The sequence below is a fragment of the Acinetobacter sp. P1(2025) genome (assembly GCF_051390655.1).
Classification (GTDB): Bacteria; Pseudomonadota; Gammaproteobacteria; order Pseudomonadales; family Moraxellaceae; genus Acinetobacter; species Acinetobacter junii.
This window is the reverse complement of the sequence record NZ_JBPKBJ010000004.1, coordinates 57,672-101,291: the sequence shown is the minus strand read 5'-3', so window position 1 is coordinate 101,291 and position 43,620 is coordinate 57,672. Positions and strand designations below refer to the sequence as shown.

Below are 43,620 nucleotides of genomic sequence, written 5' to 3'. Positions count from 1 at the left end.
CATATAAATGGGTAGAGTACAGGTTGCTGTAGAAGCATGTTTAATTCGTCTAATCACAGATACTTTATAAAGCATTTTAATACTTTTTTGAATCTGTCAATGCGTAAGTCCTAATAATTTAGAAATTTAAATATATTTAAACCTGTAAATTTCAGGATTCCACCTAAAATAATTAGTACAAACAAAATACAAGTCACATAAAACAATAAGACTAAATAGCCAAGCCGAACCAATGAATCTAATCCGAATTTAGCAGTGGTATAAGCGACTGAACCGAATACCCCAACTGGTGCTAAACGAATGATTAAAGCCATCATCTTAAAAAACACTTCAGAAAAAGCTTCGATTGCTTTACATACCAACTCTGCCAAATGCTTTGGAATCATGAGTAAAGCGACACCAAACAAAATAGCGATCAATAAGACTTGTAAAATATCACCACGAGCAAAAGCATCTACAAATGTTTTAGGAATAATATGTAATAAGAAATCTGATCCCGAACTCATCGTGTGCGCACGTTCGGTATAAACATTTAAATCCTTTCCATCTAACTGGGTGATATCAATATTCATACCAACGCCAGGTTTGAAGACATATGCAATCACAATTCCCAAAACCAAAGCAATACTGGTGACAATCTCAAAATATAAAATCGTTTTTGCGCCAACCTTCCCCATTTTTTTAAGATCATTTGCTCCATACAATCCAAGTACAACTACACAGAAAACAATAGGCGCAATAAGCATCTTGATCAGTGCAATAAAGCCATCACCTAGCGGTTTTAAAGCTAAAGAAAAATCGTGAAAACTGATTCCAATGATAATACCGAGAATTAATGCAAAAATGACTTGAAGAAATAGACTAGATTTGAATCTCTGCAACATTGAATATTCATCTATGGAAAAGATAAATCTCAACTTTGCAAGAAACTCGCCAATAGATAAAAATCGCGTTATTTAAAACATGAAAAATACATTAAATTTACAAACACTTTTTAAAACATTATCTTAGAGTGTCAGATATTAAATATTGATGTACCCCTGTTCCTGCCGCTCGCCCAGTTGCAAAACAAGCAGTGAGTAAATATCCCCCTGTTGGTGCATCCCAATCCAGCATTTCACCACAACAAAACACAAAAGGATTTGATTGCAACTGTAATTGAGAAGACAAAGCGATCTGTTTAACACCTCCCGCACAGCTAATGGCTTCTTCGATTGGACGAAAGCCATCGAGTGAAATATTCAGGTTCTTGATCTGCTGAGCCATCTGTTTTGCATCTGACCATATGCTTTTATTCGTGACTTCACGCAACAGATTAATTTTGACGTGATCTAAGCCTGCTTTTCGCCAAATATTGGTTAGGGATTGCTTTTTATTGCTGTGTAATTTTTTTTCTAATTGTTCGGCACTTACATCTGGCAATAAGTCCAGATGCAATATGAAAGGTTGCTTTTGATGATTCAAAGCTCTTAAATCACGCCCTAATTTATAAATCACACCACTTTCAAAGCCATAGTGAGTAATCACAATATCACCATGCGTTTTATTTTCTGCGTTCACCCATGCATCCACGCGTTTAAGTGGTTGTCCCAAACAGTTTTGCATAAATGATGACCATGCTTTCAATACACCTGCATTACTGGCTTGAAAAGGTTCAATTTGATCTTCAGACAACCATTGTTGCCAAGCACCATCACTGCCTAATTGTGACCATGAAACAGCACCACAAGCCAATACAATCGCATCATAATGATCAGTGTAACATCCTGTTTGGTTTTCAATCGTTAACTGATTCTTGGTCACATCGACACAACGATGACGATAATAAAACTTCACCCCATCATCTGCCAATCGTTTTAGCCAAGCACGGAGTAAAGGAGCTGCTTTCATCTCGGTCGGGAAAATTCGCCCTGAACTCCCCACATAGGACTCAATACCTAAACCTTTCATCCAGTCTTGAATCCACTGCGCGTCCCAATGTCTCACCCATGGACTTAACCACGCTGCGTGATCATAGCGTTGAATAAAAGTATCGATTGGCTCAGCATGAGAAATATTCAAACCTGTTTTCCCAGCCATAAGGAACTTACGCGCTGCTGAAGGCTTCTGCTCAAAAACATCAATTTGATAATCATATTGGCTCAATACTTCAGCAGCCATCAAACCTGCTGGGCCAGCACCGATAATCGCAATACGTTTAGACATCAGATTGCTCTTGAGCATTTTGACCTTGCAAAGGTGCAAAATCATCAAAACGAGTCGAATAATTTTCAGGTTTTGTGATGATCAACTGTTGGCAAAGTTCACCACGTTCCAAGTACTTGACTTCAAAATGTGTACGCGCAGAGTCTGTTGCTATTTTTTGCTTTTCATAAGGCAACTTCCACAATTGAATCAGTTGCTGTTCAGCTTCATCAATATACTCTTCAATATTACTCGCTAAAGTAATGGTGCCATTCGGCTGAAGACGTGAAAGCAAAAACTCAAAGAACGGCATATTTAACCAACGCTGTGCTGGATTATGCGGTTCTGGGTTTGGATAAAGAATAAAAAACTGTTCTACCTGTGCAGGATGCAAAGCATGCACGACCCAAGGCAAAGCATCAGCATGTATGGGGTATAAATATTCACGTGGTTCAAGCTGATGCTGTTTTTGCATCGCTAAAAATTTTTCTTTAGTTCGTTCGATGGCATACAACGTCGTTTGCGGATTTTGCCCTGTGAACAGTAAAGCATGCTTACCTTTACCCGCACCGATTTCAACACAAATCGGCGTATTCGGAATCACCTGAAAATCACGTGGTGCTTGCATTCGGTGTGCTTGAAATTGACGAATCGACATATTCACATCAAACTATCTAGAAATCGGCATAAGTCTAACAATTCACTTTGCTTTTGACTAATCTATTTGTTTTTGATGTAGGAATTTTCTATGCCACGTACATTCCCCTGCCCACGTTGTGGACAAGACAGCACTTGGGAAGGTAATGAATTTCGCCCATTTTGCTCAGAGCGTTGTAAGCTGATTGATTTAGGGGCTTGGGCAAACGATGAATATAAACTGCCTACCCAAGATGCACCTCAGGCAGGCGATAAACGTCATGAAGATGAATACGAGGATTAGCCAGCTTTACTTGCAACGAATGGGTTGAATTGTTTCTCGTAACCGATTGTGCTGATTGGACCATGACCCGAAATAAACTGAGTTTCATCAGGTAAGCTAAAGCATTCTCTTTTAATCGAATCGAGTAACTGCTGATGATTTCCTTTTGGAAAATCTGTACGTCCAATCGAGCCTTTAAACAACACATCACCCGTCCAAAGCAAACCATGCTTTTGATTGTAAAACATCACATGACCAGGTGTATGTCCTGGTGCAAAACGCACCTCGAACTCGTCTTCACCCAGTTTTAAGGTTTCACCACCTTCTAACCACTGATCGACTTTAACAGGTTGAGGAATTGGGAAACCATAACGTGCTGAGACTTCTTGAATCATATCTAACCAGAATTGGTCTTCTTTATGTGGACCAATGACAGGAATTTTCCAAGCTTCAGCCAATTCTCCTACAGCACCAGCATGATCAAGATGTCCGTGCGTTAACCATAATGCTTTAACGGTTAAACCCAAAGCTTCAACTTCTTTTTTTAGTACTGCTGCATCGCCACCTGCATCAATCAAAACCGCCTCTTTGCTTTCACTGTCCCATAAAATTGAGCAATTTTGAGCAAATGCGGTAACAGGAACAATTTTGACTTGCAGCATAAAAAAACCTCTGGCGTGAAAGAAGATCGTCTTAACGATGAGCTAAGGTATGAGTAAGAGCATCAAGATTAGCCTGAACCAGACTTGCAAGCAAATCTATATGTGCTTGGTCAGTATTTAACGCAGGAATATAAGCATATTCTCCACCACCAGCGTGTTGGAAAGTTTCTTTATTTTCAACTGCCAATTCTTCTAATGTTTCCAGACAATCTGCTGAAAAAGCAGGACTCAGCACTTGTACAGATTGAACCCCTGCTTGTCCCCATTGTTCCAATAAAACATCGGTATAAGGTTTAACCCACTCTTGTTTACCAAAACGAGATTGGAAACTGATTGCCCATTCATCTTCATTTAAATGCAATGCTTCAGCAACCAGTTTTGCGGTCATACGACAACGATCTGCATAAGGATCACCTTTGTCTGCATAAGGCTGAGGAATACCATGAAATGACATCAATAATTTTTCAGGTTTTCCGTGCTGCTCTTGATAAGCAAGCACACTATCCACCAAAGCTTGAATGAATAATGGATGCTGATAATAATCTTTGATCATGGTTATTCCAGGCAAATGGCGCTGATTTGGAATCCATCGTGCAAAAGCATCATATAAAGGTGCAGTGGATGTCGCAGAATATTGCGGGAATAATGGTAATAAAATCACATGCTCTTGAGGCACTTTCTCAAGTTGCTCAAATACTGCATAAATGCTTGGTTGACCATAAGTCATGGCAGGCAGAACCGTTAAGTCAAATTGATGATTTTCATCCAGCAAACGCTGTTTAATCAATTGTGTTTGTTTGAGAACAATTTCACGCATTGGTGAGTCAGTTGACCAAACTGAGGCATACGCTTGAGCAACCCGTTTTGGGCGAAATGGAAGAACAAAAGCATGTAGAATCACCCACCAAATAAATTTTGGGATTTCAATTACACGCGTGTCAGATAAAAATTGCTTCAAAAAACGACGTACTGCTGGTGCAGTCGCTTCGTCGGGCGTACCTAAATTTGCTAAAATCACAGTGACTTTTGGTTTTGGTGTCGCTGACATAGATCGTTTCCGCTATAGCTGAATTTCTTCAATTACTTTAGCAGCTTTATGATTCTTTTTTAAATTGGTTTAATGCATTGTTTTAAATTGAAAAACCCGATTACTATCTAGGACATTACTTTCCAATAGCTTTTGAGCTTTATGCGTCAGCTGCCATAACATACGTTGGCGATCATCACGTCCCGTAGGTACAATCCATTCATTCTGACGCATTTGCATTTTTATCTCATGCAAAGCACGTATATTGATCTGTGCTCTTGAAACGGCGTGTGCTCTTGGCATCTCTTTACGCGCATCTTCCAAACCTGTTTCATTTAAATATTCATTCATACGTTTTGAAAAATATTCTTCAGGAGTTGGACTAACAAAAGATGAACCAAGTACATTGAGCAATTGTGCCCATGTTAATTTACGGAACGTTTTGATGTCTTTAAAATTACCATCTTGATAGGCATGCATACGATATTCAAAAGAATAAAGCTCATGCATTGAAACCTTAGGTAACATTGAAATTGGATCTGCTTCGCGACTACCCATCTCAGTTTCGAGTTGTTTTAGTTTGGCGCGTAAACTATCGATCTCATCTTGTAAAACTTGAGTGTTCTGAGGACGTACCCAACCTACCACAGGATAACGCTCTAACATTTGTGGCATGCTCGAACGAACAGCTAGTTCCAAATCTCTTAAGGTACGGTATGTAAATATTTGATCAACATCATGCTGTAGCTGTTTTCTAAACTCTTTAAATTTTTCTTTTAATTCAGGTTTATTATCTTGCAATTGTAAGTCACGCGAGTCGGGATCTTCATGCATAAATACAATCACAGGTTTTTGCTTGGTCATCGCATAGATATACTCTAAATGCATATAACCTACGCCAGACACAGATTGTTCTCCATACTGGCTGCCAAGCAAAATCACCACGTAATCGCAGTCATCAATTTGACGTCGGGCGATCGATGTGCTCAATGGCGTGCGTTGTTCCAAGCCCCAAGAGAAAAAGCCCATTCCCACCAAAGTTTGAGTCAGTACTGCTCGCTCTGGTTGCATTTCATTGCCAGACGTAGAAATAAAGACTTGATAACGAGTATCTTGCATAGCCTGTGCCCCACTTCACTTATCCATAAGTTTAAGCTAAACCGCCCAAAAACCTATTAACAGATAACCCCAAATAAAATTTTAAATATGGTATGAGTCGAGCTTAATATCTAAACTTCATCCAAATTATTGATTGTCCACGTCAATTGTGACGACATAAGATGCTGAACTACGGGTTGTAACTCGACTGCATTCTGTCCACTAACGAAACATTCAATACGTGTAATATTATGACTTATTTTGTCACATAATAACCTATTTTTTATTAAAATATACGCTGTTTGTCGCGCAACTGCTTGTCCTGAATCGATTAATTTTAACTTTTCATTAAAAATCTGACGAATAGCATCTTTCAAAAATGGATAGTGAGTGCAGCCTAGTACAAGAAAATCTGCCCCCTGATCTACCACTGGTTGCAAAATATTATGAAGCTCAACTAAACATGCTTCACTCATCTGCTCTCCTGCCTCTACAAAAGGCACAAGTTTGAGGCTCGTAAAAGTTAAAACTTTCACACCTGCAGGCTCTGCAAACTTTAGCATGACTTCTTTAATTAACTTACCACGAAACGTTGCAGGTGTTGCTAGCACAGCGACGACTTTTGATTGCGTCTGAAGTACAGCAGGTTTCAACGCTGGCACTAAGCCGACAATCGGAAAATGCTCACCATAATGTTCACGCAGATAATCCAAACTAAATGCTGATGCAGTATTACAAGCAACGACGGCGATTTTGCAACCTTGCCTATAAAGCCATTCAATTGCTTTTGCCGTTAGCTCACGAATTTCTTGATCAGAACGCGCTCCATAAGGTACATGAGCGGTGTCAGCATAATAAAGAATGCGCTCATTGGGTAAATGAGAGGCAATTTCTTGAGCAATCGACAAGCCTCCAATCCCAGAATCAAATACACCTATCGGAGCATCTGAGGATGCATGAGGCATAGGATTTAATAACTCTGCGATAGGTTGAACAGCTGTCATACACGAAAACGTAGTGGTGAAATATCTCTGTTAAAGATTAAACCTCAGGTGCTCAAATGCAAGACTAAATCACCACTTTTTAATGTTAAAACAGCTTCACCTTGTGAATTTTCAGACAAAGTGCCGTAATTCACGAGATGATAAAAACTTTGACGCTGAATCAAGGCATTGATTCCAAATCGAACATGAACATAAGGTCTTAACTCACCTGCATATTCACGCATAAAAATCGGATGCTGTTCATCCACAATGACGACATCTTGATTACTGGTCGTAAGTTGTAGATATTTTTTTCCATCTAGTTCTATTTGATCAGCTTGATTGATGATTAAAGGTTCATCTTCAACTTCAATTTCAATCTGTTCAACTGGTGTTTTTAAGTAGAATTTTCCATCTTCTCTCCAAAGCACTTTACTAAACAGATCTAAGAGTGCCTGACGCTTAACCAATTGACCTTCGTGCCACCACTCACCATTGGCTTTTACTTTCAAATCCATTTTGCCACAATGCTTTGGATGCCATTGGTCTAAAGGTGGAATTGACCTTTTGTGACTTTGCTGTACATCTTTTAAGTATTGTGCAATGTTCATTAAGTTTTTATCATCAGACAACACGATTTTTCCTGTATTCTGTGGAGAATCATTTTCATTTATCATAGTTTATGCCTTGCTGACGGGAAAATATGACCACTCAGCCAATTGGCGAGATCAAGGTTTAAAACTATACTATCCCAAACGTTTGCAAGCGCAATAGATAGTTTTGTGCTTGGCAATTCAGAACACTCATGGCAGCACCGAATAGCAATGATTACGGTTGCCACCCTTAAAATATGAGGAGTCCTACATGGAACACATCGAACGTGAAGCGATGGAGTTTGACGTAGTGATCGTAGGCGCTGGACCTGCGGGTTTATCTGCTGCGATTAAAATTCGTCAATTAGCGATTGAAAACAACCTACCTGACCTTTCAGTCTGTGTGGTTGAAAAAGGCTCTGAAGTTGGTGCGCATATCCTTTCTGGTGCTGTACTTGAACCACGTGCCATGAATGAATTGTTCCCGAACTGGAAAGAAGAAGGCGCTCCGCTGAATGTTCCTGTAACGGATGACGAAACTTATTTCTTATTATCTGATACTAAAGCACAAAAGATGCCGTATTGGATGGTTCCTAAATCAATGCACAACGAAGGGAACTATGTCATTTCTCTTGGTAACGTTGTTCGTTGGTTAGGTCAAAAAGCTGAAGAATTAGAAGTTTCTATTTTCCCTGGTTTTGCTGCATCTGAAGTACTTTATCATGAAGATGGTACTGTGAAAGGCATCCAAACAGGTGATATGGGTATTGGCAAAAATGGTGAGCCAACACACAACTTTACTCCTGGTTATGAACTTCATGCTAAATATACTTTATTCGCTGAAGGTTGCCGTGGTCACCTCGGTAAGCGTTTAATTGCTAAATACAATTTAGATAAAGATGCTGATCCACAACATTACGGTATTGGTATCAAAGAACTTTGGGAAATCGATCCTGCAAAACACAAGCCTGGCCTTGTAATGCATGGTGCGGGTTGGCCTTTGTCTGAGACAGGTTCTGCAGGTGGTTGGTGGTTATATCACGCTGAAAACAACCAAGTAACTTTGGGTATGATCGTAGACTTATCTTACGAAAACCCTCACATGTATCCATTCATGGAAATGCAACGTTGGAAAACACACCCAACGATTAAGCAATTCCTAGAGGGTGGTAAGCGTATTTCTTACGGCGCGCGTGCGGTAGTGAAAGGTGGTTTCAACTCTTTACCTAAACTAACATTCCCAGGCGGTTGCTTGATCGGTGATGATGCTGGTTTCTTGAACTTCTCAAAAATCAAAGGCTCACACACTGCAATGAAGTCAGGCATGTTATGTGGCGAGGCTGTATTTGAAGCCATCGCTGCTGGTGTAGCAAAAGGTGGTGATCTTGCCATTGCTCGTGTACTTGAAGGCGATGATCATTTTGCTAAAGAGTTAACTGCTTATACAGATAAATATAACAACTCTTGGTTAAAAGAAGAGTTATATCAAGCACGTAACTTTGGTCCAGCGATGCATAAGTTTGGTACATGGATTGGTGGTGCGTTCAACTTTATTGACCAAAATGTCTTTAAAGTACCATTTACATTACATGACTTAAAACAAGACTTTGCTGCACTTAAAACTGTAGATGCGTCAACATTCAAACCTAACTATCCAAAAGCTGATGGCAAGTTAGTATTTGATCGTTTATCTTCTGTCTTTATTTCAAATACTGTACACGAAGAGAATCAACCAGCTCACTTGAAGCTGACTGATCCATCTATTCCAGTCAACGTAAACTTACCAAAATGGGATGAGCCTGCTCAACGTTATTGCCCTGCTGGTGTTTATGAAGTGATGGAAAATGATGACGGTTCTAAACGCTTCCAAATCAACGCTGCGAACTGTGTACACTGTAAGACTTGTGATATTAAAGACCCATCACAGAACATTACATGGGTAACGCCAGAAGGTGGCGGTGGTCCAAACTACCCGAATATGTAATTTTTAATTTGTGCTGAAACTTAGTTTTTAGTACAAATTAAACCAAGAAAGCCTCATGAAATATGAGGCTTTCTTATTTTAATCTTTCTGTTTTTCATCAAATTTTTTATATTGTTTTGATAATAAACTTAAGCTCTTCATCTGCTTGCCAAAACGTCGACACGAACTACACATCACCACATGAAACTGTAAAGCACTTATTTCTTTGAAGCTCAGTGTCCGATCTTGTTTTTCTGAAAGCAATTGGGTCGCTTCTCGGCACGTCAACATGAACAATCCTCCTGAAGTAACCATTTGTTTTCTAAGCATTCACGTAGTCTGACTCGACTGCGATACATTAGAACGTTCAAGTTTGAGATACTTAGCTCTAATTTCTCACAGATTTCATCTGAACTAAGTTCAATCATTTCCCGCAACATAAACACTTGTGCATACTTTGCTGGTAAATGATTCAAACAGGTATCGAAAATCATCCAAAAATCTTGCTGCTCCATCATTTCCTCAGGATTCAACCATGCTTTTGGTCTTTCTGATTTTTGCCAATGCCCTGAAGCATCAAACAACTCATCCACGCTTCGCTCATTTTCTTCCGTATCAAACAATTCAGACATACTGACTAAACGTTGCTTCTGACGAATTAGATCAACAATTTTATTTTTTAAAATAGCGAATACCCATGTTTTAAATGCTGATCGGCCAGAAAAAGAACCTGAATGTTGTAAAGCACTGACTAAAGCTTCTTGCACAACATCCTCAGCTTGATGAAATGAAGAAAGTTGCAATACTGCAAATTTCATCATTTGTTGTCGTAGTTCCATCAGAAAATCATCGTTATACAGTTGCTGCGATGCATTAGCATTCGATGTTGTAATTTCAGGCATCGCGTTTCTCACTATGCTAGTCAGGTTTGTATAACAATTCTAAGCGGATCAAATCTTCTGCAAGTTCATCCAGTTGAGTATTCACTTCACTGAACGATAGATCAGGAATTATTTGCTGGATAAACTCAGCGAGTGCTATTCGCGGCAATGGTTGTTGTGCTAATTGCTCAATTAGATAAGCTGTTAATGGAGTCAATATTTCAACACAAACCCGATCATGTTTGTTCCGCCAAACCATGATGGCACTTGGAGCGGGATCTTTGTGAATTTGATTGATTGACCACTGGTAAACAGGATATTGATACACCAACACCCAAACTTGTGTAGTCAGCTGCCAATTTAATTCGGCATTCAAAGTGACATCTTCAATTTCAAGTGTATCCAAGTACAGTTCAAGCCATTCGTATTGCAATAGCTCAGCAAGCCAAGGATATTCAAATAAAATAGGATGCTGCTTTTCTGTGAGAAACTCTCTGAATTGCAACGAGATATCGTTATAAAGCGGAGACTGATTCTGAGATTCTCGAAAAAAATCCGTCAGTAACTGTTGCCATTGCTGCTCAGGCAATAAAGATCGAGCCACCGGATAAACCAAATTGATAAATGAGCAAACATTGTTGAACAACAGTTCTCGATAAACTTGCATACGATCCAAAGCAAAAGGCACTGCTTTTACTGAATTTGGATCACGCAGCCAGTCACAAAAATCATGTTGGGTCTGCTGAAAAGTATGCTCATTCATACTCATACATTCACCCCATCGACCAAATTCTGGCTCATTGGGATTAGTGTATGTTGATTTGAATATTGATGCTGTAACTGCTGAATCTTATTCAATTCACTCTGAAGTTGCTGCCATGTTGGGATATTAAAATCGCGCTCTAATAACGTTGGTTTCACACCACATACCTGATAAGTGTATTCCAACAATGCCCACACGGGATCACATACTTCAGCACCATGAGTATCAATGAGTAAATCTGTACTCACCGGTTCATGCCCTGCTATATGTAAATAACGAATACGTTGTTTCGGCATAGCTTCAATGAAAGCATAAGCATCTGCTTGGTGGTTGATACTATTTACATAAACGTTATTCACGTCCAACAATAATTCGCAATCTGCTTGTGTGATTACTTCACGGACAAACTCTGCCTCAGACATTTCAGCATTCGGCATAAGATAAGTAGAAACATTTTCTAATACTAATCTTCGCCCTAAAATATCTTGAACTTGAGAAATTCGTTCCACTACATACTTCACAGCAGCTTCAGTCATTGGGATAGGCAAGAGATCGTATAAATAGCCACCATCATTGGTATAACTCAGATGTTCCGAATAAATCTCGACTTGATAAGCATCTAAGAATTTTTTGATTTGATAAATAAAATCAATATTTAAGGGATGAGGACCACCAATCGACAAAGAGAGTCCGTGACAAATTAATGGAGATTTTTCTACACACTGAGCTAGAAGTTTCGCATGTCGACCACCAAAACCCATCCAATTTTCTGGAGCAACTTCAATAAAGTCAGGATGATGAGTCGCACCTAAAAATGCTTCGATAAAATCTCGCCTTAGGCCAAGACCCACATTTGTGATTGCATCCATAAAGAATCCCTTTGGTGAATGACAGCCATCTTTTTAGATGCTGTCATCAACCGTCTGCATAAGGCTTAGTGAGCGCCACACTTCCCATCAGCCACTTTTTTGTCTGCACCACATTTTGCATCTGCCATTTTTTTGTCTGCGCCGCATTTAGCATCCGCAGCTTTTTTATCTGCACCGCATTTTGCATCAGTAGTTTTGTGTTGTTTTTTCGCTTTATCTGAACCACATTTCGCTTCACCACATTTTGCATCTGCAGTTTTAGTCACATGTGTTTCAGTCGTCGTCGATGCTGCCGAAACTTGGGTTGCTGCACCAACCATAGATAATGCAACTAAAGCGGCAACCGAAGTCATTGAGTTTAATTTATTCATTGTGAAGTTCCTTTTAAGTAAATATTGCTTTTGTACTAGGTACATAAAATTAGACGTGCGAACAATCAAATTATTACAGTCAAATTTAGATTTTTTTTGTGTAAGAAATCAAAAATTCAAACGACTAATAACTAATAAAACTTATTCGTTGTGAATTTCTCATGAAAAATCTAATTTATTCTTTACATAAACGCTATCAGAATTTGGGTTTCAACTTAAATTATTTTGATGGAATCGCCTCTTTAGCGCTTCGCCTATATTTAATTCCTATTTTTTGGATGGCTGGACACAATAAACTACAACATTTCAATGATACAGTTGAATGGTTTGGCAATAGTGAATGGGGCTTGGGCTTACCCTTCCCATTGGTTATGGCTAGCCTTGCAATTTCGGCTGAGTTAGGTGGTGCTGTCTTACTTGCCTTAGGTCTTGTAACGCGACTGATTTGTATTCCATTGATTATCACTATGCTGGTCGCTATCTTTACTGTACACATTCAAAATGGATGGCAAGCGATTGCTGATCCACACGCTCCTTTTGCAAATATGGAAGTGATTGAATCGGCTGAGAAACTAGAGAAAGCGAGAGAGATTCTGAGCACTTATGGAAATTATGATTGGCTTACATCAAGTGGCTCATTTGTCATATTGAATAATGGCGTTGAGTTTGCAGTGACCTATTTGGTTATGTTGGGTGCACTACTGGTTCTTGGCGGTGGAAGATATGTAAGTTGTGATTACTGGATCAGTCGAAAAGTAATTAAATCAAAAAGATAGGTGCATAAAAACCTATCTTAATAGTGAAAGTGCGATCAACCACATGATACAGCCAATCAATAGATCTAAGACTTTCCAAACTTTAGGATTTGCAAATACAGGACGCAATAATCTCGCCCCAAATCCTAAACTAAAAAAGAATAAAAATGACGCTGATACTGCCCCACTAGCAAAAGAGATCTTATCTGCATATTGAGCAGATATTGAACCTAATAATACAACCGTGTCTAAGTAGACATGCGGATTTAACCAAGAGAAACTGAGACATAAAACTATCGTTTGCCAGAAAGTCGTTGTTTCTTGTTCAGAAGCAATTAAACCTGACTGCGAATTATAAGCATTGTAAAAGCTGCGGGCGCCGTAAATAAACAAGAAGAGTGCGCCGAAATACTTCATAGCTTGAATCAACCATGCTTGTTGACTCAATATTGAAGCAAATCCAAACACACCTAAACAAATTAAAAATGCGTCGGATAAAGCACAGATCAGACATACCCAAAATACATGCTGTTTGAGCAATCCTTGCTTTAAAACAAAAGCATTTTGTGCACCAATTGCGAGAATAAGTGAAAGTCCCAGCGCAAAACCTGAGAAATAGGTCGAAAGCAAACGATTAACCTTTTTGCACTAAATAATGATATTCAGTATTGCTATTTTCGTCTAAAGACTCTTCTTTCAACAGTAATTCATGTCCTAGATGCATGCAGAATTTAGGAATATCCCAAGAAGTTGAAGGGTCTGTTGCAAAAACTTCTACCACATCCCCAGATTTTGCTTTACGAATCGCTTGATGCAGCATCATCACTGGTTCAGGACAACGTAAACCACGGGTATTAAGTTGTACTGTTGGGAGTTTGGTTTGTTCAGACATCATATAACTCAAATATGCTAATTTTCACATTTTATCATAAAGTCATACTGTAGAAATCACCTGCACTTTTTTGAAAAACTGTACATTTCTTGCATCGTTTTATTGATGCATATCCGCTTTTTCTTCGGTATGATGAAAATCATCTAATTGATATAGAGAGTCTTTAGGAAAGATCATGGTCGATGAATCCAGTCCGTCGTGGGGTATGCGTGGCTTAAGAAAATGGTTAGGTACTGCACCTGAAACTCGCGATGAATTACTTAAGTTAGTTCAAGATTCACGTCGCTTCTTAGAACCCGACACAGTCGCAATGCTTGAAGGTGTTCTAGATCTGCCAGCAACGAAGATTCGAGAGGTTATGACACCTCGTACTGCAATTATTAGCTTACAAGAAGATGATCAGCTGCTTGACATCTTGCATGTTTTAATTGAATCAGCACACTCTCGCTTTCCCGTTTTTTCTGCTGATCAAACTGACAATGTTGTGGGCATTCTTCTTGCAAAAGACTTATTGCCATTTCTCACTGAACGCAATGTCAAAGTCGACATTCGCTCATTGATGCGCCAACCTGTGTTTGTTCCTGAAAGTGCGCGATCAGATCAAGTGCTTCGTATGCTAAAAAACACACAAACGCATATCGCCATCGTGATTGATGAATATGGTTCAACTTCTGGTTTAGTTACTCTGGAAGATATTCTTGAAGAGATCGTTGGTGAAATTGAAGATGAACATGACATTGCTGATGAAGAAGCTTTGTACATTGTTCCTGACAATGATCCAACCACAGCAAATACTTGGATTGTTCAAGCACTTACACCAATTGAACATTTCAACACAATTTTAGATGCAGATTTTTCTGACGATGAAGTTGAAACTATGGGCGGTTTACTGCTGCAAGAAATCGGTTTAGTGAGCGATCTACAAGGTCAGACGATTGAACTTGGTGATTGGGAATTTACCATTATTGAAGCAGATGCACGCACTATTCATCTGATTCGAGCTGTCCGTCAATGAGAAGCTACTTTGAAAAGCTGTTCAACCCATCCCAAACCCACAAACAGCTTCCGTTTATCTTTCCACTCCTGATTGCACTTATTTCAGGTGCAATCTTTAGTTTTGCGCTCGCACCGTATTTCTTTTGGTGGTTAGCAATCTTATCTCCTGCTTTACTCTATGCCGTATTACGCCAGCGTAATCCTAGACAGGCATTTGTATTGGGCTGGGCATACGGATTCGGATTGTGGTTTGTAGGTGCATTTTGGTTATATACCTCCATTCACGTCTATGGTGATACTAACTCCTTTTTAAGCGTTTTGATGATTGCCTTTATGGCAGCTGCAATGGGCTTATTTACCGCTTTTCAGACTTGGCTTTACCGTCGATTTTTCCCTGAAACTCCACTGACATTTGCACCACTTTGGGTTTTATTTGAATGGGCAAAAACATGGGTCTTCACGGGATTTCCATGGCTTTTTGCAGGCTATGCATTCACAGAACGATTATTAGATGGTTATGCGCCTTTATTTGGGGTCTATGCTGTATCGTTTGTCGTGATCGTGCTCGCATGTGCTCTTGTCGAAATCCTCAATCGTCGTTGGTTTTGGGCCATCCCATCTGGTTTACTGATCTTAGGTGCATGGGGTGCGGGTTTCATTCAATTTGTACAACCCAAAACAGAAAAACCACTCAGTGTTTCATTAATCCAAGGCAATATTCCTCAAGACTTGAAATGGTTGACTGAATATCAAATTAAAACCTTGGAAATCTATGCCAACCTGAGTCGTGCTGAATGGGGACGTGATTTAATTGTTTGGCCTGAATCTTCGATTCCTCTGTTTCAAACAGACATTCCTGACTTTTTAAAAGCAATGGATGCACAGGCTAAAAAATCTGATACTGCTTGGGTTACGGGTATTCCTTATTGGGACATCCCTAAATCACAACAAGTAGGTGAGCCTTTGTACTACAACAGTATCATGGCTTCTGGTAGTGAATCGTCTGGCTTATATAAAAAGCAACGCCTCGTACCCTTTGGTGAATACATTCCGTTGTCTGGAATGTTGAAATGGGTACTTCCTGCAATGCAGAACGATGTAAGTATGAGTGGTTTTTCTCGCGGAGAATCAGATCAAAAACCATTGTCTGTGAAAGGACATGCGCTTGCAGCTGCAATTTGTTATGAAGTGGCTTATCCAAATCTCACTCGCCGTAATGCGCTCAATAGCGACTTTTTAATCACAGTTTCAAATGATGCTTGGTTTACAGGAACGGCTGGACCTTGGCAACATTTACAAATGGTGCAAATGCGTGCCAAAGAAAATGGTCGTTGGTTTATTCGTGCAACCAATACAGGCGTCACGGCCTTTATTGATCAGAATGGTCATATTGTGAAACAGGCTCCTATGGATCACGAAGCAGTATTACGTGGTGATTTACCAGCGATGCAAGGTCAAACACTTTATAATCGTTTAAGTGATTTCCCGATTCTTATTTTCTCTGTTCTACTTTTAATTATCGGTTGGATATATCGTCCTAGAAAAGTCGATATTTCATTTAAATCACGTCGATAATTTCTAAAGAGCGTTTTGAATCCAAAGCGCTCTTTTTTTATTCATAATATTCAAATTAAAATAAGATTGAAAACTGTACCGTGAGATACGCGACTAAACCAGATAAGAAAAACATCGGCAAAGCTCGATAAGCTTTAAAAATGAATTGTTCATATTTTGGAATTAGATTACTAATATTCCAAATACTGGTTTTCAAAGCACTCAAGAAACAAACGATAAACCACGTACTCAATAAACTGATCGCAAAAAAGCCAATGATGATCTGACTACTTCCTTCAGCCGTTTGCCATAAGTTTAATGCCCCTTCACAGACAGGTAGTAAACTTAAAATGAGCAATACAGATTTAAGCATTGCCCAATGAAACTGATTCAGTTCATCTAACAAAAAAAATGCTTTCATCTGATTTCTCCATCACCCATTTAAATGATCTGAATTTATTATGCAAAGCTTTAATCTAAATAAAAAGTTTAATTTAATGAATCACTTCTGTTTCTTGTAACTATTAAATATGGGAATAATTCTTATTATAAATCTCAAATTAGTTTGATTATATTATTATCATGTTTTTCATAAATTTATGATTATTTTATGAATTAAGAAACATTATCACTTCACTCTTGATTTATTTATTCTAAAAGTGAAGTGATCGTTTTAATTAGAATTTATGGTTGATAATAAATATCTGCATCATTACCCTCACCACCCTCTTTTCCATCTGCACCAAACGAATACAAATCAAAAGAGCGACCTTCACGACCTGGAATCACATATTGTAAGTCATTTTCCCAGCTGTCTTTAGGATAACCACCTTTGACATAGCCACCAGGCAACCAATTTTTTGCGGTTGCAGGTTGATTCACTAATGCATCTAAACCACCATCTTGCATCGATGGGTAACGCCCATTATCTAATTTATATTGATCTAAAGCGCCAGCAACACCTTTTAAAGTAATTTGCGTGGTATCAACTTTAGCTTTTTCGCCGCGTCCCATCACGTTCGGAACGATCAATGCAGCTAGAACACCTAAAATGACAATCACAACCATCACTTCAATTAACGTGAAGCCAGATTGCTTCATATACATTTTTTGCTTATTCATTTTCATCTCTTTCATGCAATTCATCAAATCATATTGTTCATATTAATAATTGGCAACATTACCGCAATCACGATCACCAATACAATCGCTGCCATGAAAACCAACATCAGAGGTTCTAGCAGTGCCAATAAGGTGGAGATAAAAGTCGTGACTTCTCGATCTTGCATCGTAGATGCACGATCCAACATGCGGTCTAACTCACCTGAAGCCTCACCACTACGAATCATTTGTACCATCATTGGTGGAAAATAACCGCAACGTTCTAACTGTGTTGCCAAATTACCACCTTCTGTTACACGCTCCATTGCGACCTCAATCGAATCACGAATCACCCAATTGTTACTCACCTCTGCACCAATGCGCAAAGCTTCAACCAAAGGAACACCTGAACGTGTCAAAATTGATAGTGTGCTGGCAAACCGTGCAGCATTTATACCACGTGAAAGTTTACCAAATAGTGGCAATTTGAGTGTTAATCGGTCAAATGCATAATGCCCTGCAGTTGTTCTTAAAAACCTCGTAAACAGAATGAGAGCAATAAAACCAATGATCAACATGCCTATCCATGTTTGACGAATAAACGCACTAATTTTCATCAATAACACGGTGATCCAAGGCAATGCCTCTTTACTTTGTTCAAAGGTTTTTACGATTTCAGGAACAACATAAGTCATCAATCCCATCACGATCCCAAATGACATCAACATCAGGATAATTGGATAGATCATTGCACCTTGAATTTTCTTCTGCATCGCAAAACGATTTTCAGTGTAATCAGAAAGCTGATCTAAGATCAGATCCAGATGTCCAGACCTTTCGCCAGCAGCAACCGTCGCAATATACAATTCTGGAAACCGTCCTGATTGTTGCATTGCCTGTGCCAGTGAATGTCCTTCCAAAACCTTTGATCGAACCGAAATTAAAAGGTTTTGAACGTGTGACTTTTCACTCTGCTTACTCACAGCTCGCAGTGCTTCTTCCAAAGGAATGCCTGCTGCGACTAAAACAGATAACTGTCGTGTCATCAGTGCCAAATCGTAAGCACTAAAGCTTTTTCTAAACCATGATCGCTGTTGTTGCTTGTCTTTTTGCTCAACCGCATCAACAGCAATCGGTGTCCACGCTTTGTCACGCAACTGTTGACGAATTTGTCGAGCGGAATCGCCTTCCAGCACACCTTTGTGTTGCTTTCCAGCAGCATCGATTGCAGTAAATTGATAAGCAGGCATGGTTCTGTTCTAATTGTCCAAAAATAGTTGTCGTTACTGTTGCATCCATGTAAGGAATAAGGAACGATTGTTCCATTCTATATTCATCAAGATCGTAAAATTACTGTTTTGATTTGAATATTTGATACGCCTTGTGCACAGCACTTTAGCATAATTCCATGATATGACATCATGCCATTTTACACGTGAATAAAGCCAATATGCCTACCGAAAATTCTAACGCTATTCTTTACCGTATTCGAGTTGCATTACCCGTCTATGTGTATGACACGTTTGACTATACGGTCAGTGCAGAGCAATACCTGCAAGCTCAAATAGGCGCACGTGTTTCTGTTTCATTTGGTCGCCAAAACCTGATCGGTATCATTACCGAGAAAGTTGATCCAAATGAGCCGTTTACAGGGCAATTCAAACTTAAACCGATTACAGCACTTCTTGATGAAGATGCTATCTTAGACCAACAAGTTTTAACTTTGTTGACATGGTCTGCGCAGTATTATCAATTCCCGATTGGTGAAGTGATGCAAAGTGCACTTCCTGCACTCTTAAGACAGGGTCGTGCTTTAGATATCTTATTTCACCACTGGAATATTCTTGCGCATGACGATCCAGAATCTTTATTAAAACGTTCTCAAAAGCAATACGATGCCTATCAGATTCTAAAACTTCATCCACATGGCGCTACCGAAAATATTTTAAATCTTAGTGGTGTAGAAACTGCAACATTAAAGGCATTGGAAAAAAAAGGACTGGTTGAATGTCAGCTTGAAGCTCATGACTTTACACCGATGCCTATACAACTTGCACAAATGCCTTTAACGCCGAACGAAGATCAAAAGCGAGCAATTCAACAAATACTCAAAGCTCAACAACGTTACCAAGCCTTTTTACTAGATGGACTTACAGGCAGTGGTAAAACCGAAGTCTATTTGCAAGTAATGCATGAGGTTCTAAAGCAAGGTAAACAAGTCTTGGTGTTGGTGCCTGAAATTGGTTTGACACCTCAAACGGTCGCACGCTTCAAATCTCGTTTTCATTGTGATGTTGCTTTACTGCACTCGGGACTTAATGATTCAAAACGTTTGCAAGCTTGGCAACATGCACAAACTGGTAAAGCATCTATCATCATTGGAACTCGTTCTGCGATTTACACCCCTTTGCCGCATCTAGGTTTGATCATCTTAGATGAAGAACACGATCTCTCTTATAAACAACAAGAGGGTTTCCGTTATCACACTCGTGATGTCGCCCTTTATCGTGGTCATTTACACAATTGCCCTGTGATTTTGGGTTCAGCCACACCAAGTATTGATAGTTATCATCTAGTGGAGTCTGGTAAATTGCATTTACTTGAACTCAATCAACGTGCTGGAACTGCGGTCTTACCGAAAATGCATGTGATTGATCTAAAAGTAGCAAAGAAGAAAAATGGCATCAGTCAAAACCTAATTGATCAAATTAAATTAACTTTAGAGCGCAAAGAACAGGTTCTTATCTTCCTAAACCGTCGAGGTTACGCTCCTGTTTTACTATGTGAAAGTTGTGGGTGGCAAGCAAACTGCCCACATTGTGATGCACATTTCACTGTACATTCACAGCCTTATTCTTATTTACACTGTCATCATTGCGGTACGATCAATCGCCTGCCAGACGAATGCCCTGCTTGTAAACATCAAACGTTAAAAAGCATTGGTGCTGGAACTGCAAAAGTTGAAGAACAGTTACACGAGTTATTCCCCCATCATGAAGTGATTCGGGTAGATCGTGACAGTACAAGTCGTGTGGGTAGTTGGCAAAAAATCTATGATCGAATTCAACAGAATAAACCAAGCATCTTGTTAGGTACTCAAATGCTGGCGAAGGGACATCATTTCCCACACGTCACATTAGTCGCTATTCTGGATATCGACTCAGGATTATTAAGCGTAGACCCAAGAGCACCTGAACGCACAGCACAATTGATCATACAAGTTGCAGGACGTGCAGGACGTGGTGAACATAAAGGCAACGTATATTTACAAAGTTTAAGACCCGATCATCCAATGCTCACAACCTTGATTGAACAAGACTATCGTGCTGTTGCAAAACAAATGCTGAGTGAGCGTAAAGTTGCGATGTTACCGCCTTATCGTTACGCTGTTTTAGTCCGTGTGGAGTCGAAAGATCGTGATTATAGTCAACAGTTTTTAATGGAAGCAGCACAAGGCTTAAGAGCTATTGCAGCAGATATTATTGAAATTTGGGGACCTATTCCTGCCCCAATGGAACGCAAAGCAGGGCGTTATCGAGCGCATATGGTGATTTTATCTGCCGACCGAGCAAAACTGCATTTTTATTTACGTCAATGGTGGCAACAAGTGGTACATTTACCTCGCCAACATCAACTCAGATTATCAATTGATGTTGATCCACAAGAGTTTAGTTGAATTCACGATAAGAATTTTAGATTCGAGGCATTAAATGTCTTTATTGATTACTGTCCTTTTTTTCCTCGTAGCAGCATTAATTTTTGCACCAATCGCAAAGCGTTATACATTCTCAACGATTTTAGGCTTTACGATTGCAGGACTGTTGTTAGGTCCTAGTGTTTTCAAACTGATTGATGATGTTGATGAAATTCAACTTTTAACCGACTTAGGCATGTTGGCTGTTTTGTTTTTCCTAGGTTTTTATTTAAAACCTAAACAACTGTGGCAACAACGTCATCGTGTCTTAAAGCTCTATGCTATGCCTTTGGCTTTGATTAGCATTGTCCTCTGTGTCGTATGCTTTCTCTTGTTGGATCAGTTGTTACTAGGCTGTATTTTGGGGCTATCCCTGAGCTTTTCATCTGTCTTTTTAGTACAACAATTTATAGAGCAAAAAAATCAGGTTCATAGTCAATTAGGACAAAATAGTTTAACCGCAGTTCAACTACAAAGTTGTTTTGCTGTGATCCTTATTATCCTGTTTCCATTACTCGAAGATACCGCAACTACACGTCATGGTATCGCCTATTTTGCTGCAATCATTGCAACAATCTCGGGGTTATTTTTAGCAAGCCGCTATCTAGTGCGTCCAGCTTTTCATTATTTAGCGCGTAATAAAAGTCTTGAACTTCTTCCCATCCTCAGCACGCTGGTTGTACTCAGTATTTTTTTGATACTACAGATTTTAAATATTCATATCTTAATCGCTGCCTTTTTAGCGGGTCTGGTGCTCGCTGAAACTGATTTTCGTACCGAGATCGGAAACTTTATTCAACCTTTTAAACATGCGTTCATCGGACTGCTGTTTTTTGCTTTAGGATTAAACCTAACACTCAATCCCTTATTCCAAACTCCTGTTTTTATTGTCGCTGCGATCGTTGGGCTTGTGGTGATTAAAGCAGGCATTATTGGAGTGACGAGCTATTTTCAACAACGCCTACTAAAACTCAGTAACCTGTCCGCTGTATTGCTGGCACAAAGTGGAGAGTTGACCTTTATCTTGCTCAAAATTGCTGAAAGTGAAAAAGTCATCAGTACGCAAATATTACAGCCAACTCTAGTCGTGGTATTTGGGTCAGTGCTTTTGACTCCACCTTTATTTTGGCTGGTGAATTCTAAAGTTTTACCTTTGATCTTTAAAAAGCCAGTTCAGCCCGACTCAGACGAAGTTGCGCAACATTCGATTCTAATTCTAGGTTTCGGGCGATTTGGGCAAATCATCGCTAGAGTATTACATGCGCAAGGCCAACACTTTAGCGTCATTGATAGCAATCAACCTGCTGCTCATTTTATAGAACAATATGGACATCGCTTTATTGATGCTGACGTGACTCAAATCCAGAATCTTCGTATCGCTGGTATAGAACACTGTAAGCTGGCAATTTTAGTGATTGATGATGTTGAGGATAGTATGAATCTCGCTCGTCACCTTCGTTTGAATTATCCAGAATTAATTTTATTTGCACGTGCTCGTGATCGACATCATGCCCACCTACTGCATCAATTAGGTGTGCAACAAATTTATCGTGAAACCTATCTCTCATCTTTAGGTATGGCAGAAGATGTGCTGATCGAAACAGGTCTATCAATTGATGAGACAAAAACTCGAATTGAAGAGTTTAAACAGCACGATCAGGTGCTTTTGCGATCGCATTACAGTACATATGATGAAGACGATCAAATAGAGCGTTACCCGAATGCACTTGCAGAACTTGAATATTTATTTGAAAACACATCTATTTCTGCAAAACATCGTTTGATGAATGAGCAAAATACACAAAGTGAAGCAAATTCTCAGCAGGAAATATCTTGAGTTTTCGTAAACTGACACCATTATTGACTGCATAACCATTCACCTTCTTATAAAGCCATAAGCGCTTTTCAAGGCAGAGCATTGCTTTGTTTTCCCCTAACGGGGTATTGGAGAAAAATATGTCTGATTTACGCCAACGCTTTTATATCGAAGACTGTCCTGTTCGTGGTGAAGTGGTTCATCTAGAAGAAACATTACAAACGATTTTGGCTCAAAGAGAATACATGCCTGCGGTGAAAAGCCTTTTAGGTGAGATGCTCAGCGCAACGGCATTACTTGCAAGCACGCTTAAAATTCGTGGGCGCATCAGCCTACAAATTCAGGCGAGCGGGACATTCAAATGGGCAATGGCGGAGTGTAATCATTTAGGTGAAGTACGTGCATTAGCTGATTACGAAGAAGATCCAAGATTTAATGAAGGTAGTGACAGTCGAACTGTTTTGGCAGCCCTCACCAACCCTGTTCTTTTTATCAATATCGAACCTGAACATGGTGAACGTTACCAAGGGATTGTACCTCTTGATCAACCGACTTTAGCAGGTTGTCTAATGCAATATTATGATTTGTCAGCGCAAATCCCAACACATATTGTACTAGCAACCAATGGAGAGCGTTCTGGTGGTCTTTTAATCCAGCTCTTACCTCGAAACGATGAGGAAGAACAAAAGCTTGTTGATGAAGATATATGGCCACGTTTGAGAATGTTAACTGAAACACTCAAATCAGAAGAGCTAACAGATCTTCCAGCCAATGAGATTTTGTATCGACTATACAATGAGGAAGAGGTTCGCTTACCAGAAGTTGAACAGCTCAAATTCGGCTGTACCTGTTCAAAAGAACGTTGTGCCAATGCATTGATTCAAATTGGTGTTCATGCAGTTCATGAAACGCTTGAAGCACAAAACCCAATCCAAATGGATTGCCAATTCTGTAATACACGCTATGAGTTTACAGCGGAAGAAGCTTTGGGCTTGTTCGGTGAACATTTGAGTTAATTCAGATGCAATGTTTCTGAATTAATTTCAACAAAATGTCCAATCAAATGATTGGGCATTTTTTTGCGGATTACTTTCAAGCCTCTTAGTTTGAATAGAGTTTACCCGCGATTTTAAAGATTACTTTATTGCTAATATTTCCAACGCAGATATGGTTTGATTAGTGTATTTTTCGAGAAATATTTTAATAAGAAAATATTCCAAGCCACTAATAATAAAAATAAAAAATTATCCGAATTGAATTAAAACAAGTCTTATACAATCGAATGCATTGCATTAAATTGGATTCGTTTCATAATGAAAGAAACAGATAACTATCCTAATTTAATATCATGACAAAAAATTATTATGAAGAGCTAGGTGTTTCTAGAGATGCCTCAGCAGATGAAATTAAAAAAGCCTATAGAAAACTGGCAAAAAAATATCATCCTGACATCAGTAAAGAAGCCGATGCTGAAACCAAAATGCAAGCCATCAATGTCGCATACGACACCTTGAGTCATGCAGACAAAAAAGCTGAATATGACCAAATGCTCGATCAACCTCAAGGTTTTTCAGGTTTTGGGCAAAACAATCAGAGTGGTTTTGATGGTGCACAATATTATCGACAAAGTTCAGGGGCAGGTGCTGATTTTAGTGGTTTTGAAGACATCTTCGGTCGTTTTGGCGCTGGTTTCGGGGGTGGTCAACATCGTTCGCAACGTCAACAACATAGTTACCGTGGTGAAGACCAACATGCACGTATTGAAATCGATTTGGAAATTGGATATCAGGGCTCAACGCAGCAAATTACATTACAAATACCGACCTACAATGTCTATGGTGAACCCGAAATTCAACGTAAAACACTTGAGGTGAAAATTCCGAAGGGAATGAAAGAAGGACAACAAATCCGTCTCAGTGGACAAGGACAATCAGGAATCAATGGAGGACCAAATGGCGATCTATATATCGAAATCCAATACAAAGATACCAACCGCATTCATGTCGATGGTGTAGATGTTTACCAAACTATTGACGTTACACCATGGGAAGCTGCTTTAGGTCAAAGTATTGAGGTCAATACACCTGCAGGGCAGCTAAAAGTAAATTTGCCTAAACAGGCGAAAAATGGGCAACAGCTCCGTTTAAAAGAAAAAGGGATTCCAAACAAACATCCAGGACACCTTTATCTGATTGTGAATATTGTTTTACCAACGGCACAAACTGAACAAGAACAAAAGGCATATCAACAATTCTCAGAAGCCTTCTCATCGTTCAATCCACGTGCTTCATAAGGAGTAAGATCATGACAACAATTCAATACAAAGAAATTCAATATGACGGTCACTGCCAAGTTGAAATCATTGATGAACAATTGGCTCTTGATCTTGAGCACTTCGCTGAAGCTTGTGGTCAAAGTACCGATTGGGTTTTAAAACTGATTGATTATGATATTTTACAAATCAAAGTCGATCCACAAAGCTATAAATTCATCGGCGAAGATGTGGCTCGTGCTCGTCGTGCTTATCGCCTACAACGGGATTTCGATGCTAGCCTCTCAGCTGTGGCAGTAATGTTGGATTTAATTGATGAAGTTCAACAATTAAGAAGACAACTCAAACATTTCCACTGAGTAAAATACACAGACCAAATTCATCATTTTAATTTGGTCATTTTCTCAACTTCCTTCAGTGTTTGTTTGATTGGCTCATAATCTAAGAACCAAAGCAGATTAATATTTCGCTGCTTGTTTTGTTGTGCGAGCAAATCAATCACACTACGCTCACCACGACCAACCAAATGTTGCTGATAAAAGTAATAAAGTAGCAAGACTGTACTCAGCAACATCACACCTAGCATAATCCAAAAACCTACGGGTGATTTGAGACCAGGAATAAACTCAAAGTTCATTCCATAAATTCCCGTGAGTAAAGTTAATGGTGCAAAAACTGCCGTGATAATTGCCAGTATTCGCATATTCTCGTTAGTTTGGTTCGCAATCGCAGAAAAATGTAGATCAATTGCAGATTGAACAGCATTGCGAAGCCTCAAAGTATGCTTTTGCACGCGTTCGACATGACTCATCAAATCATTTAAACGAACTAACAGAATATCTTGAGTTTTGTGCTTATGTTCTCCAACCACATGATGATAATTATCTACAAGCTCATCCCGAAACTCTTGTAAAGTTTCAATTTGCTCTTCACATAGATTTTCAATCTGCTGAAATGCCATATCTTCATGAAACAACTGATGCCATTGTTTAAATCGACGATTTCCTTGCAATAACTGTTGCTGCCAATATTCAACACGTCGTGTTAATGGGGTTCTTAGATTTAGATAACCATCAATCATACTGTTTAATAAACGAAGTGATAAATCAGCAGGTGTACTTGGTAATTTACGAGGTTTGTTTTGTTCAGCTATGGGTTTTTCCATAATCATCTGAATACGTTGGATATAACTCTCTACCGCTTTATTGCCCTGCTCTCTAAGACTAATCAAAATATGAGGCGTTAAAATAAAACTGATAGGCGTTGTCGCCAAACCAAAAACGCTTTCATGAGATTCAGATGCTTCATTTTCATAAATTTGGTCATCTGGCGTGATTAACTTACGAAAAACTAGAAGATCATATTCTTCAACAGTATCAAAAGCACACGGATGTTCGATATTTAATAAATCTCGCATATGAAATTCATTGAGCACCACACCAGTATGCTCATAAATGTTCTTTTGCCACATCTCGTTATGATTCACTAAATCTTGTCTTAAACTATCGACCCATAAAAACTCTAGATGATGTTCTGCTTGTTCTTCTGCACTAATAAAAATCGTATTTTCACTGTTATGTCGATAAAAATAATAAAGCTGCATAACTCTAATGTTCAGATAAAATTTTAAAAGATGATGCCATAAAAAAGTCCGCATTTAGCGGACTTTTTGTATATTGAGAAGCTTACGCTTGTTCAATATCTTTCATTGTTAACTTGATACGACCACGGTTATCAACATCCGCAACCTGTACTTTCACATCTTGACCTTCTTTCAATACGTCAGTCACGTTTGCAATACGCTCATTTGAGATTTGCGAAATGTGAAGTAAACCATCAGTACCTGGCATGATGTTTACAAACGCACCAAACTCAACGATACGGATTACTTTACCGTCATAGATCTTACCTGGTTCAACTTCAGCAGTAAGTGCTTGGATTTTTGCAATCGCAGCACGAGCAGCAGCTTTAGTTTCACCAAATACACGAACTGTACCATTGTCTTCGATATCAATCGCAGCTTTAGTCTCTTCTGTAATGGCACGAATCGTTGCACCACCTTTACCAATGACATCACGAATCTTGTCTGGGTTAATGCTGATCACTTCAAAAGTAGGAGCATGCATTGAAATTTCAGGACGAGCACGTGAAATCACTTTGTTCATTTCATTAAGGATGTGCATACGACCAGCAAATGCTTGGTTTAACGCAACTTCCATAATTTCTTCAGTGATCCCTTCAATCTTAATATCCATTTGAAGCGCAGTAATACCGTTTGCTGAACCTGCTACTTTAAAGTCCATATCACCAAGATGATCTTCATCACCTAAGATGTCAGAAAGAACTGCGAAACGCTCACCTTCTTTCACTAAGCCCATTGCAATACCAGCAACTGGCGCTTTAAGTGGAACACCTGCATCCATAAGTGATAATGAAGCACCACATACTGAAGCCATAGAAGATGAACCGTTTGATTCAGTAATATCAGATACGATACGAATCACGTACGGGAAACGATCAGCAGCAGGAAGAACAGCTTGAACACCACGACGTGCTAAACGACCATGACCGATTTCACGACGTTTAGGGCCTGATTCACGACCAGTCTCACCTACAGAGTATGCAGGGAAGTTGTAGTGCAACATGAAGTTGTCAGTCTTAGTACCAGCAAGGGTATCAACCATCAATGCATCACGAGTATTACCCAAAGTTGTTGTTACCAATGCCTGAGTTTCACCACGTGTAAATAACGCAGAACCGTGAGCACGATCTAATACACCGACTTGAACATCGATCGCACGAACAGTTTTAGTATCACGACCATCAATACGTGGTTTACCTGACAAGATGTTGTCACGTACTGTACGATATTTAAGATCTTCAAATAATTCATTTACTTCATCAGCGATACCAGTTTCGTCATTTTCAGGAACGAACTGTGCAACAGCTTCAGCATACAATGCATCTAGTGCTGTATAACGATCTTGTTTAACTGCAATCGTATAAGCTTCAGAAATTTTTGCTTCGAAAGCTTCTTTCAATTTTGCACGAAGCTCTTCATTTTTAACTGGAGCAACCCAAGTTGATTCAACTGCGCCAGCGGCAGCAGCAAATTCTTTAATGGCTTGAATTGCAATTTGCATTTCGTCATGACCGAAAAGTACAGCACCCAACATTTGGTCTTCTGAAAGTTCTTTCGCTTCAGACTCAACCATTAATACTGCTGATTCTGTACCCGCAACAACTAAATCAAGATCAGATTGTGCAAGTTGTTCAAAGTTCGGGTTTAAAACGTATTCGCCATTGATCAAACCAACACGAGCACCACCGATTGGACCACGGAAAGGTGTACCAGCGATTGATAATGCAGCTGATGTACCTAGCATAGCGGCAATATCAGCATCCATCGTCTTATCAGAAGAAACAACAGTCGCTGTTACTTGGATTTCGTTGAAATAACCTTCTGGGAATAACGGACGAATTGGACGGTCGATTAGACGTGAAATCAAAGTTTCAGCTTCAGATGCACGACCTTCACGTTTACCGTAACCACCTGGAATACGACCCGCTGCATATTGTTTTTCTTGATAGTTAACAGTCAACGGGAAAAAATCTTGACCTGCTTTTGCTTTAGGTTGCGCAACAACCGCAACTAAAACAGTTACACCACCCATAGTGACTAAAACTGTATTTGCTTGACGTGCAACGCGACCCGTTTCTAAAACAACTTGGTGTTGACCAAATTGGAATTCTTTACGAACTATATTAAACATAGACATGTATTGTATTTTCCTAATTTTATTCTAGTGAGACCCCTAAGGTTTGGCATTCAGACCACAACTGCTGTGTAGATAAATGACAAAGCTTAGAAGCCATCGCACTAGATCAAATATATAAAAAAGTTAAACGCAAAGAAGGAGCGAACAAGCGCCCCTTCTTAAAATCACCTAAAATAAATTAGATGAAACTCTCTTTTCAGCGATAAAGCATAACAACATGCGAAATAGCGAAAACAAAGTAAAATCGAATTAACGACGTAAACCTAATGCGCCGATCAAAGCAACATAACGACCGTGATCTTTACCGTTTAAGTAATCAAGTAATTTACGACGTTGGTTAACCATACGAATCAAACCACGACGGCTGTGGTGGTCATGTTTGTGCTCTTTAAAGTGACCTTGCAAATCATTGATTTGAGCAGTCAACAAAGCAACTTGTACTTCTGGTGAACCAGTGTCATTTTCAGCACGAGCAAATTTAGCAATGATCTCTGCGCGATCAGTATTAGTTAAAGCCATTCGATTTCTCCGAGATGCTTAAAAGTTAAATGATAATGATCAGTTGCAAGCAACCGACTGCCGTGCATCACTACAGCAAGGCGCTATTTTAAGTGATCTATCGTTATATTGCAAAAATGTTTTATGTTTACTGGCAATTCGGCAGCTGACAGCGTTGAACAAAAACGGCACACTAGGATGAATCTGTTTTCAATTTATAACAGAAGTGAAAGAAAACGAAAAAATGCGAGGGAATCGTGAAAATTTTATCTACTAATACCTGTTATGTTCCAAAAGACCTGAATCAAGTGATTCGTTCCAAAGATGAGGTCGCAGCTGAATTGGGTGGGATGACGGAACGTCAAATCCAAAAAATTTGGAATAGTGTTGAACAACTTTATAAAACAGGTAATTACCCGCTTGTAACCCTGTGCTTACGCCGTAATGGACAGATTCTACTCAACCGAAGTATTGGCTATGCACGGGGAAATGCTCCAGAAGGTTTAGCTGCTGATGCGCAAATCGGAACACCAGATACTCCAATTTGTTTATTTTCAGCATCGAAAATGGTCACAGCGATGCTCATCCATATGTTAGATGAGCGTGGTGATCTAAATTTACTAGATCCAATCAGCTACTATATCCCTGAATATGGTGTCAACGGAAAGCGTCGTGCCACCATTTTTCATTTACTTTCTCACCGTGGTGGAATCCCTCGTATTGATCAAGAAGTTACTCCAGAACTTCTGTTCAACCAAGATGAAGTTTTAAAGTTACTTTGTGCTGCTAAACCCGTTTCACCATCAGGTACTCACCTCGCCTATCATGCAGTTACCGCAGGTTATATCTTGGGTGAAATCGTTAAACGTGTAACAGGACAAAATGTTCGTGACTTTTTGGCTGAACAAATCGAAAAACCAATGGGGCTTAACTATTTTAACTACGGTCTCAAACCAGAATATCGTGCCGATGCGGCATTAAACTATGCCACAGGAATCCATCCAAGTTTAGGGACGGATCACTATCTACACCACGTATTAGGTGGTGGACTACAACTCGCAGTTGATGTGACCAATGACACCCGTTTTATGGATACCATCTGTCCAGCGGGAAATATTTACACCAGTGCTGAACAAGCAGGACGTTTCTTTGAAATGTTGTTGAGTGGTGGTGAATATCAAGGCAAACAAATTATGTCGCCACAAACGGTATTCCGTTCAACCCTGCCAACTTCTGGAGTTAGCTTAGATCGTACCTTATTAGCCCCTATGCGCTATGCGTTAGGACCTATGCTTGGAAGCAATCCAATTGGCTTATTTGGTCCAATGACTGGACAAGCATTTGGGCATATCGGGTTCTCGAATATTTTATGTTGGGCAGACCCAGAGCGCGACATTAGTGTTTCTCTACTCACAACGGGCAAATCAGTCGTCGGAACTCATTTACCTGCATTAGCAAAGACCCTCTATCAAATCTCAACCAACTGTCCAAAAATTCCAAAGAATCAGCGACGCTCATTGTTTGCAACTGATCGTACTGAAAATGATAACGTTTAATCTGAAACGTTCACGCATAAAAAAGCCCAAGTTAGACTTGGGCTTCTGCGCGTAATTATAGTTATCACTATTCTTCTAATTTTCTTTTCTTGTTTTGCTACATTCAACCCTCTGAACGTATGAGCACATCATTTTCTTGGAATACTGTGCAGTTATTAGAGCTTGTTTCTCTTTATGCTTACTATTCTCTCAGAATCAATTGTGGAGAAAAATAGCATTTTTCTTATCTCTATGTAAGCAAAAACGTACAGGTCTGTATAACATTTAACTTAATAATACAAATTTGTTGTCCTACAATCACTTTTTTAGATTAAATAATAATCTAAATTTTAAAATGACTCAGAGTGAATATTAACGTGTTGCAAGTTAAACAAACTAAATTGCAATTTGATGAAATCAGATAAAGAAAAATCAAGAAAATAAAAAAGCCCTGTAGTCTCTCCCAAAACTACAAGGCTTAGCGGCTGTAAGTTTCCTCTTTTATCACTTACTTCACTGTAAGTTCGCTGTCATAACGACTTTATTATTATCTTTGTGCGATTTACCTAGCATTCCTTGCTAGGCTGTTTGTGGTTATATAATCTCAAAAACACGTATTTAGCTCTAGCGACAATATCTCGAATCTGTGTAAGCTTTTGCTTACAAAAGCCCTCATTTTAAAGAATAATTTCACAATCAGTCTAAATTAATCTTTTGAACTAAACCACTGCGACGAACTGTTCGAATCGTAAGGGCTGCTCGTAATGATTTCTGTGTCGCTAAAATACTCACGACTTTTTTCGCTCTTGTAATCGCTGTATAAATCAATTCCTGACTCAACAATTTTTCTGCATGTGCATCTAAGACAATTGCAGTATGAGAGAATTCAGAACCTTGAGATTTGTGAATGGTCAATGCAAACGCTGTTTGCATATTACGCGGTAGACGATGTGCTGCAATCCACTTATTTAAACTCGGAAAGTACACTTCAAATTGTTGTGCTTGGCTTCGATGTTTAAAACAAATCCCAATATCACCATTTGAAATCCCTAACTGATAGTCGTTATAGGTCATCATCACAGGGCGTCCAACATACCATTCTGCAACTGCAATTTGTTTAAGCTGCTGATTCACCCAACGTTCAGCATAGCGATTGAGTTGTTCGATCCCCAAAGCACCATGTTTCACTGCCGCTAAAATTCGATAATCATCAAAGACCTGAATAACCTGTTGAATATATGATTCTGGTTGGTCGGCTTCTATATAGTTTTTTAATACGTCGACATAATCTTGAAAGCCATACATTAGTTTTTGTTGATACTGCTCAGCATCTATATCCTGTTGCTCAGGTAAATATTCCAACTGAATGAAATCAGGCATTTCTTTACTGAGTTCAATCTGCTGAAGTAAAGCAGGCTTTACGATTTCACTTTCAAGTTTAGATAAGACTAAATGAGAGTCAGCAGAAGCCGATTGTGCTTGAATAAAACGAGCCAACTGACCAATTTTGGCTTCATCAGAAAAACGGCGACTATTTTTTAGCTCTACTCGATTATCTGCTAAGCCTTTCACCTGCTGTAAATCTGCTAAAACAGCCCCCACATCGACGGATGCTAATTGATTGGCATCTCCCAATAAAATAATTCGACATGACTCAGGAACCGCTTCAAATAACGCGGTCGCAAGACTCAAATCTAACATCGACGCCTCGTCCACTACGATGACATCATAAGGTAATGGTTGTTTGAGATTGAAGCGTGGAACTTGTCGATTCCCCATTCCTAACAATCGATGCAATGTTTGGGTACTTTGTTGTCGTAGGCTATCCGTTACTAGCCCAGACTCAAGGAGCTTGGGATCCTTAAATGAGTTTTGCAATGCTTCTTGCATACGTTGCGCTGCCTTACCAGTAGGTGCAGCCATGGCAATCCGAATATCAGGGATTGTTTGATTTAATGCAGCAATAATGCGTGCCAAAGTATAGGTTTTACCTGTACCTGGTCCTCCTGTAATGATGCTGAGCCATTGTTGCAACACCATACTTAAAGCTTTCTGCTGAAATTCATCACTCAATAAATGTTGATAAACAGAAATATCAATCTCTGGTACCATTTGTCGCTTTAATCGACAAATCTGATGAGCGAGGCGTTGTTCTAATTGCCAATATCGGTATAATGCCAAGCCCTGCTGATCATAGACGCATGGGGCAACCTGAGTCATTGCGATTTCACTGGAAACCGCTAAATCACCTAATGCTTCAAGCTGTATTGCTTCAAAATCAATACAACTGTCGCCTTGTAAACTGGCTTCCATCAATTGCTCTAATATTTTCGCAGCATTCGATGGTTGAGCAGATTGAGAGAACGGTGCTTGAGAAAGATAGTGACTCCACACATTCAACCACTGGTTTTGTTCTGGTTGCTGACTGATTCTTTTGTCCACAGAGTTATCCTCAAACTTACCCACACGCTTGTCCACAAGGTTATAGACAGACTTATTCACAAGATAAGCTTTTGTTTAATTTAAAATTACACACTTTATCTACATTATTTTCTGATTTTTATCCTCAGAAAAATATCCCAGTATTGCATCTAATCGTAAAATAAACTCATCATTTGGCTTCCAATAAAAATAGCCTTGCTGAGCCTGCCCATTCATACCACGCAAATACAGGTAAGATGCGCCACCTAGATGTTCTGCAATATTATAATTTTGCAGTTTAACGCGAAGATAGCGATGCAAAGCGACTAAATATAACCCTGCCTGAAGCCAATAACTGGACAATGACATACTGTCAGCAATCTGTTCAGCACCATAATCTGATTGATCTGCACCTAAATAATTACTTTTATAATCGGCAATATGGTAGCGCTGACCATCAAAATAGACCAAGTCAATAGAACCATTTAGATAACGTGCTGATTTCGCTTCCAATAGTTCAGGCATATAAATGTCATATTCTTCAAACAACTGCTGTATGCGTTGCATTGCTAATACACGATCAGATAAAGACAGATAAAATGGACATTCCGATAGATACTGTCCTGCTATTAACTGCTTTAACTGAAACTTACCATTCAGAGGTGTAGCCAAAACATCTTGTAGCCATTCCGCAATCCACTGATATAACAGCTGCTCAGCTTGTGGCTGTTCTGGAAACTGCTGTTGATATAAGCTAAAAAGATCAGACCATAAACTTTGATAAGTATTCTTAAAACGGCGACGAATTTCTTCGACCCAAGTATCAGGTTGTTGAAAATCAATCAGCTCAAAAATCTCATGTAAGAAATTACCTGCCAAAGCACCCTTTGGAAAATTTTGTTTAATCCATGCGATTGGCTGCGAAACCGGTCTCTCATCAATGATGATTTGTGTGAGCTCTAATTCATCTTCAGCCTGTTGTAGATTCTGATCCATATATGCCAAGCGATCCATACGATTGGCTTTATGTTTTAAATGTTGTGCCAAATAACTAAAGCTGGTTTTGCCGCGTGCATAAAAACGTTGTGTCGGTAAAGGCTGTGCAGCAAGTGTTAAATCTTGAGAGATCTTTGCGGCACGAAGAGTTGCTGGACGTTCCTGAAGACACGCCTCATCCGCACTATAGATGTGCTGAAAAACCTCAGCTTGATTTTTCCAAAAAGCTAAAGCAGATGCTTTGGCTTTATCCCCTTTTTCAGGTTCAAACACAGCATAAACACGATGACTAGCACGCGTTAGTGCGACATACCATAAACGGTTTTGTTCGGCTTGAGCGCGTTGTTGATGCTGATTGATTTCTGTATCTTGAAGAAAATTTTTATCAGCGATCGCAACGACACGTTGTGTTCGGATTTGTCCTGTTTCAGGGAGTTGAATTTCTGTAGTGGAAAAGTTTAAAGCTTCTGATTGATTTGAGGGTGATTTATTTGCACCCAATAAAAAGACGATTTTGAACTCCAATCCTTTAGATTGATGAATCGTCATGAGTTGAACACCAGCTTCACTGGATAGTTTATGTTCCAGTTCCCACTCTCGATCACTTGGCGAATTCAGCTGTTTAAGATACCAATGATAGAGATTCTGAGATCCTTGTACATGTTCGCTATGCTGACTCAAAATATCGGTCAAATGACGTAAATTTACCACGGCACGTTCATTATCTTTACTTTGAGTGATCACCAATTGCTGCCAAATCTCGAATTGATTTAGACATTGTTGCCACGCCACCAAGAAACCTTGGTTAATCCACATTTCACGAAGATCATCAAAGGATTGCATGTACTCACTTAACCCAATTGGGCTCTGCTCGAGTACCAACAAGCGGTTGAGATCAAATCCAAATAAACGGCTAAGTAAGGCTCGTTTCAACTTAGCCTCATCAAAGGGATGAAGTAGAGCGGTCAATAAGGCTGCCACATCTTGTGCGATAGGCGAGTCAAATACGCTGCGTTTTGATGGACGATTGACACGAATTCCCAAATGCTGCAATGCCTGTTGTACTTCGTCTAGCTGTCGGTGACTACGTGAAAGTACAGCAATATCATCTTCGTCAATTGCTTTCCGAGTTTCACCTTGAAGATACAGTTGATTTAAGTGTGCTTGATTGAGCAAACTTTGAATTTTCCATGCGACCTGAGTCGCTTGTTCTTTTGAGTCTGCGAGCTGTAACCAGCGTAAAGGGGCAGGATTAATTTGATGATCATCTATCAAGGCAGGATGTGGTCGCTCTCCTGCTTGAATCGGGTCATAGATCACTTGCTCGCCAAAATCTATTTGTCGTTGAAATAAAGCATCCACTACTTCGACCAGTTCTTTGACTGATCGATGGTTATGAATCAATTTATATTCACGTCCCTGTTTTGCCATAATATCTTGATAGGCGTTCAGAAAGGTCAGCATGTCCCCGCCACGGAACCCATAAATCGCCTGTTTACGGTCCCCAACCATAATCATGCAGCCCTTTTGATAACGCTGTGGATGCCGCCAAATACTCGCCAACATATCATCCTGATCTTGGTTTGTGTCCTGAAACTCATCTACCAAAATAAGCGGATATCGGGCTTGTACAAAGACTGCAAAACGTTGCCCCTGCTCACCCTTTAAAGCATCTGACAAGGTTTTAATTTGCTGAGCAAAAGTGGTCTCCCCCTTTTGTTGTAATATTTGTGGCAAACGTTTTTTGACTTCAACACATAAATAAGCTTTTAAATAAACTTGCAATTGTTCGAATTGTTGTTGAGTCTGCTGCAGAGATTGAAGTAATCGTTGTAGTTGTAAAAGGGTTGGATGTTGATAAAAACCTTCTGAAATATCAGCTGGACATTTCTTAAATATTTTCTGCTCATTGAGCTTATCTAAAAATTTAAATGCGGCATCACGTTGACTGGAAAAATAAGCATCAAAAACTTGTAAATTCTGCGTCTCAGTAAGTGTTTTTAATAGTTGAGGCAGAGATTCACTAAACAGTTTATTAAATGCATGATTACGAAAAGAAGTTCCATTGATATGTGAATAATGTGCACCATCCAAATTAAAATATTCAGCCAAGCAATTAAGTTCAATTTGCTGTGCTTGTTGCCGCCATTGTTGCAGTTGAGCCCATTCAATCTCAGGAAAATTCGGCAACTTAAATTGTGCTGAACTAAAATTTAGTGAACTTTCGACCATACCAATAAAGTAATCGACATTCTTTAATCCGCCTACCATGTAAAGTGTATCAATCAACGGTTGGGGCTGGGCTTGAATCCATTCACGCAGTACATCGTGGATCAATTGACGGGTATAGGCTTTTGCGTCTTCCGTAATTTGCGCGCGTTCGATCTTGCCACTTTCAAAAGCAAATTCTCGTAATAATTTCTGGCTAAAACTATCTAATGTGCCAACAAACAACTCATCTAACTGATCTATTACTAGCTTTAACCGTTCACAAGCATAAGCAATACGCGGTGCGAAATTTTGTAGAACATGTTGTTTTAATGGATCATTTTCTTGCAAGGCAAACTGATAAATATCCGCTTCCAATACATTTCGAAATGGTTCTAAAAACTGTTGAATCTCAACTAAACGCGCGCGTATCCGCGTTTTTAACTCAGCTGCTGCCGCACGAGTAAATGTTGTAGCAATCACCTGATGTGGCAAATATTTTTCTAAAAATATCCGCACCATGAGACTCGACAAGGTATAGGTCTTACCTGTTCCTGCTGAAGCTTCAATTAAATGTAAACCTTCGAATTGAATATCACGAATAGGTTGGTAAGACACTGGAAATTGTGAATGCATGTCTTACTCCACTCGTAAAATTTCAAAAATCGGTTGATATAAAGTATAAGAATAATGATCACAGGCGAATTGCAACAATGCCGTTGCATCCTGTTCCTGCAAAATAAACTGCCAATCTCGATGCTGTTGATTCGCCTCATCTTGACTGAAATCAACAAAGCCTGTGTTGTAGGTATTTTTCCAGATTTTCAGCAAATCATTTTGGCTCTCTTCACTCAGCGTATGTAGTGCATCCTGTTCAACCCAGTCATATGCTTTCCCTTTTTCTAAAGGCTTTAATAACAATGCCGCAGGCAGCACCACAGGTTGCTGTTGGGCCTGTTGCCAAAGCTGTAACCAATGCTGTAGATAGTGCTTCGCCTGCTGTGAACTCACCCCCTCACAAATCACGGTTTGATCACTAAATACCACCACACGACGTTTTTCAGAAGCCATCTCTTGATCCAAAATGACAAGCCACAGCAAATACTCAAGCCAAACTTTGGCAAAGCGTTTAGCACGTGCACTCGAAGCATCTAAGCTAATCCAGTCTTGCGCGATGTGTTTGGGCGTAACGCAACTAATCTGAAGTTGTTTCGATACTCGCCAAACACGTTGCGTGGTTTCTGTTGGAGAAGTTGCATAGTCTTGCAAACGTTCCAACAAACGTTGTTGCTCAATACGACTTTGTTGCCATGCACTGTGTTGCACTTTTCCGACAGGTAACTGATCTTGTAATAAAGCGGGTGCCGTAGCATCTATGTTTTGTTGTAAAAAATGACGAATCGCGTATTTACCTAGACCATCGAGCATCAGAGGTTCAGTCTGATCCACCATTTCTGTAGCACTTAGATTTTCAATACCCAGCGTTTTAAGATACAAACGTGCAGGGAAAATCACGTCCTGAATCCATGAATGAGCATCTAGAATGATCATGTCTTGCTGTTCAAGTGGATAACTTGTATTGACCCAAGCCTGACGTTCACCCTTAACCTGCTGCAACTGGGATGCCACCTTAAACCAATGATCTTGATAGCGTATATGTCTTTGCTCAGCGATAAATCCTAATGGATCAAAAGGTTGTAAGCGATGCAAATGATAAAGTGGATAAAGTTTTGACGGGATTTGCAAAGCTTTATAATCATCCGTGCAAGAAGTTTCTGTATTGGCAAATGAGTCAGCGAGATCAGGCTTTATAATCAGTCCCAAATGATCTCGAAACCCCTGCAATACACTTGATGGCTCACGTACCTCACCATCATTCACATCAAAACCATTATAGAATAGCCAAAGCTGCTCTTGTGCTAGCAAAACTGCATCCAAAAATGCACCTTGATCATCTTCCAGTCGAGAACGATCACCTAATTGCTGACGAAGAGCATCTATTAAATCAAAGGGGATATGACTATCTCGATTAGGGTACTTACCTGTATCTAAATTCAAAAGCACAATCAATCGATAAGGAATCGGGCGAATCTGACCAATTTGGCTAAATGTAATTTGCCCTGTCGGTTCGACTTGTGCAGATTGGCTTTCTAAAGCTCGTTGAATTTCATCAACGATATAAGGCAAAGGCAGTGAAATCTGACGTAATTGAGTTTCAGCATCGTCATAATAGCTCGCCAAAGTCAGCATTCGCTCTTGCTTATGGACAATATCGCGTACTGCTTTCAAGGCAACAATATCAGCTTGTTCAAACTCTTGGATGTCTTCCTTTAGCTTTTTCAACCAAGCTTCTACAGTAAAACTCTGCCCTAACTCATGTGCAATCCACCAATTACGTCGAGCTGATAAATCTTGATAAATTTCAATCAACAAACCTATCAACTCGAAGTCACTTGGCTGAACATCTGCATAACTTAAAGTCTGCTGCACCATCACATGAGCTGGGATGGCAATCCCTAGTGCTAATCGATCTAAAGCAAACTTAAAACTATAGCGATAGTCGTCATCGCTAGCACTTAAGCTTTGCTTTAAATGTGCTGCATCCAAGCCACGCTTGAAGCCTGCATCATTTAACAAAGCTAAAATGCGTTGAGCTTGACTATAATCAAGACCATAACGTTGTTGAGTTGCGGCTAGATTCAACCAATCTGCAAAATCATTCTGAGTAAAACGCCCTTGTGGTAATTGAATCCGACCTAAAACAGCTCGCCATGCGTTGAGTGCATCTAGTTGTGCCACCCCAGCAATTTTGACGGGTAAAAACACCTCTTGAGTATGAGCAACCGCAGGGAACACACTGCGGATTAAAGGTTCTAATTCAGTTAGATTAGGCGTTAATACCAATACATCACTCGCACGGCGTGGTATGTCATCTGCTTCAGATAACCAATGCACCAATTGCTCTTTCAGCACTTCAAGTTGTCTTAAACTGGAATGACACACATGAATCTGAATCGACTGATCATTTTCAGCTAACTGATACTGTTCAGCTTTGGGTTCAGCAAGATAGAAAATATCTGACTGCACTTTACCCAATAAAGTTTCTGGAAAATGATCCACAAAGGCATCGACCCATTTTCCTTCCTCACCTGTTGCCAATTGTGATAAAAGTGAGAAATGATCTCGAGCTTGTTTACCCAGTCGAGTCAATAAAGGATGACGTGACTCACGGGCCTGCGCATTAAAAAACAAAGTGAATTGTTCAAAAAAGGCCGTTATTTCTGCATCTGTCGCCTTTGGATTTTTAAGAATAAAGCGCTCTTTGACACCAAGATCGTACCGCTGCTTCCATTGCGGATCGACACTGTCTGCCCAGTACTCTTGTGACGGGTTGAAATGCAAAATCAACACATCAAGATACTGCCCTAAACGGCGTAAAAACTGTAATTGGCTGGGTGGTAAATCTAATAGTGTAAATATAATGATCTGCTTGGGAAGTTGAGCCAAAGCCTGCGTTCTTGTAACCTCATTGTCTAAAAGTTTCCAAAAATCGGTATCAATACGCTGCATTTCCACAAAATCCTCATGGAAATAATGCTGCCACAACCAACGCTGCCAAGCCTCTAACTGTTCGATTTGGTTCAAACTAAACGCAGACGTCTGTTGATCTGTTGTCGAGATTAACTTTTCAATATCTAGGGCTTGATTACGCCCCCATTTAGACAACCAGTTACTCGCACAACTACAATCCTGTACGCAGCCATGTTGGCAACTTCCGCGATAAATCATGTAGTTATTAAAAAGATGGGAGACTTGCTCAGCGACCCAATACAGCATGCTTTGCTTTTTTAACTGCTTCTCTGTGCCATCTTGTAATTGGTCGGCACTGTCATAAATACGCTGCACAATCGAATATAAAGGATGATCTTCAAGCAAGCTGATCTGTGCAGACTGAATAAAAGGTTGCAAAGCTTGGTATATACGCCATTTTAAAATCAAACGAGGAATATTGGCTTTACGGACTTGTTCTTTATTTTCGAGCACCTGTTGATAGGCATACCATTGAAAACCACGAATACGCTGGTGAAATTGGTAATTCGCTGACATGCCTTGCTGCTCAGCAATTTTTTGCGTTAGCCATTGTTCTTGAGCAGGGCTAGGAACTATAAAATGCTGCGTTTGAAAAACTTGAAATGGTGACGAACTCGGCTGATTCATCGAGGCCATCACCCCTTGTAATAATACATCTAGGCGCTGACTTTGAATGACATGAATACCCATGTGTTAAAGAAACCTCTTTAATAAATCACCATTCGAATGCACAAATTCGTACACAATCATCACTATACAACTTCAACGAACTATGTCACGTTAATCCAACAATCAAATAAAAAATTTGTTTTGAAATTCATCATTCAATACGATTGAATGTACTATCAAGGGATAGACATTAGGTATAACTTTATGAAAATCGAAAAAATTCCTGATTCAATAGATCCAAGTTTGAACTTGGAGCAAATCCGTGAGGAATGTTTAGAATTAACAAAAAAACGTGCATATTGGTCTGCTGGTGCAGCAATTGTACCGATTCCATTTTTTGATGTTGTTGTCGACTTAGGCATGTTGACGCAAATCATTCCGCATATTAATGCACGCTTTGGTTTAGCCCCTGAACATATTAGCGTTTACGATCCTGAAACCAAAAAAATCCATTGGGACGAATTACGCAAACGTGGTTTTGAGTTCTCTGGTTTCGTAGTCGCACGCACAGCAATGAAAAAGTCTTTTAACGGCTTTTTTACCAAAATTGCCACGAAACAAGTAACCAAATTTATCCCTTTGGGCGGTCAACTGATCGCAGCAAGCCTTGGTTATTTTATGATGCGTAAAATCACTGAAGCACATATCCAAGATTGCTATAACTTGGCAAAACGTATTCAGCAAAAAAGTCGCAGCACGATTGTTGCCTAATTTACCTTATAACTAAGGCGGTTAGTCCGCCTTCAGTTGTTTTAGAATCGCTTTCAACACCTCGATTCTTGCTGTATTTTTATCATCAGTCGCAATCACATACCAAGGTGCATAGTCAGTATTCGTTCGCTCAAACATATCTGCCGCAGCGTCTAAATAATCATCCCACTTTTCACGATTTCGCCAATCTTCAGGAGTGATCTTAATACGTTTATGAGGTGTTTCTTCCCTTTCTTTAAATCGAACCGCCTGTTCATCTTTACTGATCGCAAGCCAAATCTTCACCACTATGGTTTGACTATCGACTAAGCTTTGCTCAAAGCGATTAATCTCATCATAAGCACGTTGCCATTCTACAGTAGTTGCGTATTCCTCAATTCTTTCGACCAAAACACGCCCATACCATGTGCGATCAAAAATCGTAATTTTTTCCCCATCATTGAGCTTATTCCAAAATCTCCAAAGATAAGGACGACGTAGCTCATACCGTTCTGGAGCTCCTATCGTATGGATTTCATACTCACGAGGGTCTAGCTTCTTCACAATCCGTTTGATAGCTCCGCCTTTGCCTGCTGCATCCATTCCTTCCAATGCAACAATCACTTTACGGTCATCATATCGAAGTGCATCAGCCACCTTTTTGGTCAGTTTACTAAGCTCATCCTTATACTGATCTTTATCCAAAACTTGTTTGGATGGTTCTAATAACTCGTTTGGAACTTTGGCTTGTTGCCACTTCTCAGTGACTTTAGTTTGATGAACAGGCAGTTCTTGTAAAGTCTGCAAAATATATTGAGCAAAACATTGATCGCGTCGCTCTGCATCTTCACCATCAATCACATACCAGTCATCGGTAAATCGTTGGCTGAGACTCTGCAATGTATCGTATTGTTTTTTATTACGCCAATCTAAGCCATGCAATTTATGCCAATGCTGCTCAGATGCATCGATTTGGTCTAATCGTTTTTGTAATGATTTCCAAGATAAATCAAACCAAACCTTAATGACATGGACATTATTGTTTTGCAAATCATGTTCAAATGATCGCATCTGCTCAACATAAGCATCAAACAGTGTTTCATCCAAAGGCTTCGCAACATGCATTGCAGTAGATAACAAATCACTATACCAATTGCCAAACATCACGACGATTTGCCCTTCAGCAGGAATGAACCGAGTATAGGATTGCCAGAATGTTTGATCGGCACTCAACAACTTAGGCGCATCAGCTTTCACTTTAAGATAACGAGGATCAAGCCATTCACGTAATTGCTTAACCGCTTCGCCCTTACCTGCAAGTTCAATCCCGCTGACAAGGATTAATACGCTTTTGGCATTTTTTTTATCTTGGCTATCTTTTAAAGCATATTGAGCCTCGATCAAATCCAAAGAAAGTTCTTCTTCTGATCGTAGTTCAAATGTCGGTTGTTGTGTGCTCATATTTAATTCTAAATGTTTAATTATTAACAATAAGTATAGTTAAATCTTATAAAAAGGCATCTAATCCCGTGTACAGTTTATGTAGATTAGATTCAGTGCATATCTCGACTGACTGATTGTTAAAGATTTTAGGTTTGTGCTGTCATAGTTCTAAGTTATCATCACGCCTATGATTTTAAGGTTTTATTTCTTTTGAGTTCGAACATGTCAAAACTCGCTGCATTTGATCAACTTTTATTACAATACCAAAGCTTAAATTACCATCAAGATCCAGTTCTAGCTCAGCGTTTACATGACGTACAAGCATGGATGAAAGCACGTATTGCTGCCACACACCAAGAGTTTTTTGCCCAACCTGAAAATCAGTTGATGGCACAAT

Annotated in this window: 37 protein-coding genes and 1 pseudogene (1 of these 38 cut by a window edge); 13 read left to right on the top strand and 25 right to left on the bottom strand. The window is 39.5% G+C overall.

Translation table 11 applies throughout. The features are described from left to right. Positions 1–113: 113 nt before the first annotated feature. From ACSC97_RS02150 to ACSC97_RS02140, 3 genes and pseudogenes are all read right to left on the bottom strand, one after another. Positions 114–884, bottom strand: a pseudogene (locus tag ACSC97_RS02150) (cation:dicarboxylate symporter family transporter); the annotation flags it as partial. Between the two features lie 118 nt (positions 885–1,002). Continuing rightward, positions 1,003–2,205, bottom strand: coding sequence for a TIGR03862 family flavoprotein (locus ACSC97_RS02145; RefSeq protein WP_436659091.1), 1,203 nt, complete (start codon positions 2,203–2,205; stop codon positions 1,003–1,005). Beyond that, positions 2,198–2,842 carry an SAM-dependent methyltransferase gene (locus tag ACSC97_RS02140; protein WP_151711177.1) on the bottom strand — a complete coding sequence of 215 codons (645 nt, stop codon included), beginning with the start codon at positions 2,840–2,842 and terminating at the stop codon, positions 2,198–2,200. Before ACSC97_RS02140 ends, ACSC97_RS02145 begins: the two co-directional genes overlap by 8 nt. 90 nt (positions 2,843–2,932) lie before the next feature. Here ACSC97_RS02140 and ACSC97_RS02135 point away from each other — a divergent pair, with 90 nt between their 5' ends. Beyond that, entirely contained in the window at positions 2,933–3,124 is a 192-nt protein-coding gene (locus tag ACSC97_RS02135; protein ID WP_004916696.1) for a DNA gyrase inhibitor YacG, read from the top strand. On the opposite strand, the gene ACSC97_RS02130 is transcribed toward ACSC97_RS02135, so the two are convergent. The 5 genes from ACSC97_RS02130 to ACSC97_RS02110 form a co-directional block, all read right to left on the bottom strand. Next, positions 3,121–3,765, bottom strand: a complete 645-nt coding sequence (locus ACSC97_RS02130; protein WP_004916699.1) for an MBL fold metallo-hydrolase — start codon at positions 3,763–3,765, stop codon at positions 3,121–3,123. The two genes, ACSC97_RS02135 and ACSC97_RS02130, sit on opposite strands and share 4 nt — an antisense overlap. A gap of 31 nt (positions 3,766–3,796) precedes the next feature. Then, entirely contained in the window at positions 3,797–4,813 is a 1,017-nt protein-coding gene (hemH, locus tag ACSC97_RS02125; protein WP_436659088.1) for a ferrochelatase, read from the bottom strand. Positions 4,814–4,882: 69 nt separating this feature from the next. Then, the gene (locus ACSC97_RS02120; protein WP_004957594.1) at positions 4,883–5,911 is read right to left on the bottom strand and encodes a DUF4062 domain-containing protein; all 1,029 of its coding nucleotides are present in this window, start codon (positions 5,909–5,911) and stop codon (positions 4,883–4,885) included. Between the two features lie 110 nt (positions 5,912–6,021). After that, complete coding sequence (murI, locus tag ACSC97_RS02115) at positions 6,022–6,894, bottom strand: glutamate racemase (RefSeq protein ID WP_436659086.1); 873 nt, start codon at positions 6,892–6,894, stop codon at positions 6,022–6,024. A gap of 44 nt (positions 6,895–6,938) precedes the next feature. Next, entirely contained in the window at positions 6,939–7,550 is a 612-nt protein-coding gene (locus tag ACSC97_RS02110) for a DUF1285 domain-containing protein (RefSeq protein WP_436659084.1), read from the bottom strand. Positions 7,551–7,737: 187 nt separating this feature from the next. On the opposite strand from ACSC97_RS02110, the gene ACSC97_RS02105 reads away from it, so the two are divergent. Beyond that, positions 7,738–9,450 (top strand): electron transfer flavoprotein-ubiquinone oxidoreductase, encoded by a 1,713-nt coding sequence (locus ACSC97_RS02105; protein WP_004916716.1) that lies wholly within the window; start codon positions 7,738–7,740, stop codon positions 9,448–9,450. A gap of 78 nt (positions 9,451–9,528) precedes the next feature. Here ACSC97_RS02105 and ACSC97_RS02100 read toward each other — a convergent pair whose 3' ends face one another. The 5 genes from ACSC97_RS02100 to ACSC97_RS02080 form a co-directional block, all read right to left on the bottom strand. Next, entirely contained in the window at positions 9,529–9,720 is a 192-nt protein-coding gene (locus ACSC97_RS02100) for a zf-HC2 domain-containing protein (protein WP_201897824.1), read from the bottom strand. Continuing rightward, positions 9,714–10,331 carry an RNA polymerase factor sigma-70 gene (locus ACSC97_RS02095; RefSeq protein ID WP_201897825.1) on the bottom strand — a complete coding sequence of 206 codons (618 nt, stop codon included), beginning with the start codon at positions 10,329–10,331 and terminating at the stop codon, positions 9,714–9,716. Before ACSC97_RS02095 ends, ACSC97_RS02100 begins: the two co-directional genes overlap by 7 nt. Before the next feature lie 16 nt (positions 10,332–10,347). Next, complete coding sequence (locus ACSC97_RS02090; RefSeq protein WP_201897826.1) at positions 10,348–11,079, bottom strand: HvfC family RiPP maturation protein; 732 nt, start codon at positions 11,077–11,079, stop codon at positions 10,348–10,350. Continuing rightward, positions 11,076–11,942: an HvfB family MNIO-type RiPP peptide maturase gene (locus tag ACSC97_RS02085; protein WP_436659080.1), complete on the bottom strand. Its 867-nt coding sequence runs from the start codon at positions 11,940–11,942 to the stop codon at positions 11,076–11,078. Before ACSC97_RS02085 ends, ACSC97_RS02090 begins: the two co-directional genes overlap by 4 nt. Before the next feature lie 65 nt (positions 11,943–12,007). Then, positions 12,008–12,313: an HvfA family oxazolone/thioamide-modified RiPP metallophore gene (locus tag ACSC97_RS02080; RefSeq protein ID WP_004916729.1), complete on the bottom strand. Its 306-nt coding sequence runs from the start codon at positions 12,311–12,313 to the stop codon at positions 12,008–12,010. 161 nt (positions 12,314–12,474) lie between these two features. On the opposite strand from ACSC97_RS02080, the gene ACSC97_RS02075 reads away from it, so the two are divergent. Next, on the top strand, positions 12,475–13,089 hold the full coding sequence (locus tag ACSC97_RS02075; RefSeq protein WP_201897828.1) for an HvfX family Cu-binding RiPP maturation protein: 615 nt from the start codon (positions 12,475–12,477) through the stop codon (positions 13,087–13,089). 12 nt (positions 13,090–13,101) lie between these two features. On the opposite strand, the gene ACSC97_RS02070 is transcribed toward ACSC97_RS02075, so the two are convergent. Together ACSC97_RS02070 and tusA are read right to left on the bottom strand one after the other, a co-directional pair. Further along, a complete protein-coding gene (locus tag ACSC97_RS02070) occupies positions 13,102–13,698 on the bottom strand; it encodes a LysE/ArgO family amino acid transporter (protein WP_201897829.1) in 597 nt (198 codons plus the stop codon). Positions 13,699–13,702: 4 nt separating this feature from the next. Then, a complete protein-coding gene (gene tusA, locus ACSC97_RS02065) occupies positions 13,703–13,960 on the bottom strand; it encodes a sulfurtransferase TusA (protein ID WP_004916739.1) in 258 nt (85 codons plus the stop codon). Between the two features lie 175 nt (positions 13,961–14,135). On the opposite strand from tusA, the gene ACSC97_RS02060 reads away from it, so the two are divergent. Continuing rightward, a complete protein-coding gene (locus ACSC97_RS02060) occupies positions 14,136–14,975 on the top strand; it encodes an HlyC/CorC family transporter (RefSeq protein WP_004916742.1) in 840 nt (279 codons plus the stop codon). Further along, complete coding sequence (lnt, locus tag ACSC97_RS02055) at positions 14,972–16,531, top strand: apolipoprotein N-acyltransferase (RefSeq protein WP_201897830.1); 1,560 nt, start codon at positions 14,972–14,974, stop codon at positions 16,529–16,531. The genes ACSC97_RS02060 and lnt overlap by 4 nt, the downstream gene beginning before the upstream one ends. Before the next feature lie 55 nt (positions 16,532–16,586). Here the strand turns inward: lnt and ACSC97_RS02050 are convergent, their stop codons facing one another. The 3 genes from ACSC97_RS02050 to gspF all read right to left on the bottom strand — a co-directional run bounded on the left by ACSC97_RS02050 (position 16,587) and on the right by gspF (position 18,861). Next, on the bottom strand, positions 16,587–16,931 hold the full coding sequence (locus ACSC97_RS02050; protein WP_201897831.1) for a hypothetical protein: 345 nt from the start codon (positions 16,929–16,931) through the stop codon (positions 16,587–16,589). A 263-nt stretch (positions 16,932–17,194) separates the two neighbouring features. Beyond that, positions 17,195–17,632 (bottom strand): type II secretion system major pseudopilin GspG, encoded by a 438-nt coding sequence (gspG, locus tag ACSC97_RS02045; RefSeq protein WP_004916750.1) that lies wholly within the window; start codon positions 17,630–17,632, stop codon positions 17,195–17,197. Between the two features lie 23 nt (positions 17,633–17,655). Beyond that, on the bottom strand, positions 17,656–18,861 hold the full coding sequence (gene gspF / locus ACSC97_RS02040; protein WP_004957567.1) for a type II secretion system inner membrane protein GspF: 1,206 nt from the start codon (positions 18,859–18,861) through the stop codon (positions 17,656–17,658). Between the two features lie 200 nt (positions 18,862–19,061). Here gspF and ACSC97_RS02035 point away from each other — a divergent pair, with 200 nt between their 5' ends. From ACSC97_RS02035 to ACSC97_RS02015, 5 genes are all read left to right on the top strand, one after another. After that, the gene (locus ACSC97_RS02035; RefSeq protein WP_436659073.1) at positions 19,062–21,287 is read left to right on the top strand and encodes a primosomal protein N'; all 2,226 of its coding nucleotides are present in this window, start codon (positions 19,062–19,064) and stop codon (positions 21,285–21,287) included. Between the two features lie 34 nt (positions 21,288–21,321). Then, positions 21,322–23,142 carry a cation:proton antiporter domain-containing protein gene (locus ACSC97_RS02030; protein WP_436659071.1) on the top strand — a complete coding sequence of 607 codons (1,821 nt, stop codon included), beginning with the start codon at positions 21,322–21,324 and terminating at the stop codon, positions 23,140–23,142. Between the two features lie 119 nt (positions 23,143–23,261). After that, positions 23,262–24,137 carry an Hsp33 family molecular chaperone HslO gene (hslO, locus tag ACSC97_RS02025; protein WP_004957557.1) on the top strand — a complete coding sequence of 292 codons (876 nt, stop codon included), beginning with the start codon at positions 23,262–23,264 and terminating at the stop codon, positions 24,135–24,137. Between the two features lie 332 nt (positions 24,138–24,469). Beyond that, entirely contained in the window at positions 24,470–25,414 is a 945-nt protein-coding gene (locus tag ACSC97_RS02020; RefSeq protein ID WP_199956008.1) for a DnaJ C-terminal domain-containing protein, read from the top strand. A gap of 11 nt (positions 25,415–25,425) precedes the next feature. Beyond that, positions 25,426–25,752 carry a chaperone modulator CbpM gene (locus tag ACSC97_RS02015; protein ID WP_004957551.1) on the top strand — a complete coding sequence of 109 codons (327 nt, stop codon included), beginning with the start codon at positions 25,426–25,428 and terminating at the stop codon, positions 25,750–25,752. Between the two features lie 23 nt (positions 25,753–25,775). On the opposite strand, the gene ACSC97_RS02010 is transcribed toward ACSC97_RS02015, so the two are convergent. The 3 genes from ACSC97_RS02010 to rpsO form a co-directional block, all read right to left on the bottom strand. Then, positions 25,776–26,996, bottom strand: coding sequence for a magnesium transporter CorA family protein (locus tag ACSC97_RS02010; RefSeq protein WP_039047672.1), 1,221 nt, complete (start codon positions 26,994–26,996; stop codon positions 25,776–25,778). Between the two features lie 82 nt (positions 26,997–27,078). Further along, positions 27,079–29,166, bottom strand: coding sequence for a polyribonucleotide nucleotidyltransferase (gene pnp, locus ACSC97_RS02005; protein WP_171053834.1), 2,088 nt, complete (start codon positions 29,164–29,166; stop codon positions 27,079–27,081). A 255-nt stretch (positions 29,167–29,421) separates the two neighbouring features. Next, entirely contained in the window at positions 29,422–29,691 is a 270-nt protein-coding gene (rpsO, locus tag ACSC97_RS02000) for a 30S ribosomal protein S15 (RefSeq protein ID WP_004656162.1), read from the bottom strand. A gap of 236 nt (positions 29,692–29,927) precedes the next feature. Between rpsO and ACSC97_RS01995 the strand changes: the two genes are divergently transcribed. Beyond that, a complete protein-coding gene (locus ACSC97_RS01995) occupies positions 29,928–31,226 on the top strand; it encodes an EstA family serine hydrolase (RefSeq protein WP_004957543.1) in 1,299 nt (432 codons plus the stop codon). A 675-nt stretch (positions 31,227–31,901) separates the two neighbouring features. Here the strand turns inward: ACSC97_RS01995 and recD are convergent. From recD to ACSC97_RS01980, 3 genes are all read right to left on the bottom strand, one after another. Continuing rightward, complete coding sequence (gene recD, locus ACSC97_RS01990; RefSeq protein ID WP_436659067.1) at positions 31,902–33,647, bottom strand: exodeoxyribonuclease V subunit alpha; 1,746 nt, start codon at positions 33,645–33,647, stop codon at positions 31,902–31,904. Between the two features lie 99 nt (positions 33,648–33,746). Next, the gene (locus ACSC97_RS01985) at positions 33,747–37,466 is read right to left on the bottom strand and encodes a UvrD-helicase domain-containing protein (protein WP_436659064.1); all 3,720 of its coding nucleotides are present in this window, start codon (positions 37,464–37,466) and stop codon (positions 33,747–33,749) included. Between the two features lie 3 nt (positions 37,467–37,469). Beyond that, on the bottom strand, positions 37,470–41,111 hold the full coding sequence (locus ACSC97_RS01980; protein ID WP_436659062.1) for an exodeoxyribonuclease V subunit gamma: 3,642 nt from the start codon (positions 41,109–41,111) through the stop codon (positions 37,470–37,472). A gap of 183 nt (positions 41,112–41,294) precedes the next feature. Between ACSC97_RS01980 and ACSC97_RS01975 the strand changes: the two genes are divergently transcribed. After that, positions 41,295–41,801: a hypothetical protein gene (locus ACSC97_RS01975; RefSeq protein ID WP_004916789.1), complete on the top strand. Its 507-nt coding sequence runs from the start codon at positions 41,295–41,297 to the stop codon at positions 41,799–41,801. A gap of 21 nt (positions 41,802–41,822) precedes the next feature. Here the strand turns inward: ACSC97_RS01975 and pap are convergent, their stop codons facing one another. Further along, positions 41,823–43,241, bottom strand: a complete 1,419-nt coding sequence (gene pap / locus ACSC97_RS01970; protein ID WP_436659059.1) for a polyphosphate:AMP phosphotransferase — start codon at positions 43,239–43,241, stop codon at positions 41,823–41,825. A 204-nt stretch (positions 43,242–43,445) separates the two neighbouring features. On the opposite strand from pap, the gene ACSC97_RS01965 reads away from it, so the two are divergent. After that, on the top strand, positions 43,446–43,620 hold the start of the coding sequence (locus ACSC97_RS01965; RefSeq protein ID WP_168154542.1) for an FFLEELY motif protein. It continues 533 nt past the right edge of the window; only the first 175 of its 708 coding nucleotides appear in the window; it begins with the start codon at positions 43,446–43,448; its stop codon lies off the right edge, out of view.

What these genes read in the sequence shown, in the direction of transcription:
- ACSC97_RS02100 (WP_201897824.1), bottom strand. Translation starts at nt 9,720, where the DNA reads ATGTTGACGTGCCGAGAAGCGACCCAATTGCTTTCAGAAAAACAAGAT.
- pap (WP_436659059.1), bottom strand. Translation starts at nt 43,241, where the DNA reads ATGAGCACACAACAACCGACATTTGAACTACGATCAGAAGAAGAACTT.
- ACSC97_RS02060 (WP_004916742.1), top strand. Translation starts at nt 14,136, where the DNA reads ATGGTCGATGAATCCAGTCCGTCGTGGGGTATGCGTGGCTTAAGAAAA.
- ACSC97_RS02030 (WP_436659071.1), top strand. Translation starts at nt 21,322, where the DNA reads ATGTCTTTATTGATTACTGTCCTTTTTTTCCTCGTAGCAGCATTAATT.
- ACSC97_RS02075 (WP_201897828.1), top strand. Translation starts at nt 12,475, where the DNA reads ATGAAAAATCTAATTTATTCTTTACATAAACGCTATCAGAATTTGGGT.
- ACSC97_RS02135 (WP_004916696.1), top strand. Translation starts at nt 2,933, where the DNA reads ATGCCACGTACATTCCCCTGCCCACGTTGTGGACAAGACAGCACTTGG.
- ACSC97_RS02090 (WP_201897826.1), bottom strand. Translation starts at nt 11,079, where the DNA reads ATGAGTATGAATGAGCATACTTTTCAGCAGACCCAACATGATTTTTGT.
- ACSC97_RS02015 (WP_004957551.1), top strand. Translation starts at nt 25,426, where the DNA reads ATGACAACAATTCAATACAAAGAAATTCAATATGACGGTCACTGCCAA.
- ACSC97_RS02145 (WP_436659091.1), bottom strand. Translation starts at nt 2,205, where the DNA reads ATGTCTAAACGTATTGCGATTATCGGTGCTGGCCCAGCAGGTTTGATG.
- ACSC97_RS02140 (WP_151711177.1), bottom strand. Translation starts at nt 2,842, where the DNA reads ATGTCGATTCGTCAATTTCAAGCACACCGAATGCAAGCACCACGTGAT.
- ACSC97_RS02110 (WP_436659084.1), bottom strand. Translation starts at nt 7,550, where the DNA reads ATGATAAATGAAAATGATTCTCCACAGAATACAGGAAAAATCGTGTTG.
- lnt (WP_201897830.1), top strand. Translation starts at nt 14,972, where the DNA reads ATGAGAAGCTACTTTGAAAAGCTGTTCAACCCATCCCAAACCCACAAA.
- ACSC97_RS01985 (WP_436659064.1), bottom strand. Translation starts at nt 37,466, where the DNA reads ATGCATTCACAATTTCCAGTGTCTTACCAACCTATTCGTGATATTCAA.
- ACSC97_RS02120 (WP_004957594.1), bottom strand. Translation starts at nt 5,911, where the DNA reads ATGCAAGATACTCGTTATCAAGTCTTTATTTCTACGTCTGGCAATGAA.
- murI (WP_436659086.1), bottom strand. Translation starts at nt 6,894, where the DNA reads ATGACAGCTGTTCAACCTATCGCAGAGTTATTAAATCCTATGCCTCAT.
- ACSC97_RS02105 (WP_004916716.1), top strand. Translation starts at nt 7,738, where the DNA reads ATGGAACACATCGAACGTGAAGCGATGGAGTTTGACGTAGTGATCGTA.
- ACSC97_RS02095 (WP_201897825.1), bottom strand. Translation starts at nt 10,331, where the DNA reads ATGCCTGAAATTACAACATCGAATGCTAATGCATCGCAGCAACTGTAT.
- gspF (WP_004957567.1), bottom strand. Translation starts at nt 18,861, where the DNA reads ATGCCTGCTTATCAATTTACTGCAATCGATGCTGCTGGAAAGCAACAC.
- ACSC97_RS02080 (WP_004916729.1), bottom strand. Translation starts at nt 12,313, where the DNA reads ATGAATAAATTAAACTCAATGACTTCGGTTGCCGCTTTAGTTGCATTA.
- ACSC97_RS02085 (WP_436659080.1), bottom strand. Translation starts at nt 11,942, where the DNA reads ATGGATGCAATCACAAATGTGGGTCTTGGCCTAAGGCGAGATTTTATC.
- ACSC97_RS02035 (WP_436659073.1), top strand. Translation starts at nt 19,062, where the DNA reads ATGCCTACCGAAAATTCTAACGCTATTCTTTACCGTATTCGAGTTGCA.
- rpsO (WP_004656162.1), bottom strand. Translation starts at nt 29,691, where the DNA reads ATGGCTTTAACTAATACTGATCGCGCAGAGATCATTGCTAAATTTGCT.
- pnp (WP_171053834.1), bottom strand. Translation starts at nt 29,166, where the DNA reads ATGTTTAATATAGTTCGTAAAGAATTCCAATTTGGTCAACACCAAGTT.
- hslO (WP_004957557.1), top strand. Translation starts at nt 23,262, where the DNA reads ATGTCTGATTTACGCCAACGCTTTTATATCGAAGACTGTCCTGTTCGT.
- gspG (WP_004916750.1), bottom strand. Translation starts at nt 17,632, where the DNA reads ATGAATAAGCAAAAAATGTATATGAAGCAATCTGGCTTCACGTTAATT.
- ACSC97_RS01975 (WP_004916789.1), top strand. Translation starts at nt 41,295, where the DNA reads ATGAAAATCGAAAAAATTCCTGATTCAATAGATCCAAGTTTGAACTTG.
- ACSC97_RS01980 (WP_436659062.1), bottom strand. Translation starts at nt 41,111, where the DNA reads ATGGGTATTCATGTCATTCAAAGTCAGCGCCTAGATGTATTATTACAA.
- ACSC97_RS02130 (WP_004916699.1), bottom strand. Translation starts at nt 3,765, where the DNA reads ATGCTGCAAGTCAAAATTGTTCCTGTTACCGCATTTGCTCAAAATTGC.
- ACSC97_RS02010 (WP_039047672.1), bottom strand. Translation starts at nt 26,996, where the DNA reads ATGCAGCTTTATTATTTTTATCGACATAACAGTGAAAATACGATTTTT.
- ACSC97_RS02020 (WP_199956008.1), top strand. Translation starts at nt 24,470, where the DNA reads ATGACAAAAAATTATTATGAAGAGCTAGGTGTTTCTAGAGATGCCTCA.
- ACSC97_RS02050 (WP_201897831.1), bottom strand. Translation starts at nt 16,931, where the DNA reads ATGAAAGCATTTTTTTTGTTAGATGAACTGAATCAGTTTCATTGGGCA.
- tusA (WP_004916739.1), bottom strand. Translation starts at nt 13,960, where the DNA reads ATGTCTGAACAAACCAAACTCCCAACAGTACAACTTAATACCCGTGGT.
- hemH (WP_436659088.1), bottom strand. Translation starts at nt 4,813, where the DNA reads ATGTCAGCGACACCAAAACCAAAAGTCACTGTGATTTTAGCAAATTTA.